This is a genomic window from Specibacter cremeus (genome assembly GCF_003946885.1).
GTDB classification, from domain to species: domain Bacteria; phylum Actinomycetota; class Actinomycetes; order Actinomycetales; family Micrococcaceae; genus Specibacter; species Specibacter cremeus.
On the sequence record NZ_RWKQ01000004.1, the window covers coordinates 1 to 57,671 of the forward strand.

Here is a 57,671-nt window from a genome sequence, read left to right on the forward strand (position 1 = left end):
ATGCAAGGACATTCAGACCACCGCTGAGCTCAGCACATCACGAGGATTGCGGCGAACCGGCTGTGCGGAAATCCGCGTTAGCGTGTGGGCCATGGACTGGAAACTTGAACTCGTGTTCGTGCCCGTATCCGACGTGGACCGCGCCAAGGATTTCTACGTGAACAAGGTCGGCTTCAACGCCGACTTCGACGAACGTCCCGGAGGCGGCATCCGTTTCGTCCAGCTGACCCCGCCGGGTTCCGCGTGCTCCATCTGCATCGGTGAGGGCCTGACCGATGCCCCTCCCGGGACCGCGCCGAACCTGCAGATCGTGGTCAGCGACATCCAGGCCGCCCACGACCAGCTCAAGGCCAACGGCGTGGACGTCAGCGACGTCGACATCCAGGCCTGGGGGCACTTTGTGACCTTCGCCGACCCCGACGGCAACAAATGGGCGGTGCAGTACATCCCGGGCCGGCCCAACGGGTAGGCCCGGCACGGCGGGCAGTGCCAAGGACGCGCCGGATTCGGGCCGCGGTACACCGCCCCCGTATGCTTGGACGGTGACCCCAGAAGAACTTTCCGCCGCCATCACCTCCGCCCTCACCGCGTCCGTCGACGCCGGTGAACTCGCCGTTCCCGCCGAGGCCCTGCCGAAGGAAGTTCGGGTCGAGCGACCCAAGAACCGTGAGCACGGCGACTGGGCCACGAACATCGCCCTGCAGCTGGCCAAGCCGGCCGGGGTCCCGCCACGGAAGATCGCCGAGGTGCTCACCGCCCGGCTGGCCGAGATCCCGGGCGTGTCGAGGGTCGAGATCGCCGGTCCCGGCTTCCTGAACATCACCGTCGATGCGGCCGCCGCCGGCGAACTGGCCAAGGCCATCGTCGAGGCCGGCACCGCGTTCGGCAGCAACACGGCCATGGCCGGCACCAGGATCAACCTGGAGTTCGTCTCCGCCAACCCGACCGGCCCCATCCACCTCGGCGGCACCCGCTGGGCCGCCGTCGGGGACTCGCTGGCGCGCATCTTCCAGTCCCAGGGCGCCGACGTCACCCGCGAGTACTACTTCAACGACCACGGCATCCAGATCGACCGATTCGCCCGGTCCCTGCTGGCCAGCGCCAAGGGTGAGCCGGCGCCGGAGGACGGCTACGGCGGCGACTACATCACCGAGATCGCGGATGCGGTCACGGCCGCCCACCCGGACATCCTGGCCGCCGCGGACCCGCAGGAGGAGTTCCGGTCGCACGGCGTGGAGCTCATGTTCGCCGCCATCAAGGAGTCCCTGCACGAGTTCGGCGTGGACTTCGACGTGTACTTCCACGAGAACTCGCTGTTCGAGGACGGCGCCGTCGAGAAGCTGCTCGAACAGCTGAAGGGCCTCGGACACCTGTATGCCAAGGACGGCGCCTGGTGGCTGAAGTCCACCGCGTTCGGAGACGACAAGGACCGTGTCGTCATCAAGTCCGACGGCCACGCGGCCTACATTGCCGGGGACATCGCCTATTTCAAGAACAAGCGCGACCGCGGCTTCGACCTGTGCATCTACATGCTCGGCGCCGACCACCACGGGTACGTGGCGCGCTTGAAGGCCGCCGCCGACGCCTTGGGTGACGATGCCGACCGTGTCGAGGTGCTGATCGGCCAGATGGTGAACCTGGTCAAGGACGGGGTCCCCCTCCGCATGTCCAAGCGCGCCGGCACGGTCGTCACCATGGAGGACTTGGTCGACGTGGTCGGCACGGACGCCGCCCGGTACTCGCTGGCCCGTTTCTCGTCTGACTCGAACATCGACATCGACCTGGACGTGCTGACGAAGCGTTCCAATGAGAACCCGGTGTTCTACGTCCAGTACGCGCACGCCCGCACCTGCGCCGTGGCCCGCAACGCCGCGGCGACAGGTGTCGAGCGCACCGCATTCGACGCCGCGGCCCTGACGCACGCCACCGAATCGGAACTACTGGCCGTCCTGGGCCAGTACCCGGGCGTGCTCGCCCAGGCGGCCGCCTACCGCGAACCGCACCGCGTGGCCCGCCACCTCGAGGTCATCGCCGGGGCGTACCACCGGTGGTACGACGTCTGCCGCGTCACGCCCCTGGGCGACGAACCGGTCACGGACGTCAACCGCACCCGCCTGTGGCTCAACGACGCCACCTCCCAGGTGCTCGCGAACGGCCTGGGCCTGCTGGGCGTCACGGCCCCGGAACGGATGTGACCGTGGACGGCGCGGAGCTGGCCCCCGCCTGGCTGCCGGTCCCCGGCGACCTCAACGCGCTGACGCCGGCGATGTGGGCCCGGGACGTTGCGAGGAACGACGACGGCGGTCTCGCCGTGGGCGGGACCGGCGTGGAATCCCTCAAGGAGCAGTTCGGCACGCCGCTGTTCGTGCTCAGCGAGACCGACTTCCGCGCCCGCGCCCGCCTGTTCAAGGAGTCCTTCGACGAGGCGTTCGCCCAGCTGTGTGGCGGCGTGGACGTGTACTATGCCGGCAAGTCGTTCCTGTGCACCGAGGTGGCGCGCTGGGTCGAATCCGAGGGCCTGCGGCTGGACACCTGTTCCGGCGGCGAACTGGCCGTCGCCGCCCGGGCCGGGCTGCCGGGGGAGAAGCTGGGACTGCACGGCAACAACAAGTCCGACGCCGAGATCGGCCGCGCGCTCGACATGCGGCTGGGCCGCATCGTCGTCGACAGCCTGCACGAGCTCGCCCGGGTGGCCGCGATTGCCGCACGCCGCGGCGAGGTGGCCAGGGTCATGCTGCGGCTGACCCCGGGCGTGCACGCGCATACGCACGAATTCATCGCCACCGCGCACGAGGACCAGAAGTTCGGCCTGTCCATGGTTTCGACAACCGGTGATCGAGCCTGTCGAGATCAGGTTTCGACAGGCTCAACCACCGGTGATCGAGCTTGTCGAGATCAGGTTTCGACAGGCTCAACCACCGGTGATCGAGCTTGTCGAGATCAGGTTTCGACAAGCTCAACCACCGGTGATCGAGCTTGTCGAGATCAGGTTTCGACAGGCTCAACCACCGGGGTTTCGACAGGCTCAACCACCGAAATGAGCGCCGCGGAGGCCGCCGTTGTCGCGGCCAAGGACGCGGACAGCATCGAGCTGCTCGGCTTCCATGCCCACATCGGCTCGCAGATCTTCGAACCCGACGGCTTCGAGATGGCCGCGCGCAGGCTGCTCACGTTCACCGACGCGATGCAGCGCAAGTACGGCATCACACTGCCCGAGCTGGACCTCGGCGGCGGCTACGGCATCGCCTACACGGCCGCCGACACGCCGCGACCGACGGCCGACATCGCCAAGGCGATGGCCGCCGTCGTCCGCGAGACCTGCGACGAGCTGGGACTGGCCTGCCCGCGCATCTCCATCGAACCGGGCCGCGCCATCGCCGGCCCCTCGACGTTCACGTTGTACGAGACCGGCACGCTGAAGACCGTCCAGGTCGACGTTCCCGGCGGCGACGGACGGACCGCCCCGCGCCGCTACGTGTCGGTCGACGGCGGCATGAGCGACAACGCCCGGCCCGTGCTGTACGACGCCGATTACTCGGCCGTGCTGGCCAACCGTTCCTCCGATGCCCCGCCCGTGCTGTCCCGAGTGGTGGGCAAACATTGCGAGAGCGGCGACATTGTTGTTAGAGATGTATATCTGCCCAGTGACGTGGCCGCCGGCGATCTGCTCGCGGTCCCCGGTACGGGCGCGTACTGCTGGGCACTGGCCAGCAACTACAACTATGTGCCCCGGCCGCCCGTGGTCGCCGTCAAGGACGGCGCCGCGCGGCTGATCGTGCGGGGCGAGACCGAAGACGACCTGCTGGCACGCGACTTAGGGGCCTGACACCTTGACCGAGCACACCATCGCCACGGAATCCGTGGCCGACACCGTGGCGCCCTCCGCCGCGAAAACACTGAAGGTCGCCCTGCTGGGCGCCGGGAACGTGGGCGCCGAGGTGGCCCGGATCCTGCTCACCGACGCCGACGCGCTGGCCGAGCGCACCGGGGCGCGGCTGGAACTGGCCGGCATCGCCGTGCGGAGCATCGACGCGCCGCGCACGTTCCCGCTGCCGCGCGAGCTGTTCACCACGGACGCCTCGGCGCTGGTGCGCGGCGCCGACATCGTGATCGAGCTGATGGGCGGGATCGAACCGGCCCGCACACTCATCCTGGAGGCCATCGAGCACGGCGCCACCGTCGTCACCGGCAACAAGGCGCTGCTGGCCGTGGACGGACCCAGCCTGTACGAGAAGGCCGACGCCGCCGGCGTCCAGCTCTCCTACGAGGCCGCGGTGGCCGGTGCCATCCCGATCCTTCGCCCCATCCGCGACTCGCTGGCCGGGGACAAGATCACCCGCGTCATGGGCATCGTGAACGGCACCACGAACTACATCCTCGACCAGATGGACACCACGGGTGCACAATTCGCCGACGCGCTGGCCGAGGCGCAGCGCCTGGGCTACGCGGAGGCCGATCCCACCGCCGACATCGAGGGACACGACGCCGCCGCCAAGGGCGCCATCCTCGCCTCGCTGTCGTTCCACACCCGGTTCGCGCTCGAGGACGTGCACTGCCAGGGCATCACGTCCATCACGGCGAACGACATCGCCGCCGCCAGGGAGGCCGGCTACGTCATCAAGCTGCTCGCCATCGCCGAGAAGATCGATGGCATGGACGACGACGGCACGGAAACCTCGGGCGTGAGCGTGCGCGTCCACCCGACGCTGCTGCCCCGCGATCACCCGCTCGGCGCGGTGCACGGTGCTTTCAACGCCGTGTTCGTGGAAGCCGAGAACGCCGGCCAGCTCATGTTCTACGGCCAAGGCGCCGGTGGCGCGCCGACCGCGTCGGCCGTGCTCGGCGATGTCGTCTCCGCCGCCCGCCGCCTCGTCCTGGGCGGGCCGGGCCGCACCGAGACCACCACCGGACGGTTGCCGGTGCTGGGCATCGACGCGGTCACCACGCGCTACTACATCGGCATGGACGCGGCGGACCAGCCCGGCGTGCTGTCCAAGATTTCCGCGCTGTTCGCCGAGCATGGCGTCTCGATCGAGACCATGCGCCAGACCGTGCACACCGAGCCGGGCGATGGCGAATCAGCCGGCTCGGCCGAGCTGCGCATCGTCACGCACCGTGCCGGCGAGGCCGCCCTGGCGGCCACCGTCAAGGCGATCGAGGGCCTTGACGTCATCAATTCCGTAACCAGTGTCCTGAGGGTGGAGGGAGTCTAATGGCTCACCAGTGGCGCGGCGTAATCCGCGAATATGCAGACCGTTTGCCGGTGACCGAGGCGACCCGGGTCATCACGCTGGGCGAAGGCGGCACCCCGCTGGTGCACGCACAGAAGCTCTCCGCGCTGACCGGCTCGCAGGTGTACCTGAAGGTCGAGGGCATGAACCCGACCGGCAGCTTCAAGGACCGCGGCATGACCATGGCCATGACGGCCGCCGTCGAGGCCGGCGCGAAGGCCGTCGTGTGCGCGTCCACGGGCAACACGTCCGCGTCCGCCGCCGCCTACGCCACCGCGGCCGGGCTGACCTGCGCCGTGTTGGTGCCCGAGGGCAAGATCTCCATGGGCAAGCTCAGCCAGGCCGTGGCCCACGGCGCCACGATCCTACAGGTCGACGGGAACTTCGACAACTGCCTCGAGGTGGCCCGCAAGCTGGCCGAGTCGTACCCGGTGTTCCTGGTCAACTCCGTCAACCCCGCCCGCATCGAGGGCCAGAAGACCGGTGCGTTCGAGGTTGTCGACTTCCTGGGCGACGCCCCCGACTACCACCTGCTGCCCGTCGGCAACGCCGGCAACATCAGCGCGTACTGGAAGGGCTACAAGGAGTACGCGGCCCCGTACGAGTCCGCCACCGCCGGCACGCTGGCCCCCGTGTCCACGAAGACACCCGTCATGTGGGGCTTCCAGGCCGCCGGCGCCGCGCCGTTCGTCGCCGGGCACCCGATCACCGAGCCGGACACCATCGCCACGGCCATCCGCATCGGCAACCCGGCGTCGTGGGAGTCGGCCGTGGCCGCCCGCGACGAGTCCGGCGGGCTGATCGAATCGGTCACGGACGAGGAGATCCTGGCCGCGCACCGCTGGCTGTCCGCGAAGGAGGGCGTGTTCGTGGAACCCGCCTCCGCGGCCGGGGTGGCGGGCCTGCTCAAGAAGCATGCCGCCGGCGAGGTCCCGGCCGGGGCGACCATCGTCATCACCGTGACCGGCCACGGCCTGAAGGACCCGGACTGGGCCCTGAAGAACCCCTCCGCGGAGGGTGCCAAGCCGCGCTCCGTCGAGTTCGACGTCGTCACCGTCGCCGCCGCGTTGGGCCTGGACGGCTGACCCGCCCCGTGACTGACGCCGCCATGACGCTTCCACCCCCGGCCGCCAAAACACCTGAAACACCTAAAACACCGCCGCTCAAGTCTCCGGCCGCCGGGCGCACCGCCACCGTGCGGGTGCCGGCCACGAGCGCCAACCTGGGCCCCGGCTTCGACAGCCTCGGCCTGGCCGTGTCCCTGTATGACACGCTGGTGATCGAGACGCTGCCCCCGGGTGCCGGCACGGAGGCGGGTGCCGCGCCGCACCTTGAGTTCGACCTGCGGGGCGAGGGCGCCGCGGACCTGCCGCGCGACGCGTCCCACCTGGTCGTCAGGGCCATGGACATCGCGTTCGCCCGGCTCGGCTACCGGCGCGGCCCGCTGCGCCTGGGCGCCGAGAACGTATTGCCGCACGGCCGCGGCCTGGGCTCGTCGGCCTCGGCCATCGTGGCGGCCATCGTCGCCGCGAACGCCCTCGTGGACGCGGCGGATCGCCGCGACCGCCAATGGGTCCTGCAGCTCGCCTCCGAGCTGGAGGGCCATCCGGACAATGTGGCCCCGGCGATCTTCGGCGCCCTCGCCGTCTCGTGGCGGGAAGGTGAGACGTATGCGTCGGCCCGCGTGTCGCCGTCGGAGGCGGTGATCCCCGTTGTGGCGATCCCCGCCGTCGAGCTGAAGACGGAGAAGGCCCGTGGCATGCTGCCGGCCACCGTGCCGCACGCCGACGCCGCCGCGAACGCGGGCCGCGCCGCATTGCTGATCCACGCCATCAAGGACGCCCCGGCGCTGCTGCCGGCCGCGACCCGCGACTACCTGCACCAGGACTACCGGGCCGAGGCCATGCCGGAGAGCGCCGCGCTCGTCGCCGCGCTGCGCGCAGCCGGGCATGCGGCCTTCATCTCGGGGGCCGGCCCGACCGTCATGACCCTGGCCAACGGCGTCGCCGAGGCGGACGCGGTGGTCGGGTTTGTCGAATCGCACGCGCGCGCCGGCGGGCGCAGTGGTGCGTTCTGGCGTGTTCTACGGCTGGAAGTTGACTCCGAGGGTGCTAAAGTGGAAGTGCAGCCGGGCGCGTAGGCGCGGGCGCCAACCGCTTTCCGATCTGGAATGCCTGTTGGTCGCACGACCGCCACGTGATTCCGCTGCCGCTCTTCCGGCCGGCTTTCTCTTGCACAACGGCCAACGACGGAACCTCTAGGCACCTGCCGCAAGCACGCCGTCGCTTGGAGGGCGTATTGCATATCAGCCAAAGCCGCGATCCCCAAGGCGGCGAAAGTTGGAACCCTTGACTCACGCAAGCGGGTTCGGTCCCCCGGACACCTGCCATGGTCAGGTATTAAACACCCAAGGTCTTCATTGAAAAGACCTCGATCGAGGGGGAAGGATCCTTCGTGACAGAAACGGCAAACCTGACTGCAGGTTTGAATGACACCGCCAACACCACCAGCAACGCCAAGAGCAATGGACTCGCCGGGCTGAAGCTGGCCCAGCTGCAGGTCCTCGCGGGCCAGTTGGGCATCACCGGCGGTTCGCGCATGCGCAAGGGCGACCTGGTCGCCGCCATCTCCGCCCACCAGCGCGGTTCCTCCGTGGCCGACCGGCCCGCGGCGAAGTCCCCGGACACCGGCACAGCGCCTGCGAAGTCCGCCGGACGGACGCGCGGCACCAAGGCCACCGACACCAAGGCCACCGGCGCGACCGCCCCGGCCGAGAAGGCCGCGGACAATGGTTCCGCTGCCGCCGCCGGTTCCGCCGCCGCCCCGCCGGCCGAGCGCCCCGCCCGCGGGCGGGGCGGACGTCGTCGTGCCGCGAGCAGCGACGGCGTCATCACGACCGACGCCGCTGCCACCACTGGGGCCAACACTGGGGCCAACACGGTCCAGGCCGAACCGGCCGCCAAGGTGGATGCCGCCGCAGGCACCCTCGCCGAGGCCCCTGCCGCGGAAGACGGTGACACCCGCCGCCAGCCGCGCACCCGCAACCGCCGCGCCCAGGGCGGTGGCCGTCCCGAGGGCGCCGACGCCGCGGAGGCGCCGGCATCCCAGTCCACCGCATCCCAGTCCACTACGGCTCAGGCCGCCCCGGCCGAGGCCGGCGAGGCTGCCACGGCGCAGGCCGCTCCGGCCGAGGCCGGCGAGGACCAGGGCGGGCGCAACCAGCGCAGCAACCGCGACCGGAACAACCGCAACCGCAACGAGCGGACCGGCGAACGGGTCGCTGAGCGGACCACCGAGCGAACCACCGAGCGGACGGATGACGAGGATGGCGGCCGCAACAGCCGTAACCGTCGGAATCGCCGCGACCGCAACGATGGCAACGACCGCAACGAGCGCGGCAACAACAACCGCAACGATCGCAACGACCGCTTCCGCGACCGCAACGAACGCCGCCGCGGCCGCACCCAGGGCCCCGACTTCGACGACACCGAGGTGACCGAGGACGACGTGCTGCTGCCCGTCGCGGGCATCCTGGACGTGCTCGACAACTACGCGTTCGTGCGCACCTCCGGCTACCTGCCCGGCTCCAACGACGTGTACGTGTCGCTGTCCCAGGTCAAGAAGTACAACCTGCGCAAGGGCGACGCCGTCGTCGGCGCCATCCGCGCCCCCCGCGACGGCGAGGACCGCAGCCAGGGCCAGAGCGCGCGCCAGAAGTTCAACGCCCTGGTGCGCGTCACCAGCGTCAACGGCAAGAAGCCGGAAGAGCTGAATCACCGCGTCGAGTTCTCCAAGCTCGTCCCGCTCTACCCCTCCGAGCGCCTGCGCCTCGAGACCGACCCCAAGAAGATCGGCCCTCGCGTCATCGACCTGGTTGCCCCCATCGGCAAGGGCCAGCGTGGCCTGATCGTGTCCCCGCCCAAGGCCGGCAAGACGCTGATCCTGCAGTCCATCGCGAACGCCATCACCACCAACAACCCCGAGGTCCACCTCATGATGGTGTTGGTGGACGAGCGTCCCGAGGAAGTCACGGACATGCAACGGACCGTCAAGGGCGAGGTCATCGCCTCGACGTTCGACCGTCCCGCCGACGACCACACCCAGGTCGCCGAACTGTCCATCGAGCGGGCCAAGCGCCTGGTCGAAATGGGCATGGACGTCGTCGTGCTGCTCGACTCCATGACCCGCCTGGGCCGTGCCTACAACAACTCGGCCCCCTCCTCCGGGCGCATCCTCTCCGGTGGTGTCGACTCCGCGGCCCTGTACCCGCCGAAGCGCTTCTTCGGTGCCGCCCGCAACATCGAGAACGGCGGCTCGCTGACCATCCTGGCCACGGCCCTGGTGGAAACCGGGTCCAAGGCCGACGAGGTCATCTTCGAGGAGTTCAAGGGCACCGGCAACATGGAACTGCGCCTGTCCCGCCAGCTGGCGGACAAGCGCATCTTCCCGGCCGTCGACGTCAACGCCTCCGGCACGCGCCGCGAGGAGAACCTGCTCTCGCCCGAAGAGGTCAAGATCATGTGGCGCCTGCGCCGCGTCCTCTCCGGCCTGGAAATGACGCAGTCCCTGGAACTGCTCACCTCCAAGATCCGCGAGACGGCGTCCAACGTCGAATTCCTCATGCAGATCCAGAAGACCACGCTGGGCGCCAAGGGCGAAAACGACAAGTAGGCACGTCAGCGAAACCGCCGCAGTAGTGAAGGGGGCGGGCCCCCTTCACTACGCAGGCGGTTTCGCGCATTAAGGGGACGCCCGGCTTATTAGACTTAGCGGTAGTCGAAAGAGGAATTGAACATGTTTGAATCCATCCAGGGCCTGTTGGATGAGCACGCGGAGCTGCAGCAGCGCCTGAGCGACCCGGCCGTGCATGCGGACCAGTCGCTGGCACGCAAGCTGGGGCGCCGGTATGCGGAGCTCAGCGGCATCGTCGAGGGCCACCACCAGGTGGAGCAGCTCACCGACGACCTCGCCGCCGCGCAGGAGATGGCCGCCGAGGACGCCGAGTTCGCCGCCGAGGTGCCGGTGCTGGAGGCGTCGCTGGCGCAGGCGCAGGAGAAGCTGCGCCGCCTGCTCATCCCGCGCGACCCGGATGATGCCCGCGATGTGATCCTCGAGGTCAAGGCCGGCGAAGGCGGTGACGAGGCGGCCCTGTTTGCCGCCGACCTGGTCCGGATGTACACCAAGTACGCCGAGAGCCGCGGCTGGAAGACCGAGGTCATCTCGTCCACCGAGTCGGACCTGGGTGGGTACAAGGACATCTCCATCGCCGTCAAGGGCCGCTCCAACGACCCCGCCGAGGGCGTGTACGCGCGGCTGAAGTTCGAGGGCGGCGTGCACCGCGTGCAGCGCGTGCCGGCCACCGAGTCGCAGGGCCGCATCCACACGTCGGCCGCCGGCGTGCTCGTGCTGCCCGAGGTCGACGAGCCGGAGGAGGTCGACATCAACCAGAACGACCTGAAGATCGACGTGTACCGGTCCTCGGGCCCCGGCGGCCAGTCCGTGAACACGACCGACTCGGCCGTGCGCATCACGCACATCCCCACCGGCATCGTCGTGGCCATGCAGAACGAGAAGTCGCAGCTGCAAAACCGTGAGGCCGGCATGCGCGTGCTCCGGGCCCGCCTGCTGGCCCACCAGCAGGCCATCATCGATGCGGAGAACTCGGCCGTGCGCAAGTCCCAGATCCGCACGATGGACCGCTCCGAGCGCATCCGCACCTACAACTACCCGGAGAACCGGATCGCCGACCATCGTACCGGCTACAAGGCCTACAATCTGGACACCGTCATGGACGGCGAGCTGGAACCGGTGGTTCGGTCCGCCATCGAGATGGACGAGCAGGCCCGCCTGGACGCGCTGGGTGACTAGTCCCCAATTGCCAGGTACCGACGAAACCGCTGGCGCGGTTTCGTCGGTACCTGGCAATCGTGGGCCCAAGTCCGCCGGCGACGCGGCCGTAACACTTGCCGCCGCGGTGGAGCGTGCGACGACGGTGCTCACCGCCGCCGGCGTGCCGTCACCGGCGGTGGATGCGCGGCTGCTCGCGGCCCACATCCTGGGCATCGGCATGGGCGAGCTGCTGGCGTTGCTATTCGGCGGCTCGCCCGCGCCGGAGGGGTATGACGCGCTGGTCGCCCGCCGGGCCGCCCGCGAACCATTGCAGCACATCACCGGCGTGGCGTACTTCCGCCACCTCGAGCTGGCCGTCGGCAAGGGCGTGTTCGTGCCGCGGCCCGAGACGGAGACGGTCGTGCAGGTCGCACTCGACGTGCTCGTCGCGCTCGGTGACGGCGCCCACCCGAACCGGGCACCCGTCGTCGTCGATCTGGGCACCGGGTCCGGGGCGATCGCCGCCGCCATCGCCACGGAACTGCCGGGTTCACGCGTGCATGCCGTGGAACTGAGCGACGAGGCGTTCCCGTGGGCGCAGGAGAACCTTGCCGGCACCGGCGTCGAACTCATCCAGGGGGACCTGCGCACCGCGTTCCCGGAACTTGACGGCACCGTCGACGTCGTCGTGTCCAATCCGCCCTACATCCCCGCCGGGGCGGTACCCCGCGACCCCGAGGTGCAGCTGCACGATCCGCACATGGCCCTGTACGGCGGGGGAGCGGACGGCATGGAGCTGCCGATTGCCGCCGCCGCGACGGCCGCGCGACTGCTCGTCCCGGACGGGTTCTTCATCATGGAACACGCCGAGGTGCAATCCGCGGACATGGCGGCCATGCTGCGGGCCCAGGGCCACTGGACGCGCATCGAGGGGCACCGGGACCTGACCGGGCGCGACCGGGCCACGAGCGCGCACCGAATCTGAAAGAATGGACTGGTGAGTACCACTTCCTACAACTGCACGACCGCGGACCAGCGCTCCGAGGGGCTGGCGCACGCGCAGCGGGCCATCGCGGCCAAACAGGTCATCGTCATGCCGACCGACACCGTCTACGGGATTGCGGCCGACGCGTTTTCCGCCCAGGCCGTGGCCACGCTGCTCGCGGCCAAGGGCCGGGGCCGGAACATGCCCCCGCCCGTGCTGATGCCGCGCCGGCAGACCATGGAGGGGCTCGCCACCGAGATCGGCGAGGACGCCAGGAAGCTGGCCGAGAAGTTCTGGCCCGGCGGGCTGACGCTGATCTTCCACGCCCAGCCGTCCCTGACCTGGGACCTGGGCGACACGCACGGGACCGTTGCACTACGCGTGCCCGACGACGAGCTGGCCCTCGACCTGCTGACGCTGACCGGGCCGCTGGCCGTCTCCAGCGCCAACCGCACCGGGCAGCCGGCCGCCCAGTCGGCGTCCGAGGCCCGCGCGCAGCTGGCCGAATCGGTCGAGGTGTACCTGGAGGGCGGCTTCCGCCCCCTGCAGGGCACCAGCGCCGTGCCGTCGACCATTGTCGATGCCACAGGCCTGCGGCTGCGGATCGTCCGGGAGGGCGCCATCAGCCTGGAGCAGATCCGTGAAGTGGTACCCAGCGCCCTGGGACTTGGCGAGGAACCCGTCATGTGGTCGCCCACCGGCGACGGGACCGCGGAAGTCGAGGTCGAGGAATCGACCAACGACGCCCCGGAGGAGAACTCCGTGACCACCGGCGAGGACACCGACACTCCGGAATCCGGAAACGTCGAGGAGACGCCCGACGCCGGTGACGTACCCGCCGCGGTCGATGCCGCCGGCGCGACCGAAAAGGACGCTACCGTGGACGCCACGGCAGAGGAAACGGCAGAAACCGCAGCCGACGGGCACTGACGCACGCAACGGACTCACCCATAGGCGCACAACGGCTGATTTCCGAAGGTCAGCGACGGCCAAGCTTCGGCTTGTGCCTTCCGAGTGCGGTTCAGACCAGCGGCGGCATCGGCTTCCATTGGGCGTCGGCCATGATGGGCCGTGAGTCCCGCCAGCCGCGCCAAATCCGGCCGGTTCCGCGCATGGTTCTTTCCACGGCCACGAGGCGCAGGAATTCCTTGCCTGCCGTCAGGGCCGTCCCCACACCGAAGCCAAACCGGTTGAAGCGGCCATGTTCGCGCAAGTACTGCGAGACGAGGCCGCGGTTGCGCATGACGTAGTACCGGCTGAGGTCCGAGGAATCGTTGAGGTGGCGGATGCCGAGGTTGATCTGGCGTTGCGGACGAACCTTGCGCAGCACGAACACGTTGACGTACATGACCTCACGCTGCAGCGAGACCAGCCAGCCATAGATGGCGTCGTCCCAGGTGATGAAGAACCGGGGGTCGGGCAGGCCCACGCGGCGGACGGCATCCGCATGCAGGAGCATTCCCTCGAAGACGCCCACGTTGGTGGGGAACGCGTTCGACTGTGCGAACACGTCGCCGAGCACGGGCAGGTGGATCCCGAGGAAGTCGACGAACTTGTGCTGCCAGAAGAACGGTTTGCCATTCGCGTCGTAACGGCGCCCAACGATGGCGTCGTACTTTTCCATCCATGGGCCAAAGGCGGCCAGCGCGTCCGGCTCAACTTCGACGTCGTCGTCCATGAGCCACAGCCATTGCGCACCCTCGGCCAGTGCGCGCTCGACACCATGAGAGAAGCCGCCGGCGCCACCCAAGTTGGTGTCCAGCCGGTGGTGGATCAAGGGCACGGCGGACTCCGCGGCGGCACGCGCAACGACGTCAGCCGTGTTGTCGGTGCTGGCGTTGTCGACCACGATGATGCAGTCCGGTGCCGGGTTCATCGCGGCCACCGACGCCAGCAGCCCGGTCAGGTAGTCAGCCCGGTTGAACGTCGTAACGACCAGGTGGAAGGGGCCTTGGGAAGCCATGCTCAGAACTCCTGTTCGGCGGGCGGCCCGAATTTCTTTCCGCGCAGGCCCGCAGAGTAGGTGGACGCCCATTTCGCCAAACCGCGCAGGTCGCCTCGCCGGAGGAAGTACGCCGGATACCCCACCGTGTCCGCCACCAGGGAGCGGATGCGCCGGTGCTTTCGGGTCAGGTAGCCGCGATTACGGTAGAAGTAGAAGCGCTTGAACGCCGTTTCGGGCACCAGCACGTGCAGCCGGTCGCCCAGGACGTGCTGGACTTCGCCCCAGCCGGCCGGATGGGTCAGGGCAACAGTGGTCAGGGTGCCGAAGGGAATCTTGGCGGCCCGCAGGCGCAGCATGAAGTCAACTTCATCGCCGCGAATAAAAAGTCGGATGTCGGGGAGTCCAACCTCATGGAAAACCCGTGTCCGGATGAGGGCACCGTTGAAGAAATGGCCCGTGTCCTTGAGGAAGCCGCGTTGTTCGATCTCGGCGCGATCATGGGTGAGGTGGCCGTCGAAGCGGAAGGGGAAGGAAAGCTTGTCCGGTTCGCCCGGGGCGACAACGAGAGGGAGGACGACGTCGAGTCCCTGCTCGTTTGCTGCTGCGAGCAGCTTTTCCAAGCAGGAGACGTCCTCGGGGAAGGCATCGTCGTCCATGATCCATACCCATTCGGCACCCGAGGCCATCGCGCTGAGGATGGCCAGCGAAAATCCGCCCGCACCGCCAAGATTGGCCAGAGAACGGATATAGGTGACATTGGCGGGGGAGTCGCCGGCGATCTCGGCTACGTCGGCGGTGCCGGCGTCGACCAGGGAAATTGAATGGAGGGTGTGGGTCTGGTCGGCCAATGCGGCGAGGAGTTTTTGGACATCTGCCGGGCGGTCAAACGTGAGAGCAGCAGCCGCTACGGTGTCGGGCAACAAGGATTCCTTCCAGCCACAACGCAAAGGTCTGGTATGCGAATATGACTACATTTTTATACTGTTATTCATTTTACCATGGCCGGTTTGCGACATATCCGGATCCGGCGGCCGTGCACACACTGCGGGCGGCACTGCCGATACAACACTTGACGCGGCCAAACGGCGCCAAGTGGTTGCTCTGCGGAACACGGCGAATCCGCAGGCGGGACACGGCCCGCGGGCCGGCCAGCGCCGCCGGTGCACGTCGCCAGCACGCGGTTCCGGGCGAACAACCATTGGCCGGGCATGTACAGTAGAGTCACGCAACGAAGCGGCGAATTGCCTGGCAATGACACGACTCATGTTCCCCCTTCGACACACGATTTGGGGCCGGCAACGGCGCCTCAACGGGCGGTCAAGTAGTCTCGGATCGGGTTTGGAAAAGCAGCGTCGACCCTGGACGCCATGCCGCGCCAGTTTGATGGGCCGTTGGACGCGTGCCGTGCGCCAGCTCATCGAAGGCCCAGAAGCAGAACTAACGACCGACCGGAAGACAACGGCAAGAGACATGTCCATTTACCTTATCGTCGGACTCCTTGCTGCGGTTGTCGTCTACCTTTCCACCCCCGTGGTGAGGTTGGTTGCGGTGCGAAACGGCATTTACTCACCGTTGCGGGACCGTGACGTGCACACCGTCATGATGCCAAGGCTCGGCGGCGTGGGCATGTTCCTGGGGCTCGCGGTTGCCCTGCTGGTTGCCTCGCAAACGGACTGGATCAAGGCCATCTTCCATGACTCAACAGTGTTGTGGGCGATTTTGGCCGGCGCCGCGGTCATCCTGGTGGTCGGGGCGATTGATGACGTTACCGACCTCAACAGCTTCGTCAAGCTGGGCGGCCAGATCCTGGGCGCCCTGGTGGTGGCCGTGTGGGGTCCGCGCCTGCGCGTGCTGCCGCTGGGACCGATTGAAATTCAGAGCGTCCCGCTGCAGATTTTCCTGACGGTGTTCGTCATCGTCCTCACCATGAACGCGATCAATTTCATCGACGGCTTGGACGGCCTGGCGGCCGGCGTCGCCGCAATCGGCGGCGTGGCGTTCTTTGTCACCGCTTATTGGGTGCACCGCAGCGCGCTCCTGCCCAACTACACCGACCTGGCCACGCTGTTGATGGCGATCATGGTGGGAATCTGCATCGGCTTCCTGCCCTACAATTTCTATCCCGCGAAAATCTTCATGGGCGACTCCGGATCCATGCTGCTGGGCCTGATCCTGGCCTCCGGGTCGGTCGTCGCGGCCGGACAGATCAGCTCCGGCCTGTATGACCGGGCCAGCGGGCTGCCCACGTTCCTGCCCATTATTTTGCCCCTGGTCGTAATCTCACTGCCGCTCGTTGACCTCAGCCTTGCCGTGGTCCGGCGGACGGCCGCCGGGCGCTCACCCTTCACGCCCGATCGCGGCCACCTGCACCACAAACTGCTCGACTTCGGCTATTCACAACGCCAGGCAGTGGTCGTCATGTACATCTGGACGGCGTTCCTCGCCTTCGGCGGTGCAGCGTACGCCTTCATGTACTGGGTGCCGGTGACGATCTTCAACCTCATTGTGCTGCCCGTTGTCGGGTTCCTGACCATGAATCCCTGGCTGCGCCAAAATGCCGTCGCGTCGGCAGGCCAGGAGTCCGCACAGAAGCAGGCGCCCGCCCAGACCCTGCACGCGCACACCGGGCCGCTGCCGGCGATCCCGGTGCCCGGCCCCCGGCTCAAGTCGGAACTGGCGCGCTACGGCGGCGACGCCAACTCAGCAGACGGTGAGGGCCCCGGCCTGTCCGCCGATCCGGCCGTCCTGCCCTCACCTCTGCTTCGTCGACTGCACAGAAGTGTCGCCACTGTGACCTGTGTTTCCGTGGTGGCCAGCTTCATCGCGCTCAATAGTGTGGGAGTGGTGGGCATCTACAGCATCATGACCGCGAGCCTGGCGATTACCGTCGCTTTCGGGGCGAGCCTGCTGGTCCTGCATTTTGCCGTGCCGGCATCGGCGGCCGTCGCGGGCCGGACGCTGATCGTCGGTATGATGATCAAGGTTGTCGCCTTTGCCACGGTGTTCATTTGGCTCCAGACGCCGTCCTGGGTGAATTACGAGTGGTACCAGTGGGGGATTGTGCTTGCGGCGGCCGCGTGGGTCGCGGCCGAGGTCCTGGTCTTCGCCCACCAGCGCAATGCCGTCCGCGCCGACACCTTCGGAGCGGTGGAGGAGGCGTAGCCGGCGGCAAAAAATAGTGCGGTCGAACCATAGTTCTATCTCATGTAGAATTGATTGCGGCGATTCTCGCCAATTGTGTTTCCCGAGCCCGACGAATTCAGGGCCCACCTACGATGGGGTATCCATGATGGACAAGCGTGCCGGCAACGGCGACGCCCGGACGCAGCGCCCTGCCTCCGGCCCCAGCGCGACGCCTTGGCTGGCCATCCTGACTCGGTGCCTGGTCGTCTCCGGCGGCGCCGTCGTCATCATGGCCGTCATTGCCGCGATCTTCGTCGGGCTCCCCGGCGCCGGCAGCGTCGTCTTCGGCTCCGTCGTCGTCATCGCCTTCTTCGCCCTGAGCCTGCTGGTCGGGCACATCTATGGCAAACGGAACCCCTCCGGTGCGCTCGGCGTCTTCGTCGTCACCTACCTGGTGAAGGTGGTCGGCTTTGCCGTCATCCTGTTCAGCCTGGGGGTGCCGTCCTGGCTGCACGGCCAGTGGTTCGCGTTCGCCGCCGTCGTCGTGGTGGTGCTGTGGCAGGCCACCGAGGTCGTGACGTTCAGCCGGCAACGCCTGCAGCTGTACAACGATCCCGGGCCGGGCTCCGGGACGGAGTCCGACAATGGCGGGTAGGCGGCACGGCGGGGACCGGTATTCCGTCGCCTCCGGCGGCACCGGCAACCCCGATGGCAGCGGCGGATACAACGCCGGAATGCGGGTCTTCAGCTACATCCTTGGCGGAATCCTGATCTGGAGTTTGATAGGCTGGGGTTTGGATATCTTGCTCGGAACACGGTGGTTTGTTCTGGCCGGGGCTTTCGTCGGTCTCGTCGGTGGTTTCTACCTGTCCTTTGCCCGCCGCTTCAAAAGCACCCGCACCAATGACGCTGCCGGAGCCGATCCGGAGGCCGGCGGCAATGGAGACGAGCAATCGTGATCCCACATTTTTTCAATTTCAATAACGTTGGGGGCAGCATGGCGATTTCCGCCGTGATTCCCCGGACCGTGCCCAGTAATGGACCCTGCAGAGAGGAATCGCGTTGATCGCGCTTACGCTCCCCGCCCAAGATGGTGGAAGCTTCACCCCGCCCAGCGTCTCAAGCCATTTGACACCGTTCTTCAGCATCGGTGGGTTTGAAGTCACCAAGCAGATGATCTTGGTGGCGCTCTCCGTGGTGCTCATCGCGTGGTTCTTCGTGGCCGCGGCACGCAAGCGCCAGCTGGTTCCCGGCAAGCTGCAGTTCATGGGTGAGATGGGCTACAGCTTTGTGCGCAACTCGGTGGCCAAGGACGTTATCGGCGCCAAGGACTACCGCAAGTTCGTGCCGTTGCTGTTCACACTGTTCTTCTTCATCCTGGTGAACAACCTCTTCGGTGCCATCCCGGTCCTCCAGCTGCCCAGCTTCTCGCACGTCTCCGGCGCGTACCTGCTGGCCGTCATCGTCTACATCACCTGGATCGGTGTCGGACTCAAGGCCAACGGGCTGCGCTACTTCAAGCTGGCCGTGGTGCCCTCCGGTGTGCCGTGGTACATCCTGCCGCTGGTCGTGCCGATCGAAATCATCTCCAACTTCGTGGTGCGCCCGATGACGCACAGCCTCCGTCTGTTCGCCACCATGCTCTCCGGCCACCTGATCGTCCTGATCGCCGGCTCCGGCATCGAGTTTCTCCTGGCTCAGGAGAGCATCTGGCTCAAGGGCACCTCGCTGCTCGTGCTGGTCGGCTCGATCGCCATGTACATGCTCGAGGCACTGATCATGGTCTTGCAGGCGTACGTGTTCGTGCTGCTGACGGCGATCTACATTGAAGGTGCCGTCCACGCGGACAGCCACTGACTCCACAGCATTCCCCCCGGGGGATATCTCGACCCAAACAACCTGCCCAACAAGGGCATCTTGAAAGGAACAACATGAACGGCACAATCAACGGCTCCCTGAACCTCATCGGTTACGGTCTCTCCGCAATCGGTGGTGCCATCGGCGTCGGTCTGGTCTTCGCCGCCTACATCAACGGTGTCGCCCGCCAGCCGGAGGCCCAGCGCGTGCTGCAGCCGCTGGCGTTCCTCGGCCTGGCCCTGACCGAAGCCCTCGCCATCCTGGGCCTCGTGTTCGCGTTCGTGCTCAAGTAAAGACTCACGCGTTCCCTTCACACGAGTAGAAAAGGACGGGTGAAAGATGAAGAGCCTCATGATTACGGCAGCCGAGGACACCGCCTCCAGCAGCCCTCTGGCAGTCAACTGGGCTGAAATCCTGGTGGTCGGCGTCGGTTTCGTCATCCTCATGATCATCGTGGTCAAGTTCGTTGTCCCGATGTTTGAGAAGACGTATGCCGAGCGCACCGAGGCCATCGAGGGCGGCATTGCCAGGGCCGAGAAGGCCCAGGCCGAGGCGTCCGCTGCCCTCGACGAGTACAAGAAGCAGCTCACGGACGCCCGCGCCGAGGCCAATCGCATTCGCGAGGAAGCCCGTAACGAGGGTGCGCAGATCCTGGCCGACCTGAAGGACAAGGCCGCGGCCGAATCCGCACGCATCACGGAGCAGGCCCAGGCGGCCATCGCCGCCGAGCGCCAGGCCGCCGTCGTGTCGCTGCGCAGCGAAGTGGGCTCCCTGGCCACCACGCTGGCCGGGCGCATCGTGGGCGAGTCGCTGGACGACGACGCCCGCGCCGCACGCGTGGTCGACCGCTTCCTGGCGGATCTGGAACAGCAAAGCGAAGGTGCAAACCGGTAATGGCAGGTGTATCGAGCGAATCGCTGACGGCGGCACTGGGTGACTTGGAAGCAGTGCTTCCTTCCGCAACGCTGACGTTGGCCCAGGAACTTTTCGGTGTGCTGGCCACGCTGGACAGTTCGGCCGGCTTGCGCCGTGCCCTGACCGATCCGGCCCGTCGCGGCACGGAAAAGTCGGCCCTGGCCTCCAACCTGGTCAAGGGCAAGGTCGGCACCACGGCCGAGTCCATTGTCGCCAAGCTGGCCGCCTCGCGCTGGGCAGATGCACGTGACATCGGCGATGCACTCGAGACCTTGGCCGCCACGGTGGTCATTGCCGTTGCCGAAAACCGCACCGCGCCTGCACTCTCCGGTTCCCCCGTTTCGGGCTACAACGCTCTGGAGCAGTTGGAGAACGACCTGTTCTCCTTCAATCAGGCCGTTGCCTCCAGTCACGAGGTGCAGCGCGCCCTGACGGAGCCGCAGGCAAGCGTGGCAGCACGCACGACGCTGGCACGCCGGCTTGTGCCCGGCGCCTGCGAGGAAGCCAAGGTGTTGATCGACCAGGCGGTGACCAATCCGCGTGGCCTGAAGACCACCAAGCTCATCGAACGGTTCGCGCACCTGGCCGCGGCACGCCAGCGGCGCTGGATTGCCAATGTCACGGTCAGCCGGCCGCTCGATGCCGCGCGCGTCGAACGCCTGCAGCGCGGTCTCAACTCGCTGTATGGGCGCGAGCTGAAGGTCAACATCAGCGTTGACCCGACGCTCATCGGCGGTGTGCGCGTGCAGGTGGGCGATGAAGTGGTGGATGCGTCCGTCACGGCCCGCCTCGGCGAACTGCGCCGCCAACTGGCTGGATAGCCAGGCAAAATCAAAGAATCGGGCCGCCCGCCCAATTGGGGCGGGCAAGGCCCAAAGCCAGGTCATCGTGAACCCTCTCGATGATCGCGAAACAGGAGAGCAGGGACTGCAGATGGCCGAATTGACCATCAACGCCGACGACGTCCGCCATGCGTTGAACGAGTTCGCGGCGTCCTACGAACCGGGCAACGCCGAACGTGTAGAAGTGGGCCGGGTCATCTCGGCCGGTGATGGTATTGCCCGTGTGGAGGGACTTCCCTCCGTCATGGCCAACGAGCTGCTTCGCTTCGAGGACGGCACGCTGGGCCTGGCCCAGAACCTGGATGTGCGTGAAATCGGCGTGATCATCCTCGGTGACTTCACCGGCATCGAGGAAGGCCAGGAAGTCCACCGCACCGGCGACATCCTGTCCGTGCCGGTCGGCGATGCCTTCATGGGTCGCGTGGTTGACCCGCTGGGCCAGCCCATCGACGACCTGGGCCCGATCGCCGCCGAGACCACCCGTGCGCTTGAACTGCAGGCCCCGGGCGTGACCCAGCGCAAGAGCGTGCACGAGCCGCTGCAGACCGGCCTGAAGGCCATCGACGCGATGATCCCGGTGGGCCGTGGGCAGCGTCAGCTGATCATCGGTGACCGCCAGACCGGCAAGACGGCCCTCGCCGTGGACACGATCATCAACCAGAAGGCCAACTGGGCTTCCGGCGATACCGACAAGCAGGTCCGCTGCATCTACGTGGCCATCGGCCAGAAGGCGTCGACCATCGCGGCCGTCCGCCAGACCCTGGAGGACCACGGTGCGCTGGAATACACCACCATCGTGGCGTCCCCGGCCTCGGATCCGGCCGGCTTCAAGTACCTCGCCCCGTACGCCGGTTCCGCCATCGGGCAGCACTGGATGTACGGCGGAAAGCACGTGCTGGTGGTGTTCGACGACCTGTCCAAGCAGGCCGAGGCCTACCGTGCCGTGTCCTTGCTGCTGCGCCGCCCGCCGGGACGCGAAGCCTACCCCGGCGACGTGTTCTACCTGCACTCCCGCCTGCTGGAGCGTTGTGCCAAGCTCTCCGACGAGCTGGGCGCCGGCTCGATGACCGGCCTGCCGATCATCGAGACCAAGGCCAACGACGTCTCCGCCTACATCCCGACGAACGTGATCTCCATCACCGATGGCCAGATCTTCTTGCAGTCGGACCTGTTCAACGCCAACCAGCGTCCCGCCGTCGACGTCGGTGTCTCCGTGTCCCGCGTCGGTGGCGCCGCCCAGGTGAAGTCGATGAAGAAGGTCTCCGGCACGTTGAAGCTGGACCTGGCCCAGTACCGCGACATGCAGGCGTTCGCCATGTTCGCCTCGGACCTGGACGCCGCGTCGAAGCAGCAGCTGACCCGCGGTGCGCGCCTGATGGAGCTGCTCAAGCAGGGCCAGTATGCGCCGTTCCCGGTCGAGAACCAGGTCGTGTCCATCTGGGCCGGCACCAACGGCTACCTGGACGACGTCCCGGTCGAGGACATCGGACGCTTCGAGCGCGAATTCCTGGACCACCTGCGCCACTCCTCCTCGATCCTGACCACGCTGGCGCAGACCAACGTGCTGGCCGACGAGACGGTTGATGCACTCAAGACGGCCATCGTCGATTTCAAGGCGGGCTTCTTCGGCGAGGGTGACAACCGTCTGGTCGGTGCCGGTCACGAGGAGCACGCGCCGCTGGCCGACTCCGAGGTCGACCAAGAGAAGATCGTCAAGCAGAAGCGCTAGCTTCGTGGGTTGAGCTTGTCGCTGGTTGAGCTTGTCGAAACCTAAGGTTTCGACAAGCTCAACCAGCGGTTTCGACAGGCTCAACCACCGGGATTCCTAGGAAAGGAAAAGTATGGGAGCCCAGATCCGGGTCTACCGCCAGAAGATTGCCTCGACCACGTCGATGCGCAAGATCTTCAAGGCGATGGAGCTGATCGCTACCTCGCGCATCGGCAAGGCGCGTGCCCGTGTGGCAGCCTCATTGCCGTACTCGAACGCCATCACCCGTGCCGTTTCTGCCGTTGCGACGCAGTCCGAAATCGACCACCCCCTGGTCAGGGAACCGGAGCAGATCCGCCGCGCCGCGGTGGTCATCGTTGCCTCCGACCGCGGTCTCGCCGGCTCCTACTCCGCCGGTGTCCTGAAGCAGGCGGAACAGCTGGCCGAGCTGCTCGGCAAGGAAGGCAAGGAAATCGAGTACTACCTGGTCGGCCGCAAGGCGCAGGCGTACTTCGAATTCCGTGACCGCTCCTTCACGCGGGTGTGGACCGGGGGCACGGACGCCCCCGAGTTCGCCACGGCACGGGAGATCGGCGCCGCGGTGCTCGAGGCCTTCGCCACCGACTACGAAAAGGGTGGTGTGGACGAGATCCACATCGTCTCCACCCGCTTCCAGTCGATGGTTGTGCAGGTGCCGCAGGTTGTCCGCCTGCTGCCCCTGGAGGTTGTCGAGGAGGAGGCGGCCAGTGAGGCCGAGCTGCTGCCGCTGTACGAATTCGAACCGGAGACGGAGCAGGTGCTGGACGCCCTGCTGCCGCGCTACATCGAGGTGCGCATCTTCGCCGCCCTGTTGCAGGCGGCGGCCAGCGAGCTTGCCGCGCGCCAGCGCGCCATGAAGTCCGCCGGTGACAATGCCACCGAGCTGATCAAGAAGTACACGCGACTGCGCAACACGGCCCGCCAGGCCGAAATCACCCAGGAACTGTCCGAGATCGTGGCCGGTGCCGACGCGCTCAACGCGTCGTAGCCGCCACGGCACGGAATTCCGACCCAGTTAGACTTAACCCACGCCATCCACGTAATTGAAGTGAGAGAGATGACTGCCACCACTACAGAGCAGGTAGCCGCCAAGGCCGGTGCCACCGGGCGCATCGCGCGCGTCATTGGCCCCGTCGTTGACGTCGAATTCCCGGCAGACGCCATCCCCGGCATCTACAACGCGCTGACGGCCGAGCTGACCCTGGCCGGCAAGACGCGCACCATCACGTTCGAGACCGCGCTGCACCTGGGCGACAACCTGGTGCGTGCCATCTCCCTGCAGGCCACCGACGGGCTGGTCCGCGGCACCTCCGTCACGGACACCGGCGCACCGATCTCCGTCCCGGTCGGCGACGGTGTGAAGGGCCACATCTTCAACGTCCTGGGCCAGCCGCTGGACGTTGCCGAATCGGAGCTGCAGATCAGCGAGCGGTGGCCCATCCACCGCAAGGCCCCGTCCTTCGCATCCCTCGAGGGCTCCACCGAGATGCTCGAGACAGGCATCAAGGTCATCGACCTGCTCACCCCGTACATCAACGGCGGCAAGATCGGCCTGTTCGGCGGCGCCGGCGTCGGCAAGACCGTGCTGATCCAGGAAATGATCACCCGCGTGGCGCGCAACTTCGGCGGCACGTCCGTGTTCGCCGGTGTCGGCGAGCGTACCCGTGAGGGCAACGACCTCTGGGTCGAAATGGAAGAGGCGGGCGTCCTGAAGGACACGGCCCTTGTGTTCGGCCAGATGGACGAGCCGCCGGGAACGCGTCTGCGCGTGGCCCTGTCCGCACTGACGATGGCGGAGTACTTCCGTGACGTGCAGAACCAGGACGTGCTGCTCTTCATCGACAACATCTTCCGCTTCACCCAGGCCGGTTCCGAGGTTTCCACGCTGCTGGGCCGCATGCCCTCCGCGGTGGGTTACCAGCCGAACCTGGCCGACGAGATGGGCCTGCTGCAGGAGCGCATCACCTCGACCCGCGGTCACTCGATCACGTCCATGCAGGCCATTTACGTGCCCGCCGACGACTACACCGACCCGGCGCCGGCGACCACGTTCGCGCACCTGGATGCCACCACGGAACTCTCCCGTGAGATCGCCTCGCGCGGCCTGTACCCGGCCGTTGATCCGCTGACCTCCACGTCGCGCATCCTCGACCCGCAGTACATCGGCCACGACCACTACAACACGGCCGTGCGCGTGAAGCAGATCCTGCAGAAGAACAAGGAACTCCAGGACATCATCGCGATCCTCGGTGTCGATGAACTGTCCGAGGAGGACAAGATCGTCGTGGCCCGCGCCCGCCGCATCCAGCAGTTCCTGTCGCAGAACACCTACACCGCCAAGCAGTTCACCGGCGTCGAGGGCTCCACCGTGTCCATCAAGGACACCATCGAGGGCTTCAAGGCCATCTGCGACGGCGACGTCGACCACATCGCCGAGCAGGCGTTCTTCAACGTCGGTGACATGACCGACGTCGAACGCCAGTGGGCCAAGATCCAGGAATCGACGAAGTAGCCATGGCCGTTCTCGACGTGGAAATCGTGGCGGCGGACCATTTTGTGTGGTCCGGCGAGGCGAAGATGGTCAAGGCGCGAACCAGCGACGGCGAGATCGGCATCCTGGCCGGTCACTCGCCGCTGCTGGCGATCATGGCACCCGGCGAGCTGGTCATCGACCCCGTCGACGGAAGCCGCATCACGGCCGACGTGGATGGTGGATTCTTCTCGGTTGACAGCAACCGCGTCGTCATCGTTGCGGACAACGCCCAGCTGCGCGATGGCGTGTCCGCGACCGCAGGGACTCGATAGCAACGCCCTAGATGAACCAGCCGGGTACAGCCTTCCTTGCCATAGCAGCCTGCTTCCTGCTGGTCATTCTCTCGCTCTGCCTGTTCGGGGTGCGCCGCTTTCAACTGCGGCGCGCCCTGGGCACGGTGGACGCCTCCATTTGCCTGGCCAATCGCCGTTGGCGGATGGGGGTTTGTCGTTACCAGGAGTCGGAACTCGAGTGGTTCCGGCTTTTGTCGTTAAGCCCGCGCCCGCGCGTTCGCATGCAACGCAGCGCCATCGTGCTGGTGGGCCGTCGCAAGCCCACCGAGGAGGAACGCACCCAGGTGCAACCGGACACGGTGATCGTCACCCTCGAGTTCCAGGGCCGGGAGATCCTGATGGCCATGAAGTTCGACGCCTATGCGGGCCTGTCGTCCTGGCTGGAAGCCGGTCCGGTCATCGGCGTCGGCACCTGGCGCTAGCCCTCCCAGCGTGTATCCAGTCTGCACAGCTACTCTTTTAACGGTTTTCGCTGGAAGACCGCAGGAATCTGGGAGATTGCGGGACTTGAGTGCACAAGCTGCTGTATGGCATCAATGTCATTGATGGATGGCTCCCTGTGACCGTCATGGTCCTGGCATTGGTGTCGTTGGCGTTCTTGCTCTTGCGGCGGCGCTGGCACTGGTGGGTCTACTGCGTGGTGACCGGTGCTGTGGCCGCCGGGCTTGCCGCACTGTGCGGCTGGCTGGTCATCCATGCCTGGTACTGGTGGCCCGAGGACCTGCCCTTCGATGTGATCGTGTGGGCTGGCGTGGCGTTCTGGGGGATCCTGCTGGCCGTCGGGACGTTCGTCTACCGGCCCTCCTGGTTTCGCCGGCTCCTGGCCCCCGTGGCCGCCGTCGTCATCGTCGTGTTCGGCGGCCTGCAGATCAACGCCTATTTCGGCGAGCTGACCACCGTTGGCGACGTCGTGTTCGGCGCCCCGGCCGTGCCCAAGGGGATTCCGCCATTCCTGCGGAAGCGAAAGGGGCCGGACCCGTTCGAGCGTGCGGCCGTCGCGGCCGGCTGGACTGCACCCAAGGGCGTGAAGGCGCACGGCGTGGTCCGCCAGGTGCCCATTCCGGGCACCCTCTCGCATTTCCACGGCCGCCCGGGGCTCGTCTACCTGCCCCCCGCATACTTCGTCCAACATCGTCCGGCACTGCCCGTGCTCGTGCTCGTGACCGGCCAGCCAGGGTATCCGGGCAACTGGCTCGACTCGGCACACCTGCCGGCGGCGCTGGACAGTTTCGCGGCCGAACACGGCGGGCTCGCGCCCATCGTCGTCATGCCGGACCCGAACGGCAGCGAAACGGGCAATACTATGTGCATGGACACTCGTTTGGGGCATGCCGACACTTACCTGTCCAAGGATGTGCCGAACTGGATCAAGTCCACCCTTGACGTGGACACGAACCCGCGGCATTGGGCGTTTGGCGGGTTTTCCTTCGGGGCCACCTGCGCCGTCCAGATGGTCACGCGCCACCCGGACATCTACCCGACCTTCGTGGCCCTTGCACCCGAGGCGGAGCCGGCCCTGACGGTCAACCGGCAGATCACCATCGACCACGCATTCGGCGGGAATACGGCCGCCTTCGAGGCGCAGGTGCCGCTGACCCTGATGGCCGAACACCGCTACCCCGAGGCCCAGGGCTGGTTTGCGGCCGGGCAGGAGGATGCGGTCTTCACGCACAATGCGAAGGTCTTGCGGGCCGCGGCGCAGAAGGCCGGCATGCACACGGAGATGACCTCCTTCCCGGGGAATCATTCCTGGCTGATGGTCACCTCGGCGCTGCCGTCGTTGCTCGGTTTCCTCGCCAAGCCGCTGGGGTTGGTTGCCCGGTGAATCCCGCGTCGGGTCTGCGACAGGCCGTGGCCGGCCTGCGCCGGATCCCGTTCTCCGCCTCCCTGTCCGTGGCGCTGCTGGTGGCCGGCATCGTCCTGAACACGTTGTTGTTCAACGGCAGCCGGCTGCCGGGGCGCAATGCCGCGTTCCACGCCCATGACCTGCTCACGACCCGGTGGTGGTCCTTCCTGAGCTCCGTGTTCTTCACCGGGAACCCGGCCCAGCTGCTGCTCGCCATCGCGTTCGTGCTTGCCGCGCTCGGGCTGGCCGAGCGGACCATGGGCACCGCGCGCACCGTGGTGGCCTTTTTCGGGACCCAGCTGGCCGCCGTCGTGCTGTTCACGGTGATCGTGGAGATCTCCGACCGGCTCGACGTGGAGTGGCTGGCGAGCATGGACGACGCCGTGATGCTGGGGCCGTTTGCCGGCGTCGCCGGTGCGCTGATGGCGGCCAGCCCGATGATCAGCGTCCTGTGGCGGCGCCGGCTGCAGTCCCTCGCGATCGCCGTGGCGTTGATGCTGCTGCTGTACGTGGGGCACGCGCAGAACCTGCTCGTCCTGCTGGGGGTGCTGTCCGGGCTGCTCCTGGGGCTGGTGTTGGTGCCGCATCCGGGCACGGCGCACATCATCCGATCGTCCAGCCACGAGTCGCGCACAACGCTGGCCATCGTGGTGGCCGTGTTCGCGGCAGGACCGCTCATGGCCGCCATCGCGTACGCCCCGGTGGGCCCGTTGGCCGTGCTGCGCAATGTCATCATCAACCCGCTGCCCACGCTCGCGCAGATGAACCTGGACTGCCCGCCGGGGGTGCGCCTGACGTGCGGGCAACTCATCCATGGGGCTGGCATGGTCGGCCCCGGCCGGCACCTGATGGCGCTGGTGCCGATGCTGCTGCTGCTCGCCTGCGCCGAGGGCCTGCGCCGCGGCTCCCGCATGGCCCTGTGGGTGACGATCTTCGCCCACCTGACCATCGGCGTGGCGTCCTTCGTCTACCTGCAGGTCTTCACGCTGCTCGGGCTGCCGTTGCGCCGCGGCAGCCACACACTGAGCATGAGCTCCTCGGTGATCGAGCTGCTGCCCGTCGTACTGGTGCCGTTCCTCATCGCCCTGGCACTGTTCCTGAATCGCCGGCACTTCACCATCGACGTGGACCCGCAGCTGCGCCGGCGCACCGTGGCCCTGCTCCTGCTGGCGCTCGGCGGCTTTATCGGGCTATACGCCATCGCGTGGTTCGCGGAAGGCAACTACAACGCGGGCACCGGCATCATGGGGTTCGTGGCGGGCCTGCCCCGGCTGCTGCTGCCCTACCCGTTCCCCGTCAGCTACGGCATCGACGTGTATCCGCAGGGGTTCTTCAGCACGTTGCTGTTCAGCCTGGGCGGTGCGGTGTTCTGGCTGTTTTGCGTGCTGAGCGTGCTGCTGCTGTTCCTCAGCCGGCGAATCGGGGAGGGGCCGGCCCGGCATGACCGGGCGACGGCGAAGGAACTGGTCATGCGCGGTGGCGGCTCGCTGTCCTGGATGGCATTGTGGCCCGGGAACTCGTACTGGTTCAACGAAGCGCGCACCGTCGGGGTGGCCTACCAGGCGCACTTCGGCGTGGCCGTCACGGTGGCGGGGCCGTTCGGGGAGCCGGGCGACGTCGAGGGCGCCCTGGGCGAGTTCGCGCACTTCTGCGCCGACCAGTCGCTGACGCCGTGCTTCTACTCGGTCGCGGACGACCACTGGGGCTCGCTCGCCGCCATGGGGTTCCGCCGCGCCGCCGTTGCCGAGGAAACCCTGCTGGACATCCAGGACATGGAGTTCAAGGGCAAGGAGTGGCAAAACGTGCGGACCGCGCTCAACAAGGCCCGGCGTCTGGGCATCAGCGCCCAATGGTTCCACTACAGCCAATTGCCCGCCACGCTGCGCACCCAAATCCATGAAATTTCCGAGGAATGGGTGTCGGAGAAGGCGCTGCCCGAAATGGGGTTCACCCTGGGCGGCGTGCAGGAACTGCGCGACGACAATGTGCTGATCTGCCTGGCCGTGGACGCCGACCAGAAGGTCCACGGCATCACCAGCTGGCTGCCCGTGCATTCCGCCGGTGTCGTGGAAAGCTGGACGCTTGACTTCATGCGCCGCAATAGCGGGGCGTTCAACGGCGTCATGGAATTCCTGATCGCGGAGGCCGTGTCGCACTTCCGCGACCAGACGAAGGTGATCTCGCTGTCCGGCTCGCCGCTGGCGCACACGGAGGGCGTCACGGACGAGCCGCAGGGCCCGGGGGACGCGACCATGCAGGCCCTGCTGCGCCTGTTGGGCCGGGCGTTGGAACCGGTGTACGGGTTCCAGTCGCTGGCCGCGTTCAAGCGCCGGTTCCAGCCGCGGCACCGCACGCTCTACATGATGTACCAGGACCCGTTGGCGCTGCCGAGCATTGGCCGCGCCGTCGGCGAGGCCTACATGCCCAACCTGTCCGTGCGGCAGAGCGCCAAGCTGCTGCGCGAGGTCGTGGGCTAGCGCAGGGCGCTGGGGGCGCCACCGAAAACAGGTTGGGCCCCCGGCATATGCCGGGGGCCCAACCTGTTCGTCGCGATGTCGCTACGGCCTACAGGCCGACGACGCCGGTGGCCTGCGGGCCCTTGGAGCCCTGTCCCACCTCGAACTCGACACGCTGGTTCTCATCCAGGGTCTTGAATCCCGTGGACTTGATTTCCGAATAGTGGACGAAGACGTCGGTATCGGCGTCGTCCGGGGTGATGAAGCCGAAGCCTTTTTCAGCGTTGAACCATTTGACGGTCCCCTGTGCCATCTGAATTTCTCCTCATAAATGAATTGATGCCGGTCCGCACGGTTCATCCGGACCGTTGGTAACAATGCGAGAAGAAACCGGATGCATTGGCGACCAATTCACCGGGTGCCTCACGCCCGCACCGCGTCTGGCGAGCATGAAACACACTTGCACTAAGACTGTTGCCAGCATGGCATGCCCGCCATTGAAGGTCAACGCATGAATGGCAATTTTGGCAACTATTAACTAATTGCGCAGCCATTGGCCGGCGCGCAGGACGTTCAGCAGTTCCAACCGGTGGTCCACGACCAGGACGTCGGCGCGCAGGCCGCGGCGCAGCGCGCCGACCTCATCGTCCAGGCCGAGCACGCCGGCGGGCACGGCCGTGGCGGCGCGGACGGCGTCCAGCAGGCCCACGCCGGCGTCGTGGGTGCGGCGCACCACGTCGAGCAGCGTGGCGGTGCCCCCGGCGATCGAACCGGTGCCCTCGATGGTGGCGACGCCGTCGGTCACGGTCACGGGGGACGGGCCGAGCATGTACGTGCCGTCGGCCAGCCCGGCCGCGGCCATCGAATCGGTGACCAGCAGGACGTTCGCCGCCCCGACCAGGTCGAAGACCGTCAACACGGTTTGCGGGTCGAGGTGGGTGTTGTCGGCGATGAGTTCGACGGCGGCCCGGCCGGCCTTCGCGGCACGCAGGCACGCGGCCACGGGGCCCGGGGAGCGGTGGTGCAGCGGCGGCATGCCGTTGAACAGGTGCGTGACGGTGGGCCGGCCGCTGACGCCGTCGAACCCGGCCCCGTCCAGGCCCTCGCGGGCGCGCGCAAGGGACGCGTCCGCCGTCGGGGTATCGGACTCGGTGTGGCCGAGCGACGGCACTATGCCGTGCGCCGTGAGCAGGTCGACGAGGTCGTCGGCCCCGGGCAGCTCGGGCGCGTACGTCATGGTGGCAATGGTGCCGGCGCCGGCCTCGATGAGGCGTGCGGCCAGCTCCAGGTCCGGTTCGAGCAGGAAGGCCGGATTCTGCGCCCCGCACCGGGCGTGGGACAGGAACGGGCCCTCGAGGTGGATGCCGGCCAGCAGGCCTTCGGTGGTCAGCCGGGCATAGCATTCGATGCCGCGGAGCAGGTCCTCCGGGGCGGCCGTGACCATGCTCGCCAGCAGTGTGGTGGTGCCGGCGCCGTGCAGGAACTCGATGGCCGCGCGAGCCGCCGCCTCGTCGCCGCTGGGGAAATCGCCGCCATGGGCGCCGTGGTTGTGGATGTCCACCAGTCCCGGCAGGAGGTAGCCGTCATCGGGCGCCGTCATGTCCTCCGTGACATCGCCGGGACCGAACCCGGGCTCGTCGAAGTGGACTTCGAGGCCGGCGTAGACGATCCTGTCCCCGTCCGTGGCAACCAAACCGTGGGGGATGATCTTATGGTCGGTGACAACGGTTCCCCGGAGCAGCTTCTTGCCGGCAGGGAGCGTGCCGGGGGTGTCGAGTTGGGTCATGCTCCAAGTCTAGACACTGCGGTTGCTAGAACTGCGTTTGCTAGAACAGGCGGGAGGCGCTGTCGTCGACGCCGCGCAGGGCGTCGTAGTCCAGGGTCAGGCATTCGATGCCGCGGTCCTCGGCCAGCACGCGCGCCTGCGGCTTGATCTGCTGGGCGGCGAAGACCCCGCGTACGGGGGCCAGCAGCGGGTCGCGGTTGAGCAGTTCCAGGTACCGGGTGAGCTGTTCGACGCCGTCGATGTCGCCACGGCGCTTGAGTTCGACGGCGACCGTGGCGCCGGCGGCGTCGCGGGCCAGGATGTCCACCGGCCCGATGGCCGTGAAGTACTCGCGCCGGACGAGCGTGAACCCGGTCCCGAGCGTCTCGATCTGGGCGGCCAGCAGCCGCTGCAGGTCGGCCTCGACGCCGTCCTTGATCAGGCCCGGGTCCACGCCCAGGTCGTGGCGGCAGTCGTGGATGTGCTCATGGATGTTGATGATCAGCCGGTCGTCGGTCTTGGCCGACTGAACCGTCCACTGCTCGACGACACCGTCCTCAAGCTCGGCCTCGTCCGGCTGCCGCGTACGCAACGACGCCGGGGGGCTCATCCAGTTCAGCGGCTTGTACGATCCGCCGTCGGAATGGACCAGGACGGAGCCGTCGGCCTTCACCAACAGCAACCGGGTGGCCAACGGCAGGTGGGCCTTCAGGCGGCCAACGTAGTCGACCGAGCACTTCGCAATCACAACTCGCACCGAACCGACTTTACCGTCTCGGGACCCTCCCGCTCGCGGTGTGCCGGACCCCGCCGGTGGCAATTCCCCAGATCATGCAGATTATGCTGCGGAAACGTGCATTATCTGGGGATGGGGTATTCATTTGACCGGAGTCGGACAGGGCGATCGGCGTGTGGAGGCGGATAGCCGGGACTGTTCGACGTTGCTCAACGGCGGCAGGCAGGCTTTCCCGGCGCCACACTTACACACCGCTCCGGTTGGGTGGATGGTCCAACTGACGACCGCGCCCGCTGCCGGCGTCTGGCGAACCAGTGGACAGTAGGTGTCCGATCTCGAACGAGTGGGCGGTAAATGCTGGTTTCGGGCCGTTTTGCCCGGATTTTCGACATCTGCTGCCCACCAGTTGCGGAACGGGTGTGTCAGGGGCGGACCCGGGCCCGGTGTCCGGGGACGCGGGTGGGGCATGAGCCGTTGGCGCCCGTGCGGCACAATGGTGAGATGCCCCGTAGCAACCGTCCGCGCCGCCACCGTCCTCCCGGAAGCGGGGGCAAATACGGGGCAGAGCCGGCGGAACTGGACCTGGACCGGGCCCGGAACGGGTTCGCACAGCGCCAGTCAGCGCCGGACGGCGAATGGATGGTGCGGCCCGTCACGGCGGGGAACGCGCAGAAGGCGTACACCTGTCCCGGATGCAACCATCCGATCCAGCCGGGCGTGCCGCACCTGGTCGTCTGGCAGGAGGATGCGATGTTCGGCGCCGAGGCCGGCATGCGGGACCGGCGGCACTGGCATGAGAACTGCTGGCGGGGGCGCAGCTACCGGTACCGCTAAGGTGGAAGGCATGGTTTTCGACCCCGCCTCCCTGGCCTTCCACGACTCCGGCGCGCCCGTCGCGGTGCGTGCGGCAACGATCCTGCCGGCCGTGCGGGAGAACATCGAACTGACGACGGCGGACGGGCTCACCCTGGTCGGTGAGCTGGCGGTCCCCGTCGACGGGATCATCCGGGCCACGCTGATCACCCTCCACCCGCTGCCGACGCACGGCGGTTTCATGGATTCGCACGTGTTCAGGAAGGCCTCCTACCGGCTGCCGGCACTGGCCGGCGTGGCCGTGCTGCGTTTCAACACCCGCGGCACCTCATCGCCGCGGGGGACCAGCGACGGCTCCTTCTCCGACGGGGTCGCCGAGGCCGCCGACGTGGCCGCGGCCGTGCAATTCGCCGTGGATCGCGGGCTGCCCAACCGCTGGCTGGTGGGCTGGTCGTTCGGCACGGAGCTGGTGCTCAAATACGGCGCCCTGGCCCCCATCGCCGGCCAGGTTGAGGGGGCCGTGCTGCTCTCGCCGCCGCTGCACAGGGCGACGGATGCCGACCTCGCCGCCTGGGCCGTGTCCGGCAAGCCGCTGACCGTGCTCGTCCCGGAGCACGACGACTACCTGCGGCCGGAGGCCGCCCGCGCGCGGTTCGCGGCCGTGCCGCAGGCCCGCGTCATCGCCGTGGACGGGGCCCGCCACCTGTGGGTGGGGGAGAAGTATGCCGGCCGGGCCCTCAATGAGATCCTTGCGGCCATCGGCTGCCCCGGGACGCCGCTGGCGACGCACTGGGCGGGGCCCGTGGCCACGGCGCCGGACCCTACAGCTTGTCCTGCCGGGCGATGAACACCTCCTTGACCAGCAGCATGACGGCGGCCGCCGTCGGGATGGCGATCAGGGCGCCGAGGACGCCGAGCAGGCTGCCGCCGGCGATGACGGCGATCACGGCCACGGCGCCCGGGACGGCCACCGCACGGCTCATGATGCGCGGCGAGATGAAGTACGCCTCGAACTGCAGGTAGGCGAAGTAGAGCACGGCGAAGCTCAACGCCGCCTGCCAGCCCACTGTCAGCTCGACCAAGATGACGATGACGGCGGCGATCATGCCGCCGACCAGCGGGATGAACGCCATGAGCGCCACGATGAACGCCAGCAGGACGCTGAACGGCGTGCGCAGGACGCTCATCACGATGAACGCGTACAGGGCGTTGGCGACGGCCACGCAGACCTGCCCGATCACGTAGTTGCCCACGCCGCGGGTGATCTCCTCGCCCAGTTCCTCCACCCGGGCCCGCCGGGAGCGCGGCGCCAGCCGGTAGCCCCACATCTTGATGGCCGGCAACGAGGCGAGGAAGTACAGGCTCAACACCAGCACGATCAGGGTGCCGAACAGCGCGTTCGCGATCGTGGAGCCGACGCCCACCACGCCGCCGAAGATGCCCCCGACGGCCCCGGCGTTCTGGAAGAACTTCGCCACCTGGGCGTTGATCGTGTCAATGACGTGGTATTGGGTGTCGAGGCGGTGGAAGAAATCGGAATTCAGGAATCCGGTGATCCAGCCCGGCGCCTTGTAGATCAGCTGCGTGGTCTGATCGATGATCGTGGGGATCAGCGTGGCGAAGAACGCCGCGACGAGGCCCAACAGCGCGGCCAGCACCACGATGATGCCCAAGGGCCGGGGGACCTTGCGCCGCTCCAGCCAGCGCACCACGGGATCGAGGCCCAGGGCGATGAACAGTGCGGCCACGATCCACAGCAGCAATTGGGTCGTGTTCTGCAACATGACGTAGAGGAACAGGGCCACACCGACGCCGACGGTGCCCATGAATCCCAGGTAAATGGGCTTCTGCATGAGTGAAGCCGATCTGCGCTCCTGCGCCGCGGCCGCCTCCTCGGCGGCCGCCTCGGCGTATTCGGCCGGGATCTCGAAGCGGACCCGCGGCTGGGCGCCGGGAATGGGGCGCAACACCTGGTGCAACACCCGGTGCGTCCACGACTCCCGGCCGGCCGGGTCGGGCGACGCCGGTCCGGCTTCGGTCGCGTCCGCACCCGCCGACTCCTCGGGTGCATCTGCCCCGCCGGGCGTCGGATCGGACGGGGGGGCCGGGTCGGGGGTGGAAGTCACGTGCGGGTTCTGCCTTACGTTGCGAGTGGGGCGCGGGCGGGCCCGGCCCGGATGATGGATCCGAGACTACCAGCGCCGCCGCGCTGGTGCCGGAAGGCCGGTGGGTGTGATGATCACCGCAAAAACTGCCCCGATTGTAACGATTCCGTTACCCTTAAGAGTGGATCCGAGTAACTGTCCGCCGATGTTAGGTAACTTCTTGCGTTCAAAGATTGCAATCGTTCTGGCCATTGTGGGCCTGCTGCTGCTGGCTGCGGGCATCGGTCAGCGAACCGTCTGGCTGCCGCCGGAAACGCTGACGGCCACCGCCGCCGCGCCCGCGAAGGCCGTCCCCCTGACGGTGGTCGACCCCGCCGTGCTCAACGCCAAGGACGGCAATGTCACGCTGACTTTTCGGTCCAAGGGCGCCTTCCAGGTCGCCGTCGGCCGGGAACGGGACGTGGCCGGATGGGTTGGTGATGCCTCGCACCAGACGTTGACGGGGCTCAGTGACGACTCCAGGCAAGTCAACACCTCGACGAGCGCCGGCCCGGCCACCGTGCCCAACCCGAGCGGGTCGGACATGTGGGTGAGCCAGGACGGGGGCACCGGTGAGCTGACCTACACCTGGCACGCGCCCGGGCACGGCAATGACTGGGCCCTGCTCGTCTTCTCGGACGGCAAGGCTCCGGCACCGACGGACATCTCCGTGACCACACCCAACGACAACAGCACTCCCTGGGCCGTGCCGCTGATGGTGTTCGGCTCCATCGCGCTGGTGCTGGCCGCGCTGCTGTTCCTGATCCGGCCCAAGGCCGCACCCGAGGGCGGCCGCCGTGCCGCCCGCCAACCGGCCGACCCGGCCGCGGGCACCGTGGCGGTGGACAAGATCGTGGCCGCGCGTGGCAGGGCGAACGCCCCCAAGACGATTGCCGGCACCCGTGTGCCGGCCCGAGGACAGCACGACGGCGGCCCGGCCGTTCCAGCCGACGGTGCCGGGGGCCCGGGGGAGCCTGGCTCGCACTGGCCGCACGCCGACGGCACGACGAGCATCCCGCTGGCCGGCGCCGTGCACGGCCTGGACGGGCAGGAGGCACGCACGAAGCGCGCCAAGGACAACGACTCCGGCAACAACGGCTCGGATGACACCCACCACGACGGCCCCGATGACGGCCCCGACGACAACGCGGGCGGCGGCCCCACCGGCAGCGGTGCCACATCCGGCGACGCGCCCAAGCCCGGCGACGCGCCCAAGAACGAGGACACCGGAAAATCGTTCTTCCATGCCGTGTCCCGGCCCGCGACGTCCCGGAAGGTGCGCTGGGGCGCCGCCGTCGCCGTCGTCCTTGCCGCCGGCGGCATCAGCCCCGCCGTCGCCGCGGACCCGACGACGCCCGCCGCCTCAAGCACTGCATCCAGCACGGCCTCAAGCACTGCTTCCAGCACGGCCAGCCCGACCGGCACCGCAACCCAGGCGACGACCGCCGCCCCCGCCCCCGGCACGACCGTGCTGCTGGACAGCCAGCTGACGCGAATCCTGTCGGCCGTGGCGACGACCGTCGGCACCGGCGACAATGCGAAGAACGCCAAGGAGCTCGATTCCCGGGTGGCCGGTTCGGCACTGGCCATGCGCACGGCGAACTACAAGATCCGGTCGCAGGTGTCCGGCTACGCGGCCCTGCCGCCGGTCGCCAACACGGAGCTGCTCACGCGCGCCGTGACCACGCAGCCGTCCTGGCCGCGCGCCGTCATGGCCGTCACGCAGGGCGACAAAAACCCGCTGCCGCAGCTGCTCACGCTGGTCCAGGCCACGCCGCGCGACAACTACAAGCTCGTGCAGGCGACGGAGCTGCTGCCCGGCCAGACGTTCCCCAAGGTGGACAACCAGGGCAGCGCGCCCGTGCCGGCGGGCGCCGACAACGGGCTGGTGCTCAGTCCCAACAACGCCGTGAGCGCGCTCAGCGACGTGCTGGTGAAGTCCGACAGCAAGTGGAAGGCGTCGTTCAAGGACAGCGTCTTCGTCAAGGCCGTCGCCGACTACCAGGCGGAGTTGAAGAAGACGTCCCCGGACGCGACGCTCGTGTTCAGCCACAAGGCCGACCCGGCATCGCTGCGCACGTTTGCCACCGCCGACGGCGGCGCCCTGGTGGTGGCCGACTACACGTTCGGGGTGGACATCACCCCGAAGACCGACGCCAAGCTGCAGATCGGCCCCGAGGCGGCCGTCTTCACCGGCGGCAAGGAGACGACCAAGGGCTTCGTGCAAACGTTCGCCGAACCGGTCGTCATGTACATCCCGCCCGCCGCGGACAAGGCCCAGGTCACGATCGTCGCGGCCGGGCGCGGGCTCGTCGGGGCCCAGTTCAAGTGACAGCGCCCACGTGACGGCGCCCACGTAAGAGTGTTCACATAACAGTCGGAACGCAGGATCGCGCCGGCGCCCTCCCGGTGCGGGAGGGCGCCGGCGCGCCCGGATAGAGTGGTTTCATGAGCCAGAACAGCGTAAACCCGGCCGCCGGCATCAACCTGCGCGGCGCCGTCGACCTTTCCGCATTGAAGAACCGTCCCGCCGCGCCCGCCGACGCCGGGGGTGCCGCCGGATCCGGTGCGTCCCAGTACGCCGTCGACGTCAACGAGGCCGGTTTCCAGGAACTCGTCAACCTTTCGGCCCAGGTGCCGGTCGTCGTGTCGCTTGGTTCGGGGCGCTCCGCCCAGTCGGCCGCGCTCAACGGCGTGCTCGAGACGCTCATGAATGAGTACAACGGCCGGCTCGTGCTCGGTCGGGTCGACGCGGACGCGAGCCCGCAGATCGCCCAGGCGTTCGGCGTCGCCGTCGTGCCCACCGTCGTGGCGCTCGTCAAGGGGCAACCGGTGCCGTTGTTCGAGGGCGACTTGCCCGAGGAGGCGATCCGCCGGTTCCTGGAGGAGCTGCTGAAGGTCGCCGCCGGCAATGGCGTGACCGGCACGCTGGGCGGCGGCGGCGAGGACACCCCGCCGCCGCTTCCGCCGCTGCATCAGGCCGCCTTCGACGCCATCGAGGCCGGTGACCTGGATGTGGCCGAGGAGGCGTACACGAAGGCCCTGGCCGACATGCCCGCCGACACCGACGCGAAGGTCGGGCTGGCGCAGGTGCACCTGATGAAGCGCACGGCCGTCCTCGACACCGTCCAGGCCGCCGAGGTGCGCACCCGCGCGGCCGGCGACGTGGACGACCTCGAGGCGCAGCTGGCCGTGGCCGACCTGGACGTGTCCGGCGGCCACGTGGAGGACGCGCTCGCCCGGATCGTGACGTACATCGCCGGCCACTTCGGCCCGGAACGCGAAAGCGCGCGCGTGCGGCTCCTTGAGCTGTACGACGTGATCGGGGTGTCCGACCCGCGTGTGTCGGCCTCCCGCCAGGCCCTCGCCCGGGCGCTGTTCTAGCCCGATGCGGGATCAGCACCGGGCGCCGGCCCTTTTCGCACCTTTGCGCCTGCGCGACCTGGTGCTTGCGCACCGCGGCTGGGTGCCGGCCATGTGCCAGTACTCCTGTGACCCGGTTGACGCCCCCGGCGTGCCGCACGACTGGCACCTGGTCCACCTGGGCCAGTTCGCCGTCGGCGGTGCCGCCCTGATCCTGACCGAGGCGACCGCCGTCAACGCGGCCGGGCGGATCAGCCCGCGTGACACCGGGCTGTGGAACGACGAGCAGGCCACGGCGTGGGCCCGGATCGTCGACTTCGTCCACCGGTCCTCGGCCGTGGGGACGAAGATCGGCGTCCAACTGGCCCACGCCGGCCGCAAGGCGTCCACGTACTGGCCGTTCGCCGCGCAGCGCGGCAGCGTCCCGGCCACCGAGCACGGCTGGCAGGCGCTCGGGCCGACCGGCGAGCCGTTCGGCTCCTATGCGGCCCCGCGCGCCCTGACCGACGAGGACATCCGGGCCGTCATCGCCGACTTCGCCGCGGCCGCCGCGCGCGCCGTCCGGGCCGGCTTCGACACGGTGGAGATCCACGGCGCGCACGGCTACCTGCTGCACCAATTCGCCTCGCCGCTGGTCAACACGCGCACCGACGCGTGGGGCGGGGACGAGGAGCGCCGCTTCGCCCTGACGCTGGCCGTGGTCGATGCGGTGCGCTCCGCCGTGCCCGGGGACATGCCGGTGCTGCTGCGTGTCTCCGCCACCGATTGGGTCGAGGGCGGGCTGGACGCCGCCGCCGCCGTCCGCCTGGCCCGGGCGGCGGCCGCCCGCGGCGTCGACCTGGTGGACGTGTCCACCGGCGGGGCCGTGCCCGCCGCCGCCATCCCGGTGGAACCCGGCTACCAGGTCCCCTTCGCCCGGGCGATCCGGGAGCGTGCCGGCGTGCCGACGGCCGCCGTCGGACTCATCGACGACGCCGCCCAGGCCGACCGGGTCATCCGGGACGGGGCGGCCGACGCCGTCCTGGTGGGCCGCGGCGCACTGCGCGACCCGCACTGGTGGCAGCGGGCCGCGCACGAGCTCGGCACGGAACTGCCGTGGGCGCCACAATACGAGCGGGCGGCCTGGTGGCGCTGAAGTCATCCTTTCGGATGTCTCGATCGACGCGCGCCCTTTGTTAGCGTGGCCGTATGCCTGATTCCTTGCTGAATGACACCCCACCGCCCGGCCCGCCGCCCGCGCTCGCACTGCGCGGGCTGGCCAAGACCTTCGGGCCCAAGGTGGCCGTCAACGGCATCAACCTCGACGTGCCCGCCGGGTCGTTCTACGGGCTCGTGGGGCCCAACGGCGCCGGCAAGACCACATCCCTGTCGATGGCCACCGGCCTGCTGCGCCCCGACGCCGGGGCCGTGTGGGTGCACGGGATCAACGTGTGGGAGCAGCCGCTGGAGGCCAAACGCCTCATGGGGATCCTGCCCGACGGCGTGCGCCTGTTCGACCGGCTCTCCGGCGAGCAGCTGGTCACCTACGCCGGCCTGCTGCGCGGCATGGACAGGGACACGGTCGCCGAGCGCGTCGCGGACCTGCTGGCGACCCTGGACCTGGCCAAGGACGCCGGCACCCTGGTGGTCGACTACTCGGCCGGCATGACGAAGAAGATCGCGCTGGCGTCCGCGCTCATCCACGCCCCGAGACTGCTGGTCCTGGACGAGCCCTTCGAGTCGGTCGACCCGATCTCCGCCGCGAACATCCGCGACATCCTCGACGGCTATGTCGCCTCCGGGGGAACCGTGATCGTCTCCAGCCACGTCATGGACCTGGTCCAGCGCATGTGCGACCACGTGGCCGTCATCGCCGCCGGCAATGTGCTGGCGGCCGGGACCGTGGACGAGGTCCGCTCGGGTGAAAGCCTGGAGGACCGGTTCGTGGCGCTCGTGGGCGGGCGCAACCACTCGACGGGGCTGCAATGGTTGCGCACCTCGTAAGGCTGAAGCTGGCGCTGCTGCGCAATTCCCTGCGGCGCAGCCCGATGCAGCTGGTCGGCATCATCTTCGGCGCCGCCTACGGGCTGTTCATCCTGGTGATGCTGTGGATCGGGATGGCACTGCTGAGCACCCAGGACGCGTCCCTGGCCGCTCTCGTCATCACGCTGGGCGGCTCCGCCGTCCTGCTCGGCTGGCTGCTCATCCCGGTGCTCGCCTCCGGTGTCGACATGACCCTGGACCCGGCCCGGTTTACCACGTACGCCATCCCGATGCGGTCGCTGCTGGTCGGGCTGGCCCTGTCCAGTTTCGTCGGCGTGCCGGCGGCCGTGACACTGCTGGCGTCCCTCGGCACGGTGGTGGCCTGGTGGCGGCATCCGCTGGCGGCCGGCGCCGCCGTCGTCTGTGCCGTGCTGGCGGTGCTGACGTGCATCGTCGCCTCGCGGGCCATGACCGCGGCCAGCATGTCCCTGGCCGCCTCACGGCGGTTCAAGGACGTCAGCGGCATCGTGCTGCTGGCCCCGCTCGTGTGCCTGGGCCCGATCATCGCCGGCGTCAGCACCGGTGTGACCAACCTGCGGGCGTACCTGCCGGCGCTGGCCGGCACCCTGTCGTGGACACCGCTGGGCGCGGTCTGGGCCGTGCCGGGCGACCTCGCCGCGGGCTCCCCGGGCACGGCCGCGGCCAAGTTCCTCGTGGCGCTGGCGACGGCGGCCGCGCTGGCCTGGCTGTGGAAGGCGAGCCTGGCCCAGGCCCTCGTCACGCCCGCCTACAACGCCGGCAAGAGCCGGGCCGCGGGCAACACCGGCTTCTTCCGCCGGTTCCCGGGCACCCCGACGGGGGCCGTGGCCGCCCGGGCCCTGACGTACTGGTTCCGGGACCCGCGGTATTCGGCCGGCCTGGTCATCGGCTTCCTGCTGCCCGTGGTGCTGTCGTTCGCCGGCATCTCCGCCGGCACGCTGTCGGTGCTCGGCTACGCCGGCAGCCTGGCCGTGTTCCTCATCGTGTGGTCGATCTCCGCCGACATCTCCTACGACAACACGGCGTTCGCCCTGCACGTCTCCAGCGGTGTGGGCGGCTTCGCCGACCGCGCCGGGCGGGCGTTGGCCTGCGCCCTGCTGGCGGTGCCGCTGGGTGCCGTCTACGCCATCGCCGGGGCGATCCTGGGCGGCAACTGGTGGCATCTGCCGGGCACCCTGGCGCTGGTGCTCGGCGTGGCCGGCAGCGGCCTGGGCATCGCCAGCGTCTTCTCCGCCCAGTTTACCTACAACGTGCCGCTGCCCGGCGACAGCCCGCTGAAGTCGCGGCCGGGCAACAACCTCGCCACGGTGTTGGTCCAGCTGGCGGGCATGGCCGGGATGGCCGTGCTCGTGCTGCCGGAGGCCGTGCTGGTCATCGTGGCGCTGGCGACCGGCCAGATCCTGTGGGCGTGGCTGGCGCTGGCCGCCGCGCTCGTCCTCGGCGCCCTGTTCCTGGTCCTGGGGCTGCGCCTGGGCGGACGGATCTACGACAGGCGGGCGCCGGAACTGCTGCTGGCGGTGTCCCGCAACGCGTAGCGGTGGCCCCGTCTGGCACATGCCGGGCGGGTCCGCTATGTTCGAGGTTGCGGACCAGCGTCGCCCCGCAGTTGCCCACTGTTGTCGCGCGTGAAAGGAACGTGTTTCATGGAGGTCATCATCCTCCCCAGCAGCAAGGAGATAGGGGCGCTCGCCGCCGACGCCATCGAGGCACTGGTGCGGCGCAAGCCGAACGCCGTGCTCGGACTGGCCACGGGATCCTCCCCGTTGCCCATCTACGACGAGCTGGCCCGCCGCCACGACGAGGAGGGCCTGTCGTTCACGCAGGCGCACGGCTTCGCCCTGGACGAGTATGTCGGGCTGCCGCCGGGCCACCCCGAGTCCTACCGGGAGGTGATCCGCCGCGAGTTCACGAACCGCGTCGACATCGCACCGGAAAACGTGCACGGCCCCGACGGCGCCGCGGCGGACGTCCTGGCCGCCTGCGACGCGTACGAGCAGGCCATCAAGGACGCCGGCGGCGTCGACCTGCAGATCCTGGGCGTCGGCACGGACGGGCACATCGGTTTCAACGAGCCCGGCTCCTCGCTGGCGTCCCGGACCCGCATCAAGACGCTGCTGGAGCAGACCCGGGCGGACAATGCCCGGTTCTTCGACTCGATCGACGACGTCCCGCACCATGTCGTCACGCAGGGCCTGGGCACCATCATGGACGCCCGGCACGTGGTCCTGGTCGCCACCGGCGAGGGCAAGGCCGCGGCCGTGCGCGACTTGGTCGAGGGCCCCGTGGCGGCGATCTGTGCCGCCTCCGTGTTGCAGTTCCACCCGCACGCCACGATCCTGGTCGACGAGGCCGCCGCGTCCGCGCTGCGCCTCGCCGACTACTATCGTCGCACCTACGCCACGAAGCCCGCCTGGCAGGGCCTGTGACGCCGCTTTTGACGTACGACGGCGGTCGGTGCGGTGGGCAGCCCACCGCACCGACCGCCGTCGTACCCGCTAGAATGGTTGCATGAGCCTGCCACCAGACCCCTTCGAGAACGATCCGATGCGGAGCCCGGGCGGGCCTGGCGGATCGACGGCCACCATTGAGCGCGAGGAACTGCGCCAGCATGTGGAACCCGGCGACGCCGAACGGTTCTCGCACTATGTCCGCAAGGAAAAGATTATGGAGTCCGCCCTCACCGGCGAGCCCGTGGTGGCCCTGTGCGGCAAGGTCTGGACGCCCGGGCGCGACCCGGAGAAATTCCCGGTCTGCCCGGAGTGCAAGGAGATCTACGACGGCCTGCGCCCCGGCAAGGACAAGGGCCCGAAGAAATAACCTCCCGGTATTGGATGGCCGTGGGCGCCCCGGCACTTTTTGCGCGCCCGAAAACAAGTGACTGACCCGATGGGGGATGGTTTTTCGTGACGGAGACCCTTTGACTGAGACCTTGTTTGGCGGTCCGTCGCTGCCCCCCGCGTACCCCGAGCGGGCGGCGTGGGGGACGGCCCGGAAGCTGCGTGCCTGGCAGGCCGAGGCCATGGAGAAGTACTTCGCGCGGGAGCCGCAGGACTTCCTGGCGGTCGCCACCCCGGGCGCCGGCAAGACGACGTTCGCCCTGCACATCGCCACCGAGCTGATCAACCGGGGCACCATCAACCGGGTCACGATCGTCGCCCCGACCGATCACCTGAAGCGCCAGTGGGCCGACGCGGCCGCCCGTGTGGGCATCGCCATCGACCCGAACTTCAAGAACGCGGACGGCAAGCACGGGGCGGCGTACCGCGGCGTGGCCGTCACCTACGCCCAGGTGGCCAGCAAGCCCCTGCTGCACCGGGCCAAGACGGAGGCGGCGCGCACGCTTGTCATCCTCGACGAGATCCACCACGGCGGCGACGCGCTGTCCTGGGGCGACGGCATCCGCGAGGCGTTCGAGCCGGCCGCGCGCCGGCTGGCCCTGACCGGGACGCCCTTCCGCTCCGACACGGCCGCCATCCCGTTCGTGGAGTACGCGGAGGACCGCGACGGCATCCGCCGCTCCCGCGCCGACTACACGTACGGCTATGGCGAGGCGCTCAAGGATCACGTGGTCCGGCCCGTCATGTTCATGGCGTACTCCGGCCAGATGCGCTGGCGCACGAGCGCCGGCGAGGAGATAGCCGCGTCCCTGGGCGAGCAGGTCACGAAGGACATCACGGCGCAGGCCTGGCGGACGGCGCTGAACCCGCAGGGCGAATGGATCCCGGCCGTGCTGGCCGCCGCGGACAAGCGGCTCACCGAGGTGCGCCGTGCCGTGCCCGACGCCGGCGGGCTCGTCATCGCCACCGACCACGACGACGCGCGAGCCTATGCCGGCCAGTTGAAGAAGATCACGGGCCAGTCGGCCACCATCATCCTCTCCGACGACGCGAAGGCGTCCGGGAAGATCGAGGCGTTCTCCGAGGGGGAGCAGCGCTGGATGGTGGCCGTGCGCATGGTGTCCGAGGGCGTCGACGTGCCGCGGCTGGCCGTGGGCGTGTACGCGACTTCGACGGCCACGCCGCTGTTCTTCGCCCAGGCCGTGGGCCGTTTTGTGCGTGCCCGCAAGCGCGGCGAGACGGCGTCCGTGTTTCTTCCGTCGGTGCCGAACCTCATGCTGCTGGCCAACCAGCTGGAACTCGAGCGCGACCATGCCCTGGACCGGCCGGAGGCGGATCCCGACGGGTTTGCCACCGAGGACGCCGAGATGCTCGAGGCGAACCGGACCGAGAAGGCGTCGGATTCACTGGAGAAGATGAAGTTCGAGGCGCTGGAATCCCAGGCGGCGTTCGACCGGGTGCTGTTCGACGGCGGCGAGTTCGGCACCGGCGGCGCGATCGGCAGCGACGACGAGCTCGACTTCCTCGGCATTCCCGGGCTGCTGGACGCCGACCAGGTGGGCGTGCTGCTGCGCCAGCGCCAGGCCGACCAGCAGACGCGCAAGCGCCGGACGTCCGGTTCCGTTCCCGCCGAGCCGGAGGCGCCCGCCGTCGTCGACCACCGCCAGCTCATGGACCTTCGCAACGACCTGGCCAAGAACGTGTCGGCGTGGAGCGCCCGCTCCGGCATGCCGCACGGGGTGGTCCACAGCGAGTTGCGGCGCATCTGCGGCGGACCGCCCGTGGCGCAGGCGAACGAATCCCAGCTGCAACAGCGCCTGAAGAAGCTCCAGGACTGGTTCGTCGGCCGGAAGTAGCCGGTGGGTCGAGCCTGTCGGTGGTCGAGCCTGTCGAGACCCCGCTGGTCGCGCCGGTCGAGACCCCGCTGGTCGAGCCTGTCGAGACCCAGGCTGCGGCCCGCCGTTTTTCCGGCGGCTAGGGCCTCGACGGCCGCGGGCGGCCTTACGAGTCCTTTGACGCCGCCTACAAAAAACGCCGGCTCCGCAGCCGTGGCGGCTACTTTACCTCGACGCCGGCGTCCGCCAGCTCCTCGAGTGCTTTCTCGCTGGCTGCCTCGTCCACGCCCGCCACGTAGTCCCGCAGCACNCAGCCCGGATTCCTTGTCCGGGACGCATATTTTCCCCGGGTGTAGGCGTCCTGCGGAATCGAGTGATCGATACATCGGGGTGGGCGGACCTCCCACCCCAATCTATCGATCACTCGATTGCGTTCCGGGCCGGAATGGCACGCCCTCGGACGTAGCTGCGGCTAGCGCACCTCGACGCCGGCGTCCGCCAGCTCCTCGAGTGCTTTCTCGCTGGCTGCCTCGTCCACGCCCGCCACGTAGTCCCGCAGCACNGACGACGTCGTCCACGTCGTTGTCACGCAGCCATTCGTCCAGGCTGATGGCCGGTTCGTCGTTCTGGGCGTCCTCCCCGGGCTTCCGCTCACCCACGGGGACCTCGTCCGCGGGGGCCAGCAACCCGTCGAAACCGGAATAGGCGGCATCGTAGCGTCCCTTGCGGAAGTACGCGTCGATGCTCTCGGTGTCCAGGTTCGGGTGCAGTGCCGCGCCCTTCGTGCCGGCGACGCAGTGCACGGGCCAGCTGTCCACGAAGTCGGGGGTGTCGGAGAAGTGGCCGCCCGGGTCGACGTGCCAGTCCTGCGTGGCCGCCACGACGTCGTACCGGGAGGTTTCCAGCAGTTCGCTGATCTCCGCGGCGAGCGCGGCCCCGCCCTCGACGGCCAGCGAGCCGCCCTCGCAGAAGTCGTTCTGGACGTCGACGATGATGAGTGCTTTTCCCATGGTGGTGCCTTCCTGTGACTACTTTGCCGGCGCTGGGCTGGTGACGTTGTCCTCGTATTCGGTCGGGATGACCGGTTCGCCGCGCTGGAGCCGGCGCGCGGCACCGGGCAGTTCGGCCATGGCGGCCGCGTGCTGGGCGGTGGCCCGGGCCACACCCTCCGGTCCCGTCCAACCGGGCGCCAGCACGCCGTCGTGCACGAACTGGTGCAGCAGCGGCCGGTCATTGCCGTCGTTGCCGGGCGCGTGGCCGATGCCGACGACCTCGGCGGTGGCGATGCCGCGCGCGTTCAGCCGGCGCATGGCCACCTTGCGGCCGCCGACGCTGACCTTGTTCTTCGCGGCCTTGGCGACGGACACGAACTCGCCGTCGTCGCCCTCGCGCGCCACCAGTTTGTAGACCATCGACGCCGTGGGCGCGCCGGAGCCGGTGACGAGGGATGTGCCCACGCCGTAGGAATCCACGGGGGCGGCGGCCAGCGCGGCGATGGCGAATTCGTCGAGGTCGCTGGTGACCGTGATGCGCGTGTTCGTGTTGCCGAGCGCATCCAACTGGGCGCGGACCTCGTGCGCCTGGGCCAACAGGTCGCCGGAGTCCAGACGCACACCGCCGAGGGCGGCTCCGGCGACGTCCACGGCCAGCCGGACGGCATTTTCCACGTCGTAGGTGTCCACGAGCAGGGTGGTGCCGGAGCCCAGCGACTCGACCTGGGCGCGGAACGCCTCCGCCTCCGTGTCGTGCAACAGCGTGAACGAGTGCGCGGCCGTGCCCAGGGTCGGCACCCCGTAGCGCAACCCGGCCTCCAGGTTGGACGTGCCAGCGAACCCGGCGATGACGGCGGCCCGGGACGCGGCCACGGCGGACTCCTCGTGCGTGCGCCGCGAGCCCATCTCGATGCAGGGTCGACCGCCGGCGGCGCCGATCATGCGGGACGCGGCCGAGGCGATGGCGGAATCATGGTTGAGGACCGAGAGCACGTACGTCTCCAGCATGCAGGCCTCGGCGAACGTGGACTCGACCGTCAGGATGGGGGAGTTGGGGAAGTAGACGTCGCCCTCGGCGTAGCCGTGGATGTTGCCGCTGAACCGGAAACCGGCCAACCAGTCCAGCGTCTCGTCGTTGACCACGCGCTTGCGTGCCAGGAAATCCAGTTCGTCGGGACCGAACCGGAAGTGTTCCAGGCCCTCGAGCAGGCGCCCCGTGCCGCCGACCACCCCGTATCGCCGGCCGTCGGGCAGGCGCCGGGCGAACGCCTCGAACACGCTGCGCCGATGTGCCGCGCCCGAGTGCAGGGCCGCCTCCAGCATGGTCAGCTCATAGTGGTCCGTGAACAGGGACGCGCGGGGGTGGCCCCAGGTGGATGACGTGGTCACGAAATTTACTCTAGTGTGCCCCGCACTAGAATGGACACATGAGTGTCAGTACCCTCCCGGCGGCCGACCGGGATCTTTCCACCCATGAACACCACGCCCCGGAGATCCCCTGGGAACTGGTCGTGTGGAACGATCCCGTGAACCTGATGAGCTACGTGAGCTACGTCTTCCAGTCCTACTTCGGGTACTCGGAACAGCGTGCCGCCACGCTCATGCTGCAGGTGCACCGCGAGGGCAAGTCCGCCGTCGCGCATGGCAGCAAGGAGAAGATGGAGGCCCACGCGGTCGCCATGCACGGGTTCGGGCTGTGGGCCACGGTGCAGAAGGGCGGACTGGGTGGCTAAGGCGTTCACGTCCGGCCGGCGCGGGATCACCGGCCACCTGGAACGGGCCGAGCGGGAGCTGTTGCGCAACCTGTTCGCCGACCTCATCGGCATGCTGGAGCCGCAGACGCCGGCCGACGCCGACCCGCTGGCGGCGCTGATCGGGCTCGACCTCGACGTCCAGGCGCCCACCGATCCGGCGCTGCGCCGGCTGCTGCCGGATGTGGTGAGGGACGACGCCGGTGCCGCCCTTGAGTTTCGACAGCTCACCGAACGCTCGCTGCGCGAAAGCAAGGTCGGGGCGTTGCGGGCCGCGTCCCTGGACCTCGAGTCGGAGAAGATCGTGCTGGACGCCGAGCACGCGAAGCTGTGGTCGATGGCGCTCAACGACGTGCGCCTGGTGCTCGCCGAACGGCTTGCCATCAAGGACGAGGAGGACGCCGACCGGGTGCACGGGGTGACCGACTGGTCGAAGGCCGACGACGTGGAGAGCTACCTGTCCCTGGTGTACAACTTCATCACGTGGCTGCAGGAATCGATCGTCCAGGCCATGCTGCACGAGCTCAACACGGCCAAGTGAGGTGGGCGGCCGGCACCGTCCGATGTGACAAATCCGACTGTGACCAGGCCCACGAGGCCGCGAGTTCACCCGCCCGGCCGAAACCATCTATCCTGAGACGATCATGAGCTCTTCCCCTGTCGATCCAACGCAGCCGGCGACCCGGCCCGTCCCCGGGCCTGGCGCGGACGACATGTCCGTGCGACCCATCGGCATCTTCGACTCGGGCGTGGGCGGGCTGACCGTGGCCCGGTCCGTGATCGACCAGCTGCCGAACGAATCCATCCTGTATGTGGGCGACACCGCCAACGGTCCGTATGGCCCGCTACCCATCGCCGAGGTGCGCGCCAATGCCCTCGGCGTCATGGATGAGCTGGTGGACTCCGGCGTGAAGCTGCTCGTCATCGCCTGCAATACCGCCTCGTCGGCCGTGCTGCGTGACGCCCGGGAACGGTACACGGCCCGCCACGGGATCCCCGTCATCGAGGTGATCCAGCCGGCCGTCCGGCGCGCCGTCGCCGCGACGCGCACGGGCCGGGTCGGGGTCATCGGCACGGTCGCCACGGTGGGGTCGCGTGCCTACGAGGACACGTTCGCGGCGGCGCCGGACCTGCGCATCACCTCGGCCGCGTGCCCCGACTTCGTGCGCTTCGTCGAATCCGGCGTCACGGCCGGGCCCGAGCTGCTGTCCACGGCCGAGATGTACCTGGCGCCATTGAAGGGCGCCGGCGTGGACACGCTCGTGCTGGGCTGCACGCACTATCCGCTGCTCACCGGCGTGATTTCCTACGTCATGGGGGACTCGGTGACGCTGGTGTCCAGTGCCGAGGAGACGGCCAAGGACGTGTACCGGGCGCTGGTCAGCCACGACCTCGAACGCGTCACCGACGAACCGCCCACGCACAACTTCCTGTCCACGGGCGACGCCGAAAGCTTCGGCGTGCTCGCCCGCCGCTTCCTGGGGCCGGAGGTGCGCGGCGTGGAGCAGGTCACGCACGTCGCCGCGCACTACCCGACCGGGTCGATGGCCCGGATCACCCCGGACATGGTCGCGGCCGCCCGGTCCGGGGCCGGCGCGCCGCGGATCTCGAATTTCGTGCTCAACGGGACGGGCACCGCCATGGGGGAGCGCGCATGAAACTGACCATCATCGGTTGCACGGGGTCATTCCCCGGGCCGGGGTCGCCGGCGTCGTGTTACCTGCTGACGGCGCACGACGGTGACCGCACGTGGAGGATCCTGCTGGACCTGGGCAGCGGCGCGCTGGGCGTGTTGCAGCGGTACACGGACATCAAGGACCTGGACGGGATCTTCATCTCCCACCTGCACCCGGACCACTGCATGGACCTGTGCGGCATGCACGTGGCCATCCGTTGGGACCCGGAGGGGTGGGGCCGGGACCGGATGCTCGTCTGGGGTCCGGCGGCCACGGCCGACCGCATGGCCACGGCGTATGGGCTGCCGCTGGATCCGGGCATGCACGCGGACTTCGATTTCCGGTCCTGGGTGCCCCGCGAACCGGTCACGATCGGCCCGTTCCGCATTACCCCCTTTCCGGTGCGCCACCCCATCGAGGAGTCGTACGCCCTGCGCGTGGAGGCGGTCGAACCGCTCGCGGACGGCGGCGCGCGCACGTCCGTGCTGGCCTACTCCGGTGACACGGACTCGTGCGACGAGTTGATCGAATCGGCCCTGGGCGCGGACATGTTCCTGTGCGAGGCGGCGTTCCAGGAGGGGCGCGACGACGCCATCGAGGGGGTCCACCTGACGGGTAAGCGCGCCGGGGAGGCGGCGCGGGCCGCCGCCGTCGACCGTCTCCTGCTCACCCACGTACCGGTCTGGACCGACATCAACACGGTGGTGTCGGAGGCGAAGGCGGCGTACGACGGCGGCATCGCCGTCGCCGTCTCCGGCGTCACCTACGGCGTGTGGTCCGGCGACCAGCTGGGTACGCCGAAGTCGCTGCCGACGGCGCCCGTGTCCCTCATCCGCCCGGCGCAGGAGCGCCGCTCGTAGCGTGCCTCCTCAGGGACCCGTGTAGGACACCTTGAATGAGTCCGTGTCGGCCTCGAAGGTGGGTGCCGAGATGACCGTGGTGCCGTCGTCGGCCACCATCGAGATGGGCGTCCCCAACCCGATCGGGAAAGTGCCGCCATTGGCGGAGTAGGCTGTCGTGTCGTCGAAGAAGACCTCGCCGTAGCGGGGCAGTTCGGCCAGTGCGCCGTTGACGCCCGGGCGCTCCACGACCGCCTCCGCGCAGTTGCCCACCAGCGTGGTCCCGGCCGGAGCGGTGAAGGAGAAGCTGGTGTACTGCATCGACGTCAGGTTGCCGAAGCTGACGAAGCAGTCGGTCGAATCCGTCGCGCAGATCAGCAGCGACACCACGTCCCCGGGGACGATGGGGAAGTTGTTGATCCCGATCGAGAAGTTGGGGAACCACTCGAACCAGGCGTAGCAAGTGCCGTCCGAATCGGTTTCCGTGCCGGCCTGCATGACGTCGTTCGACCCGTCGCCGTCCAGGCCGAGCCAGGCCGAGGAGTACTCGGTGCCGTTGAAGTTGGGGGTGGCGTACGCGTGCGGGACGGACCACGAGCCGAACATCCACGTGAACGTGTCGCCGGCGCCGATGAACAGGACCGATCCGGACCAGTTCGAGGAGGTCGCGTTGACCTGGCCCTGCGTGCCGGGGGCGGTGCGCGCGTTGGGCCGCTGGCGGTGCTCCAGTGCGTTGAACTGCGGCTCGATGTGCTCGAAGCCGCCGTACTGGCCCATCGCCTTCACCCACCTGGCCGAAGCGTGCGGGCTCGCGACCGGGTCGGGGCGGCGCGGGAAACCGTGGCGCTCCAGCTCCTCCGTGGAGGCCTGCAACGGGTCGAAACCGGCCGGGGGCAGCGGGTACGTGTGGACATCGACGGAACCGAACGTGTGCTTGGACATGGCGAAACTCCTCGGTAATGCCTGGCAAGACAATGGGATACGGGAAAAGAGGTCGCGAGGCGACGGGCGGGGTATGGGACGGTCATGCGGTGACGTCAGGACCTGGCCGCCCGGGCGGCGCGAACCCTGGGGTGGATGCCGGCCAATCCGCGGTGGGTCAAGGCGCCGCAGCCATGGTGATGATGAGTCGCGAGACCTTCGTCATCCGCCAACCACCCCCTGAGACCGATGCCGGGTGCCGTTCCTGCCACCTGCAGAAACTCCCTTAACAGTCGGCCGGGGCCGAGCCGGTTGTCAATGGTACCGGAGGGTAGCGGTGCGGTGGATTTGACGCAATTGCACCGGCCCGGATTCGATCCCGCCCAGCGCCCTCCCCTCTTCGTCCCCGGGGCCCCTCGGCCGCTAGGCTTGTACCCATGACATCTGGCGAGACCCAAATCCTGCGCGCCGACGGCCGCACCCCCGACCAGCTCCGCGACATCAGCATTACCCGTGGCTGGTCCAAGCAGGCGGAGGGCTCGGCGCTGATCGAGTTCGGCAACACGCGCGTGCTGTGCACGGCGTCGCTGACAGCCGGTGTGCCGCGCTGGCTCAAGGGCGAGGGCACCGGCTGGGTCACGGCCGAATACGCCATGTTGCCGCGCGCCACGAACACCCGCTCGGACCGGGAATCCGTCAAGGGCCGTATCGGCGGGCGCACGCATGAGATCTCCCGCCTGATCGGCCGCTCCCTGCGCTCCATCATCGACACGAAGGCGCTCGGCGAGAACACCATCGTGCTCGACTGCGACGTGCTGCAGGCCGACGGCGGCACCCGGACGGCCGCCATCACGGGCGCCTATGTGGCCCTCGCCGACGCCATCCGGTACGCCAAGGAACACAAGTTGATCGCGAAGAGCGCCAACCCGCTGATCGATTCCGTCTCTGCCATTTCGGTCGGCATCATCGACGGTGTCCCCATGCTCGACCTGCCCTATGTGGAGGACGTGCGCGCCGAGACCGACATGAACGTCGTGGTGACCGGTTCGGGCAAGTTCGTCGAGGTGCAGGGCACCGCGGAGGGTGCGCCGTTCGACCGCGACGAGCTCAACGAGCTGCTCGACCTGGCCCTCATCGGAACGGCCCAGCTGGCGGACATCCAGCGCGAGACCCTGGGCGCCTGATGCCCCGGCTGGTGCTGGCCACGCACAACCAGGGCAAGCTGCGCGAACTGCGCGACCTGTTGCGCGGGCAGGTGCCCGGACTTGACGTTGACACGGACGTGGTCGACGCCGGTGCGCTGGGCGCGCCCGACGTCTTGGAAACCGGGATCACCTTTGCGGAGAACTCCCGCCTGAAGGCGGCCGCCGTGGCGCGGTTTACCGGCGTGTTGGCGATCGCCGACGATTCCGGACTGGCCGTGGACGTGCTCGGCGGCGCGCCCGGCATCTTCTCGGCCCGCTGGGCCGGACGCCACGGCGACGACGCCGCCAACCTGGCCCTGTTGTTGGCGCAGCTGGCCGACATCGCCCCGCGGCACCGCGGCGCCCGGTTCGTGTGCGCGGCCGCGCTGGCCAGCCCGGACGGCAGCCTGGACGTCGTGCGGGAGGGGACGCTCGAGGGAACGCTGCTGGAGGCGCCGCGCGGTGACGGCGGCTTCGGCTACGACCCCATCCTCCAACCAGCAGGGATGGTGCGCAGCTGCGCCGAACTGGCGCCCGGGGAGAAGAACGCCATCAGCCACCGCGGCCACGCGTTCCGGGCACTGCTGCCGCACATCGTCGCGGCGCTGAAAGACCGCTGACCGAGCCTGTCGACCGGTGATCGAGCCTGTCGAGATCCTGGTTTCGACAAGCTCAACCACCGGTGATCGAGCCTGTCGAGATCCTGGTTTCGACAAGCTCAACCACCGACGACGGCAGGTCACCTTTCGCGCGAAAGGTGACCTGCCGTCGTCGTACCTTGGAAAAGTCCTAGTCTTGCGCGGCCTTGCGCCGGCCCAGGAACGCCTTGGCGGCCTCGATGATGAGCGGGATGATCGACAGCAGCACGATCAGGACGAAGATGATGTCCAGGTTCTTCTGCACCCAGGGGAACCTGTCGCCCAGGATGAAGCCGAGCAGCGTCACGCCGCCGGCCCACAGGACGGCGCCCACGGCATTGAAGATCGCGAAATGCCGCTTGTTCATGCCCGCCACACCCACGACCACGGGCACGAACGTGCGCACGATCGGCACGAACCGGGCCAGCACCAGTGCCTTGCCGCCGTGCTTCTCGAAGAACGCATGCGCTTTTTCGACATGTTCGCGCTTGAACAGTTTCGAGTCTGGCTTATTGAAGATGGCCGGGCCGGCCTTCGCGCCGATCAGGTAGCCCACCTGGTTGCCGATGAACGCGCAGGCGATGAGCAGGATCAGCAGCACGCCGATGTTCACCGGCAGCTTGCCCGTCGAGACGAGCAGCCCGGCCGTGAACAGCAGGGAATCGCCGGGCAGGAAGAAGCCGACCAGCAGGCCGGTCTCGGCGAAGATGATCGCACAGGCGATGACCACCACCCAGAAGCCGAGGGCCGGGTTGTCGAGGATGTGGATCGGGTCCAGCCACGGGGGCAGCAAGCCCGTCGGGGCCACGCCGTGCCCTACGAGGGCGGGCACGGCAAGGTCACTGAGGGCAGAATGTATCACCCATTAAGGTTACGGCACCCTCCCCGACCGGTCCTCCGACCAGGGGTGGAGTCCGCTCCGGGAGCGCCGTGTTCCGTGTCACCGTCCGGGGCCCGGGGCCGCGGCGGATCATCCCGGGAGTCCGGGGGTACCCTTGATGGGTGCCCCTGGACTTCACCGCCATCGATTTTGAGACCGCGAACGGATTCCGGGGTTCGCCCTGTTCCGTCGGCCTGACGAAGATTCGCGACGGGGCGGTGGTCGATGAGGCGTACTGGCTCATGCGCCCACCGGCTGGGCATGACCACTTCGATCCGCGCAACGTGGCGATCCACGGCATCACGGCCGCCGCCGTGCGCGTGGCCCCGCGGTTTGGCGACGTGTTCGGCGCCATGCGGGACTTCATCGGTGCGGACGCGCTGGTGGCCCACAACGCCGCCTTCGACCTGGGCGTGATCCGCTCGGCCCTGGAAGTCTCCGGGCTGCCGGGGCCGGGCTTCGACTACGCCTGCACGGTCGTGCTCTCCCGCAAGAGCTACTCGTTGCCGTCCTATTCGCTGCCGTTCGTGGCGGAGGCGGCCGGTGTCCCGCTGGTCAACCACCACGACGCGACCGAGGACGCCCGGGCGTGCGCCGGCATCCTCGTCGATATCGCGTCCAAGCACGGGGCCACGTCCGTGGCCGAGGTGTTCGCCGCCATGCGCCTGGCCCTCCCGCACACGGACGGCTATGACCCGGCGGTGGACGGGCTGTCCAAGGCCACCCGGTCCGCGCTGGAGCGGCTGGCCGGGGGAGCGGCGCCCGGCACGTCCACTGGCCGCCCGGGTTGGGTGACCGAGGGGCCCAACCCGGAACCGAATCCGGCCGCCGATCCCGCCCACCCGCTGTTCGGCCAGACGGTCGTGTTCACGGGCAACCTGGATCTGCCCCGGCCGGAGGCGAAGGCCCGTGCGGCGGCGGCGGGCGCCCAGCCGGCCAGCAGCGTCACGCGCAAGACGACCGTGCTCGTGGTTGGCAGCGGGTTCGTGGCCGCCGACCTGCGCACGGGCCGGCTCACGTCCAAGGCGGCGAAGGTGCTCGACCTGCAGCGCCGCGGCCAGCACATCGAGGTCCTCTCCGAGGGTGAATTCATGCAGATGGTCTAGCCCGCCCGCTGACGGGTCTCGCTCCCCAGCCGCTCCCCGCCCTCGCAAGCTCGGTCGGGGCCCCTCGCGGCCGTGGGCCCAGGCTCGACCACCGGTGGTCGAGTCTGCGAGCGGGGGGAGGCCGTGGGGATAGGCTCGGGCCATGCCGCATCCCCGGATGTACGACCACGACGACCCGTACCTCATGCGGTTGCGCGCCCTCTGCCTGCAGTTCCCCGAGGCGATTGAGAAGGAGGCCTTCGGACGGCCGACGTTCCGTGCCGGCAAGATCTTCGCCCATTTCGGCCAGGGGCAGTCCAGCCGGCCCCGTGAGGACTCAATCCAGGTTCTGCCGCCCGGGGACGAACGGGAGGCACTGCTGGCAGACCCCCGTTTCTATGTCCCCTCCTACATCGGCCCGTACGGCTGGGTGGGGCTGGACCTGTCCGTTGGCGAACCGGATTGGCAGGAGATCGCCGAACTGTTGGACAGCTCCTACCGGCGGATCGCGCCGGCGCGGCTGATCCGGCGGCTGGACAGCCAGGGGTCGCCGGCCGGGCCGTCCCCGGCCCCGCGCCCGCCCAAAGAACACGGATAGGCAGAGGGCCCGGTTTGTCATAACCCGCAACAATGCTTCGGGTGCGGGGGTCGCTGAACCTACCCTTGGATCATGTCGCAGCTGACCGATCGCATCCCCGCCGCCACCGGCTTCATCCAGGCCCCGCGGCCGGGCCTGCTCGGGCGCGTGTTCGCGTTCCCCAACCCGGTCAACGAGTACGCCGCCCGCTGCACGGCCGGCATCGTCGTCGTCCTCGCCTTGGCGGCGCTGCTGACCGGTGCGCGCCTGCTGGTGGCCGTCATCGCCGCCGGCTTCGTGTTGCGCCTGGCGTTCGGGCCGCGCATCTCGCCGGCCGCGCTGCTCTCCGTGCGGGTCCTGGCCCCGCGGTTCGGCGAACCGAGGCTCGTGCCCGGCCCGCCGAAGCGGTTCGCCCAGGGCATCGGTGCCGTGCTCTCCATCGCCGCCACCGTGCTGCTGTTCGCCGGTGTTCCGGTGGTCGGCTGGGCCCTCATCGCCGCCTTGGTCGTCGCGGCCTCGCTGGAGGCGTTCGTGGGGTTGTGCCTGGGCTGCATCATATTCGGCGTGCTGGTGCGTCGCGGCCTGATTCCGGCCGGCATCTGCGACGACTGCGCCAACGTCTCGCTGCGCGCCCGCTAGCGGTGCCGGCCCACCGCCAACGCTAGGCCCCTCGGGCGGTCCCGGTCGTCACCCGGATCAGTGCGGCGGCCATGTGCCGGATGAGGTCCGGCGCCTCGGACAGGGTGAGCCAGGCCTGTGGCAGACAGGACTCGCCATGCAACGCGCCGAGGATGTTGCCGGCGATCGAGCCCGTCGAATCGCTGTCGCCGTCGTGATTCACGGCCAGCCGCTGCGCGGCCAGGAAATGCTCCACCGGTGAGAGCGCATCCTCCGTGGCCAGGACGCTGTACACGGCGACGGCCAGGGCCTCCTCGGCGACCCAGCCCTCACCCAGGGCATCCGTCAGGGCCCGACGCTCCAGGCGTGGCCTGCCGGGCGTGGAGAGCTCCAAGGCGGCATCCAGGCGGGCCAGCAGGTCCGGGTCGGCATCCCGTGCGGTGGCGACCCGCTCCCGCGCGGAGACGGTTGCCGCCCGCACATCCCGGCCCTCGAACACGAGCTCGCGGATGAGCCAACTGAACGCGGCCGCCGACTGCCGTGCGGAACGGTGGCCGTGAGTGAGCGCGGCCGCGTCGGCGGTGAGCTTGTAGACGGTTTCGGCGGGCACGTTCGGGATCAGGCCGAACGGCGCCGAGCGCATGACCGTGCCACAGCCCTTCGAATTCGGGTTCAGCGGGCGGGCGGTCGTGCCCATCTCACCGGTTGCCAGCGCGCTGACACACGCAGTGCCCGGGTGTCGTTGATGGTGCAGCACGCTCTGCGCGTCGATCCAGCGCGCCTGTGGCTCCGGGGCGCGATCCGCGGGGGCGACGCCCTGGGTCTTCAGCCAGCGCAGGTACGCCAGCCACAGGCAGGCCGTGGTGTCGGCGGCCACGCCCTGGTTGGCCCACTCCAGCGACTCGACCAGGGCATCCACGGTGTACAGGGTCATCTGCGTGTCGTCGGAGAAGTGCGCGAGGCCGGACGCCTGCGACAGGTCGACGAGGCCGGCGGACCCGTACCGGGCGGTGATGGCGTCCACGTCGTCGAACTCGACGAGGTAGCCGAACGCGTCACCGAGGGCCCCGCCCACGAGGCAGCCGTGGACACGGGAAGCGAAGGTGGCAGCGGGACTGGTGGGACTGGCCATGCGATCAAATCTACGGGATCGGCGGACGGCCGGCTGTCGGTAGACTCAAGACATCCCGACGGGCGGCGAGCCCCCCACGCACGCAGGTCCGGCGGCAACCATTCGACAACGACCACCGAAAGGCGGACCCATGCGCGAGCCGGCCTGGCGCCGAACCGGGGAACGGCCCGACTACCGTTTCTCCCTGGCCAACGAGCGGACGTTCCTGGCCTGGATTCGCACGGCCCTGGCCCTGCTGGCCGGCGCGATCGGCATCGACCAGCTCGCCCCGGAAATCGCCCC

Annotated in this window: 55 protein-coding genes (1 of these 55 running past the window's edge); 44 read left to right on the forward strand and 11 right to left on the reverse strand. The window is 68.6% G+C overall.

Annotation, left to right across the window (positions count from 1 at the left end; all coding sequences use genetic code 11):
* Positions 1-91 precede the first annotated feature (91 nt).
* From EJC77_RS02025 to EJC77_RS02070, 10 genes are all read left to right on the forward strand, one after another.
* Positions 92-469 (forward strand): VOC family protein, encoded by a 378-nt coding sequence (locus EJC77_RS02025; RefSeq protein WP_125609916.1) that lies wholly within the window; start codon positions 92-94, stop codon positions 467-469.
* Between the two features lie 73 nt (positions 470-542).
* Positions 543-2,195 carry an arginine--tRNA ligase gene (gene argS / locus EJC77_RS02030; RefSeq protein ID WP_125609917.1) on the forward strand — a complete coding sequence of 551 codons (1,653 nt, stop codon included), beginning with the start codon at positions 543-545 and terminating at the stop codon, positions 2,193-2,195.
* 2 nt (positions 2,196-2,197) lie between these two features.
* A complete protein-coding gene (locus EJC77_RS02035) occupies positions 2,198-3,826 on the forward strand; it encodes a diaminopimelate decarboxylase family protein (RefSeq protein ID WP_240629658.1) in 1,629 nt (542 codons plus the stop codon).
* 34 nt (positions 3,827-3,860) lie between these two features.
* The gene (locus EJC77_RS02040; protein ID WP_420820291.1) at positions 3,861-5,213 is read left to right on the forward strand and encodes a homoserine dehydrogenase; all 1,353 of its coding nucleotides are present in this window, start codon (positions 3,861-3,863) and stop codon (positions 5,211-5,213) included.
* On the forward strand, positions 5,213-6,316 hold the full coding sequence (gene thrC / locus EJC77_RS02045; protein WP_125609918.1) for a threonine synthase: 1,104 nt from the start codon (positions 5,213-5,215) through the stop codon (positions 6,314-6,316). The genes EJC77_RS02040 and thrC overlap by 1 nt, the downstream gene beginning before the upstream one ends.
* Before the next feature lie 23 nt (positions 6,317-6,339).
* On the forward strand, positions 6,340-7,371 hold the full coding sequence (thrB, locus tag EJC77_RS02050; RefSeq protein WP_125609919.1) for a homoserine kinase: 1,032 nt from the start codon (positions 6,340-6,342) through the stop codon (positions 7,369-7,371).
* Positions 7,372-7,685: 314 nt separating this feature from the next.
* Entirely contained in the window at positions 7,686-9,902 is a 2,217-nt protein-coding gene (gene rho / locus EJC77_RS02055) for a transcription termination factor Rho (RefSeq protein WP_125609920.1), read from the forward strand.
* A 123-nt stretch (positions 9,903-10,025) separates the two neighbouring features.
* The gene (prfA, locus tag EJC77_RS02060) at positions 10,026-11,099 is read left to right on the forward strand and encodes a peptide chain release factor 1 (protein ID WP_125609921.1); all 1,074 of its coding nucleotides are present in this window, start codon (positions 10,026-10,028) and stop codon (positions 11,097-11,099) included.
* Positions 11,100-11,205: 106 nt separating this feature from the next.
* Complete coding sequence (prmC, locus tag EJC77_RS02065) at positions 11,206-12,045, forward strand: peptide chain release factor N(5)-glutamine methyltransferase (protein WP_240629660.1); 840 nt, start codon at positions 11,206-11,208, stop codon at positions 12,043-12,045.
* A gap of 12 nt (positions 12,046-12,057) precedes the next feature.
* Complete coding sequence (locus tag EJC77_RS02070; protein WP_125609923.1) at positions 12,058-12,975, forward strand: L-threonylcarbamoyladenylate synthase; 918 nt, start codon at positions 12,058-12,060, stop codon at positions 12,973-12,975.
* 91 nt (positions 12,976-13,066) lie between these two features.
* Here EJC77_RS02070 and EJC77_RS02075 read toward each other — a convergent pair whose 3' ends face one another.
* Positions 13,067-14,008 (reverse strand): glycosyltransferase, encoded by a 942-nt coding sequence (locus tag EJC77_RS02075; protein ID WP_125609924.1) that lies wholly within the window; start codon positions 14,006-14,008, stop codon positions 13,067-13,069.
* A 2-nt stretch (positions 14,009-14,010) separates the two neighbouring features.
* Entirely contained in the window at positions 14,011-14,910 is a 900-nt protein-coding gene (locus EJC77_RS02080; RefSeq protein WP_125609925.1) for a glycosyltransferase, read from the reverse strand.
* Between EJC77_RS02080 and EJC77_RS02085 the strand changes: the two genes are divergently transcribed.
* The 14 genes from EJC77_RS02085 (at position 14,900) to EJC77_RS02150 (ending at position 29,623) form a co-directional block, all read left to right on the forward strand.
* Positions 14,900-17,152, forward strand: a complete 2,253-nt coding sequence (locus EJC77_RS02085; protein WP_240629661.1) for an MraY family glycosyltransferase — start codon at positions 14,900-14,902, stop codon at positions 17,150-17,152. The two genes, EJC77_RS02080 and EJC77_RS02085, sit on opposite strands and share 11 nt — an antisense overlap.
* Positions 17,153-17,276: 124 nt before the next feature.
* Positions 17,277-17,768, forward strand: coding sequence for a Cg1360 family ATP-synthase-associated protein (locus tag EJC77_RS02090; protein WP_338069451.1), 492 nt, complete (start codon positions 17,277-17,279; stop codon positions 17,766-17,768).
* Positions 17,769-17,847: 79 nt separating this feature from the next.
* Positions 17,848-18,072, forward strand: coding sequence for an AtpZ/AtpI family protein (locus EJC77_RS02095; RefSeq protein WP_205786797.1), 225 nt, complete (start codon positions 17,848-17,850; stop codon positions 18,070-18,072).
* 103 nt (positions 18,073-18,175) lie between these two features.
* Positions 18,176-18,970, forward strand: a complete 795-nt coding sequence (gene atpB, locus EJC77_RS02100; RefSeq protein ID WP_125609927.1) for a F0F1 ATP synthase subunit A — start codon at positions 18,176-18,178, stop codon at positions 18,968-18,970.
* A gap of 74 nt (positions 18,971-19,044) precedes the next feature.
* Positions 19,045-19,263 carry an ATP synthase F0 subunit C gene (gene atpE / locus EJC77_RS02105; protein WP_125609928.1) on the forward strand — a complete coding sequence of 73 codons (219 nt, stop codon included), beginning with the start codon at positions 19,045-19,047 and terminating at the stop codon, positions 19,261-19,263.
* Between the two features lie 46 nt (positions 19,264-19,309).
* Positions 19,310-19,864, forward strand: coding sequence for a F0F1 ATP synthase subunit B (locus EJC77_RS02110; protein ID WP_125609929.1), 555 nt, complete (start codon positions 19,310-19,312; stop codon positions 19,862-19,864).
* Positions 19,864-20,706 carry a F0F1 ATP synthase subunit delta gene (locus tag EJC77_RS02115; RefSeq protein WP_125609930.1) on the forward strand — a complete coding sequence of 281 codons (843 nt, stop codon included), beginning with the start codon at positions 19,864-19,866 and terminating at the stop codon, positions 20,704-20,706. Before EJC77_RS02110 ends, EJC77_RS02115 begins: the two co-directional genes overlap by 1 nt.
* A 112-nt stretch (positions 20,707-20,818) precedes the next feature.
* Complete coding sequence (gene atpA / locus EJC77_RS02120; RefSeq protein WP_125609931.1) at positions 20,819-22,456, forward strand: F0F1 ATP synthase subunit alpha; 1,638 nt, start codon at positions 20,819-20,821, stop codon at positions 22,454-22,456.
* 112 nt (positions 22,457-22,568) lie between these two features.
* Complete coding sequence (locus EJC77_RS02125; protein ID WP_125609932.1) at positions 22,569-23,462, forward strand: F0F1 ATP synthase subunit gamma; 894 nt, start codon at positions 22,569-22,571, stop codon at positions 23,460-23,462.
* 69 nt (positions 23,463-23,531) lie between these two features.
* A complete protein-coding gene (atpD, locus tag EJC77_RS02130) occupies positions 23,532-24,986 on the forward strand; it encodes a F0F1 ATP synthase subunit beta (protein ID WP_125609933.1) in 1,455 nt (484 codons plus the stop codon).
* A 2-nt stretch (positions 24,987-24,988) separates the two neighbouring features.
* On the forward strand, positions 24,989-25,279 hold the full coding sequence (locus tag EJC77_RS02135) for a F0F1 ATP synthase subunit epsilon (RefSeq protein ID WP_125609934.1): 291 nt from the start codon (positions 24,989-24,991) through the stop codon (positions 25,277-25,279).
* Between the two features lie 11 nt (positions 25,280-25,290).
* Positions 25,291-25,722: a DUF2550 domain-containing protein gene (locus tag EJC77_RS02140; protein WP_125609935.1), complete on the forward strand. Its 432-nt coding sequence runs from the start codon at positions 25,291-25,293 to the stop codon at positions 25,720-25,722.
* Positions 25,723-25,868: 146 nt separating this feature from the next.
* On the forward strand, positions 25,869-27,125 hold the full coding sequence (locus EJC77_RS02145; RefSeq protein ID WP_240629678.1) for an alpha/beta hydrolase: 1,257 nt from the start codon (positions 25,869-25,871) through the stop codon (positions 27,123-27,125).
* On the forward strand, positions 27,122-29,623 hold the full coding sequence (locus EJC77_RS02150; protein ID WP_125609937.1) for a bifunctional lysylphosphatidylglycerol flippase/synthetase MprF: 2,502 nt from the start codon (positions 27,122-27,124) through the stop codon (positions 29,621-29,623). Before EJC77_RS02145 ends, EJC77_RS02150 begins: the two co-directional genes overlap by 4 nt.
* Before the next feature lie 88 nt (positions 29,624-29,711).
* Here the strand turns inward: EJC77_RS02150 and EJC77_RS02155 are convergent, their stop codons facing one another.
* The 3 genes from EJC77_RS02155 to nucS form a co-directional block, all read right to left on the reverse strand.
* Positions 29,712-29,915, reverse strand: coding sequence for a cold-shock protein (locus tag EJC77_RS02155; RefSeq protein WP_125609938.1), 204 nt, complete (start codon positions 29,913-29,915; stop codon positions 29,712-29,714).
* A 225-nt stretch (positions 29,916-30,140) separates the two neighbouring features.
* Positions 30,141-31,388: an N-acetylglucosamine-6-phosphate deacetylase gene (locus EJC77_RS02160; protein ID WP_125609939.1), complete on the reverse strand. Its 1,248-nt coding sequence runs from the start codon at positions 31,386-31,388 to the stop codon at positions 30,141-30,143.
* Between the two features lie 40 nt (positions 31,389-31,428).
* Entirely contained in the window at positions 31,429-32,124 is a 696-nt protein-coding gene (nucS, locus tag EJC77_RS02165) for an endonuclease NucS (RefSeq protein WP_125609940.1), read from the reverse strand.
* Between the two features lie 480 nt (positions 32,125-32,604).
* On the opposite strand from nucS, the gene EJC77_RS02170 reads away from it, so the two are divergent.
* Both EJC77_RS02170 and EJC77_RS02175 read left to right on the forward strand, forming a co-directional pair.
* Entirely contained in the window at positions 32,605-32,937 is a 333-nt protein-coding gene (locus EJC77_RS02170; RefSeq protein WP_125609941.1) for an ATP/GTP-binding protein, read from the forward strand.
* Positions 32,938-32,947: 10 nt separating this feature from the next.
* The gene (locus EJC77_RS02175; RefSeq protein ID WP_125609942.1) at positions 32,948-33,763 is read left to right on the forward strand and encodes an alpha/beta hydrolase; all 816 of its coding nucleotides are present in this window, start codon (positions 32,948-32,950) and stop codon (positions 33,761-33,763) included.
* Here EJC77_RS02175 and EJC77_RS02180 read toward each other — a convergent pair.
* Entirely contained in the window at positions 33,738-35,042 is a 1,305-nt protein-coding gene (locus EJC77_RS02180; RefSeq protein ID WP_420820289.1) for an AI-2E family transporter, read from the reverse strand. The two genes, EJC77_RS02175 and EJC77_RS02180, sit on opposite strands and share 26 nt — an antisense overlap.
* A 199-nt stretch (positions 35,043-35,241) precedes the next feature.
* Here EJC77_RS02180 and EJC77_RS20255 point away from each other — a divergent pair, with 199 nt between their 5' ends.
* From EJC77_RS20255 to EJC77_RS02220, 8 genes are all read left to right on the forward strand, one after another.
* The gene (locus tag EJC77_RS20255; RefSeq protein ID WP_164520281.1) at positions 35,242-37,392 is read left to right on the forward strand and encodes a relaxase family protein; all 2,151 of its coding nucleotides are present in this window, start codon (positions 35,242-35,244) and stop codon (positions 37,390-37,392) included.
* A gap of 116 nt (positions 37,393-37,508) precedes the next feature.
* On the forward strand, positions 37,509-38,444 hold the full coding sequence (locus EJC77_RS02190) for a tetratricopeptide repeat protein (protein WP_125609943.1): 936 nt from the start codon (positions 37,509-37,511) through the stop codon (positions 38,442-38,444).
* Between the two features lie 4 nt (positions 38,445-38,448).
* Complete coding sequence (locus tag EJC77_RS02195; RefSeq protein WP_125609944.1) at positions 38,449-39,558, forward strand: NADH:flavin oxidoreductase/NADH oxidase; 1,110 nt, start codon at positions 38,449-38,451, stop codon at positions 39,556-39,558.
* 53 nt (positions 39,559-39,611) lie between these two features.
* On the forward strand, positions 39,612-40,406 hold the full coding sequence (locus EJC77_RS02200) for an ABC transporter ATP-binding protein (protein WP_125609945.1): 795 nt from the start codon (positions 39,612-39,614) through the stop codon (positions 40,404-40,406).
* Positions 40,388-41,959: a transporter gene (locus EJC77_RS02205; RefSeq protein WP_125609946.1), complete on the forward strand. Its 1,572-nt coding sequence runs from the start codon at positions 40,388-40,390 to the stop codon at positions 41,957-41,959. Before EJC77_RS02200 ends, EJC77_RS02205 begins: the two co-directional genes overlap by 19 nt.
* Before the next feature lie 108 nt (positions 41,960-42,067).
* Positions 42,068-42,850, forward strand: coding sequence for a glucosamine-6-phosphate deaminase (nagB, locus tag EJC77_RS02210; protein WP_125609947.1), 783 nt, complete (start codon positions 42,068-42,070; stop codon positions 42,848-42,850).
* A gap of 82 nt (positions 42,851-42,932) precedes the next feature.
* Positions 42,933-43,241: a DUF3039 domain-containing protein gene (locus EJC77_RS02215; protein WP_125609948.1), complete on the forward strand. Its 309-nt coding sequence runs from the start codon at positions 42,933-42,935 to the stop codon at positions 43,239-43,241.
* 100 nt (positions 43,242-43,341) lie between these two features.
* The gene (locus EJC77_RS02220) at positions 43,342-45,117 is read left to right on the forward strand and encodes a DEAD/DEAH box helicase (protein ID WP_125609949.1); all 1,776 of its coding nucleotides are present in this window, start codon (positions 43,342-43,344) and stop codon (positions 45,115-45,117) included.
* A gap of 392 nt (positions 45,118-45,509) precedes the next feature.
* On the opposite strand, the gene EJC77_RS02225 is transcribed toward EJC77_RS02220, so the two are convergent.
* Positions 45,510-46,106 (reverse strand): isochorismatase family protein, encoded by a 597-nt coding sequence (locus EJC77_RS02225; RefSeq protein ID WP_125609950.1) that lies wholly within the window; start codon positions 46,104-46,106, stop codon positions 45,510-45,512.
* A gap of 18 nt (positions 46,107-46,124) precedes the next feature.
* Positions 46,125-47,477: a nicotinate phosphoribosyltransferase gene (locus EJC77_RS02230; protein WP_205786785.1), complete on the reverse strand. Its 1,353-nt coding sequence runs from the start codon at positions 47,475-47,477 to the stop codon at positions 46,125-46,127.
* A gap of 38 nt (positions 47,478-47,515) precedes the next feature.
* On the opposite strand from EJC77_RS02230, the gene clpS reads away from it, so the two are divergent.
* The 4 genes from clpS to EJC77_RS02250 all read left to right on the forward strand — a co-directional run bounded on the left by clpS (position 47,516) and on the right by EJC77_RS02250 (position 50,375).
* Complete coding sequence (gene clpS, locus EJC77_RS02235) at positions 47,516-47,821, forward strand: ATP-dependent Clp protease adapter ClpS (RefSeq protein WP_125609951.1); 306 nt, start codon at positions 47,516-47,518, stop codon at positions 47,819-47,821.
* Positions 47,814-48,380, forward strand: a complete 567-nt coding sequence (locus EJC77_RS02240; protein ID WP_125609952.1) for a DUF2017 domain-containing protein — start codon at positions 47,814-47,816, stop codon at positions 48,378-48,380. The genes clpS and EJC77_RS02240 overlap by 8 nt, the downstream gene beginning before the upstream one ends.
* Positions 48,381-48,552: 172 nt before the next feature.
* Entirely contained in the window at positions 48,553-49,497 is a 945-nt protein-coding gene (gene murI, locus EJC77_RS02245) for a glutamate racemase (protein ID WP_240629680.1), read from the forward strand.
* Complete coding sequence (locus tag EJC77_RS02250) at positions 49,494-50,375, forward strand: MBL fold metallo-hydrolase (RefSeq protein ID WP_125609954.1); 882 nt, start codon at positions 49,494-49,496, stop codon at positions 50,373-50,375. The genes murI and EJC77_RS02250 overlap by 4 nt, the downstream gene beginning before the upstream one ends.
* 9 nt (positions 50,376-50,384) lie before the next feature.
* Here EJC77_RS02250 and EJC77_RS02255 read toward each other — a convergent pair whose 3' ends face one another.
* Positions 50,385-51,296, reverse strand: coding sequence for a G1 family glutamic endopeptidase (locus EJC77_RS02255; protein ID WP_125609955.1), 912 nt, complete (start codon positions 51,294-51,296; stop codon positions 50,385-50,387).
* Positions 51,297-51,712: 416 nt separating this feature from the next.
* Between EJC77_RS02255 and rph the strand changes: the two genes are divergently transcribed.
* Both rph and rdgB read left to right on the forward strand, forming a co-directional pair.
* On the forward strand, positions 51,713-52,459 hold the full coding sequence (gene rph / locus EJC77_RS02260; RefSeq protein ID WP_125609956.1) for a ribonuclease PH: 747 nt from the start codon (positions 51,713-51,715) through the stop codon (positions 52,457-52,459).
* Entirely contained in the window at positions 52,459-53,079 is a 621-nt protein-coding gene (gene rdgB / locus EJC77_RS02265) for an RdgB/HAM1 family non-canonical purine NTP pyrophosphatase (RefSeq protein ID WP_125609957.1), read from the forward strand. Before rph ends, rdgB begins: the two co-directional genes overlap by 1 nt.
* 169 nt (positions 53,080-53,248) lie before the next feature.
* Here the strand turns inward: rdgB and EJC77_RS02270 are convergent, their stop codons facing one another.
* Positions 53,249-53,929, reverse strand: a complete 681-nt coding sequence (locus EJC77_RS02270) for a VTT domain-containing protein (protein ID WP_240629662.1) — start codon at positions 53,927-53,929, stop codon at positions 53,249-53,251.
* 170 nt (positions 53,930-54,099) lie between these two features.
* Here EJC77_RS02270 and EJC77_RS02275 point away from each other — a divergent pair, with 170 nt between their 5' ends.
* From EJC77_RS02275 to EJC77_RS02285, 3 genes are all read left to right on the forward strand, one after another.
* Positions 54,100-55,083 (forward strand): 3'-5' exonuclease, encoded by a 984-nt coding sequence (locus tag EJC77_RS02275; RefSeq protein WP_125609959.1) that lies wholly within the window; start codon positions 54,100-54,102, stop codon positions 55,081-55,083.
* A 142-nt stretch (positions 55,084-55,225) separates the two neighbouring features.
* Positions 55,226-55,660 carry an MmcQ/YjbR family DNA-binding protein gene (locus tag EJC77_RS02280; RefSeq protein ID WP_125609960.1) on the forward strand — a complete coding sequence of 145 codons (435 nt, stop codon included), beginning with the start codon at positions 55,226-55,228 and terminating at the stop codon, positions 55,658-55,660.
* A gap of 72 nt (positions 55,661-55,732) precedes the next feature.
* Positions 55,733-56,278 (forward strand): DUF4395 domain-containing protein, encoded by a 546-nt coding sequence (locus EJC77_RS02285; RefSeq protein ID WP_125609961.1) that lies wholly within the window; start codon positions 55,733-55,735, stop codon positions 56,276-56,278.
* Between the two features lie 22 nt (positions 56,279-56,300).
* Here the strand turns inward: EJC77_RS02285 and EJC77_RS02290 are convergent, their stop codons facing one another.
* Positions 56,301-57,389 (reverse strand): ADP-ribosylglycohydrolase family protein, encoded by a 1,089-nt coding sequence (locus tag EJC77_RS02290; protein WP_125609962.1) that lies wholly within the window; start codon positions 57,387-57,389, stop codon positions 56,301-56,303.
* Between the two features lie 130 nt (positions 57,390-57,519).
* Between EJC77_RS02290 and EJC77_RS02295 the strand changes: the two genes are divergently transcribed.
* Positions 57,520-57,671, forward strand: partial view of a YidH family protein gene (locus EJC77_RS02295; RefSeq protein ID WP_125609963.1) — the beginning only. It continues 205 nt past the right edge of the window; the window shows 152 of its 357 coding nt (coding positions 1-152); its start codon is at positions 57,520-57,522; its stop codon lies off the right edge, out of view.

Bases quoted from the DNA above. Each gene is read 5' to 3' on its own strand.
- EJC77_RS02110 (WP_125609929.1), top strand. From the start codon at position 19,310: ATGAAGAGCCTCATGATTACGGCAGCCGAGGACACCGCCTCCAGCAGC.
- EJC77_RS02095 (WP_205786797.1), top strand. From the start codon at position 17,848: ATGCGGGTCTTCAGCTACATCCTTGGCGGAATCCTGATCTGGAGTTTG.
- EJC77_RS02255 (WP_125609955.1), bottom strand. From the start codon at position 51,296: ATGTCCAAGCACACGTTCGGTTCCGTCGATGTCCACACGTACCCGCTG.
- EJC77_RS02280 (WP_125609960.1), top strand. From the start codon at position 55,226: ATGCCGCATCCCCGGATGTACGACCACGACGACCCGTACCTCATGCGG.
- EJC77_RS02215 (WP_125609948.1), top strand. From the start codon at position 42,933: ATGAGCCTGCCACCAGACCCCTTCGAGAACGATCCGATGCGGAGCCCG.
- EJC77_RS02025 (WP_125609916.1), top strand. From the start codon at position 92: ATGGACTGGAAACTTGAACTCGTGTTCGTGCCCGTATCCGACGTGGAC.
- rdgB (WP_125609957.1), top strand. From the start codon at position 52,459: ATGCCCCGGCTGGTGCTGGCCACGCACAACCAGGGCAAGCTGCGCGAA.
- EJC77_RS02125 (WP_125609932.1), top strand. From the start codon at position 22,569: ATGGGAGCCCAGATCCGGGTCTACCGCCAGAAGATTGCCTCGACCACG.
- EJC77_RS02140 (WP_125609935.1), top strand. From the start codon at position 25,291: ATGAACCAGCCGGGTACAGCCTTCCTTGCCATAGCAGCCTGCTTCCTG.
- EJC77_RS02290 (WP_125609962.1), bottom strand. From the start codon at position 57,389: ATGGCCAGTCCCACCAGTCCCGCTGCCACCTTCGCTTCCCGTGTCCAC.
- EJC77_RS02160 (WP_125609939.1), bottom strand. From the start codon at position 31,388: ATGACCCAACTCGACACCCCCGGCACGCTCCCTGCCGGCAAGAAGCTG.
- EJC77_RS02205 (WP_125609946.1), top strand. From the start codon at position 40,388: ATGGTTGCGCACCTCGTAAGGCTGAAGCTGGCGCTGCTGCGCAATTCC.
- EJC77_RS02075 (WP_125609924.1), bottom strand. From the start codon at position 14,008: ATGGCTTCCCAAGGCCCCTTCCACCTGGTCGTTACGACGTTCAACCGG.
- EJC77_RS02145 (WP_240629678.1), top strand. From the start codon at position 25,869: ATGGTCCTGGCATTGGTGTCGTTGGCGTTCTTGCTCTTGCGGCGGCGC.
- EJC77_RS02190 (WP_125609943.1), top strand. From the start codon at position 37,509: ATGAGCCAGAACAGCGTAAACCCGGCCGCCGGCATCAACCTGCGCGGC.
- EJC77_RS02155 (WP_125609938.1), bottom strand. From the start codon at position 29,915: ATGGCACAGGGGACCGTCAAATGGTTCAACGCTGAAAAAGGCTTCGGC.
- EJC77_RS02090 (WP_338069451.1), top strand. From the start codon at position 17,277: ATGATGGACAAGCGTGCCGGCAACGGCGACGCCCGGACGCAGCGCCCT.
- thrC (WP_125609918.1), top strand. From the start codon at position 5,213: ATGGCTCACCAGTGGCGCGGCGTAATCCGCGAATATGCAGACCGTTTG.
- clpS (WP_125609951.1), top strand. From the start codon at position 47,516: ATGAGTGTCAGTACCCTCCCGGCGGCCGACCGGGATCTTTCCACCCAT.
- EJC77_RS02250 (WP_125609954.1), top strand. From the start codon at position 49,494: ATGAAACTGACCATCATCGGTTGCACGGGGTCATTCCCCGGGCCGGGG.
- EJC77_RS02195 (WP_125609944.1), top strand. From the start codon at position 38,449: ATGCGGGATCAGCACCGGGCGCCGGCCCTTTTCGCACCTTTGCGCCTG.
- thrB (WP_125609919.1), top strand. From the start codon at position 6,340: ATGACGCTTCCACCCCCGGCCGCCAAAACACCTGAAACACCTAAAACA.
- EJC77_RS02170 (WP_125609941.1), top strand. From the start codon at position 32,605: ATGCCCCGTAGCAACCGTCCGCGCCGCCACCGTCCTCCCGGAAGCGGG.
- atpD (WP_125609933.1), top strand. From the start codon at position 23,532: ATGACTGCCACCACTACAGAGCAGGTAGCCGCCAAGGCCGGTGCCACC.
- rph (WP_125609956.1), top strand. From the start codon at position 51,713: ATGACATCTGGCGAGACCCAAATCCTGCGCGCCGACGGCCGCACCCCC.
- EJC77_RS02115 (WP_125609930.1), top strand. From the start codon at position 19,864: ATGGCAGGTGTATCGAGCGAATCGCTGACGGCGGCACTGGGTGACTTG.
- murI (WP_240629680.1), top strand. From the start codon at position 48,553: ATGTCCGTGCGACCCATCGGCATCTTCGACTCGGGCGTGGGCGGGCTG.
- atpE (WP_125609928.1), top strand. From the start codon at position 19,045: ATGAACGGCACAATCAACGGCTCCCTGAACCTCATCGGTTACGGTCTC.
- prfA (WP_125609921.1), top strand. From the start codon at position 10,026: ATGTTTGAATCCATCCAGGGCCTGTTGGATGAGCACGCGGAGCTGCAG.
- atpA (WP_125609931.1), top strand. From the start codon at position 20,819: ATGGCCGAATTGACCATCAACGCCGACGACGTCCGCCATGCGTTGAAC.
- nagB (WP_125609947.1), top strand. From the start codon at position 42,068: ATGGAGGTCATCATCCTCCCCAGCAGCAAGGAGATAGGGGCGCTCGCC.
- EJC77_RS02285 (WP_125609961.1), top strand. From the start codon at position 55,733: ATGTCGCAGCTGACCGATCGCATCCCCGCCGCCACCGGCTTCATCCAG.
- EJC77_RS02175 (WP_125609942.1), top strand. From the start codon at position 32,948: ATGGTTTTCGACCCCGCCTCCCTGGCCTTCCACGACTCCGGCGCGCCC.
- EJC77_RS02200 (WP_125609945.1), top strand. From the start codon at position 39,612: ATGCCTGATTCCTTGCTGAATGACACCCCACCGCCCGGCCCGCCGCCC.
- EJC77_RS02135 (WP_125609934.1), top strand. From the start codon at position 24,989: ATGGCCGTTCTCGACGTGGAAATCGTGGCGGCGGACCATTTTGTGTGG.